At 37.5% G+C, this 57671-nt stretch carries 50 protein-coding genes and 4 riboswitches (1 of these 54 running past the window's edge); of the genes, 45 read left to right on the top strand and 5 right to left on the bottom strand.

Annotation, left to right across the window (positions count from 1 at the left end):
• Both AC4D4A_RS16185 and pth2 read left to right on the top strand, forming a co-directional pair.
• On the top strand, positions 1-598 hold the end of the coding sequence (locus AC4D4A_RS16185) for a PIN-like domain-containing protein (protein ID WP_490996833.1). 902 nt of this gene lie to the left of the window's left edge; the window shows 598 of its 1500 coding nt (coding positions 903-1500); its start codon lies beyond the left edge, outside the window; its stop codon occupies positions 596-598.
• A 589-nt stretch (positions 599-1187) separates the two neighbouring features.
• A complete protein-coding gene (pth2, locus tag AC4D4A_RS16180; RefSeq protein WP_490996832.1) occupies positions 1188-1568 on the top strand; it encodes an aminoacyl-tRNA hydrolase in 381 nt (126 codons plus the stop codon).
• 287 nt (positions 1569-1855) lie between these two features.
• Here the strand turns inward: pth2 and AC4D4A_RS16175 are convergent, their stop codons facing one another.
• Positions 1856-2041, bottom strand: coding sequence for a hypothetical protein (locus tag AC4D4A_RS16175; protein ID WP_490553661.1), 186 nt, complete (start codon positions 2039-2041; stop codon positions 1856-1858).
• A 440-nt stretch (positions 2042-2481) separates the two neighbouring features.
• Here AC4D4A_RS16175 and AC4D4A_RS16170 point away from each other — a divergent pair, with 440 nt between their 5' ends.
• The 10 genes from AC4D4A_RS16170 (at position 2482) to AC4D4A_RS16125 (ending at position 16079) form a co-directional block, all read left to right on the top strand.
• Positions 2482-3666, top strand: coding sequence for a Bcr/CflA family efflux MFS transporter (locus tag AC4D4A_RS16170; RefSeq protein WP_490996831.1), 1185 nt, complete (start codon positions 2482-2484; stop codon positions 3664-3666).
• A 230-nt stretch (positions 3667-3896) separates the two neighbouring features.
• Positions 3897-4664: an aspartate/glutamate racemase family protein gene (locus AC4D4A_RS16165; protein ID WP_490996830.1), complete on the top strand. Its 768-nt coding sequence runs from the start codon at positions 3897-3899 to the stop codon at positions 4662-4664.
• A gap of 256 nt (positions 4665-4920) precedes the next feature.
• Positions 4921-5871, top strand: coding sequence for an AraC family transcriptional regulator (locus AC4D4A_RS16160; protein ID WP_490996829.1), 951 nt, complete (start codon positions 4921-4923; stop codon positions 5869-5871).
• 187 nt (positions 5872-6058) lie between these two features.
• A complete protein-coding gene (locus AC4D4A_RS16155) occupies positions 6059-7468 on the top strand; it encodes an MFS transporter (RefSeq protein ID WP_490996828.1) in 1410 nt (469 codons plus the stop codon).
• Between the two features lie 84 nt (positions 7469-7552).
• Complete coding sequence (locus AC4D4A_RS16150; protein WP_490996827.1) at positions 7553-9349, top strand: glycoside hydrolase family 3 protein; 1797 nt, start codon at positions 7553-7555, stop codon at positions 9347-9349.
• 159 nt (positions 9350-9508) lie between these two features.
• The gene (locus AC4D4A_RS16145) at positions 9509-10192 is read left to right on the top strand and encodes a GntR family transcriptional regulator (protein WP_490996826.1); all 684 of its coding nucleotides are present in this window, start codon (positions 9509-9511) and stop codon (positions 10190-10192) included.
• A 451-nt stretch (positions 10193-10643) separates the two neighbouring features.
• Complete coding sequence (locus AC4D4A_RS16140; protein WP_066109945.1) at positions 10644-11567, top strand: AraC family transcriptional regulator; 924 nt, start codon at positions 10644-10646, stop codon at positions 11565-11567.
• A 327-nt stretch (positions 11568-11894) separates the two neighbouring features.
• Positions 11895-13304 (top strand): MFS transporter, encoded by a 1410-nt coding sequence (locus AC4D4A_RS16135; protein ID WP_066109943.1) that lies wholly within the window; start codon positions 11895-11897, stop codon positions 13302-13304.
• A gap of 93 nt (positions 13305-13397) precedes the next feature.
• Complete coding sequence (locus tag AC4D4A_RS16130; RefSeq protein WP_490996825.1) at positions 13398-15194, top strand: glycoside hydrolase family 3 protein; 1797 nt, start codon at positions 13398-13400, stop codon at positions 15192-15194.
• A gap of 168 nt (positions 15195-15362) precedes the next feature.
• The gene (locus tag AC4D4A_RS16125; protein ID WP_066109938.1) at positions 15363-16079 is read left to right on the top strand and encodes a GntR family transcriptional regulator; all 717 of its coding nucleotides are present in this window, start codon (positions 15363-15365) and stop codon (positions 16077-16079) included.
• A 150-nt stretch (positions 16080-16229) separates the two neighbouring features.
• Here the strand turns inward: AC4D4A_RS16125 and AC4D4A_RS16120 are convergent, their stop codons facing one another.
• Positions 16230-17246 carry a zinc-dependent alcohol dehydrogenase gene (locus tag AC4D4A_RS16120; protein WP_066109935.1) on the bottom strand — a complete coding sequence of 339 codons (1017 nt, stop codon included), beginning with the start codon at positions 17244-17246 and terminating at the stop codon, positions 16230-16232.
• 351 nt (positions 17247-17597) lie between these two features.
• Here AC4D4A_RS16120 and AC4D4A_RS16115 point away from each other — a divergent pair, with 351 nt between their 5' ends.
• The 4 genes from AC4D4A_RS16115 to AC4D4A_RS16100 all read left to right on the top strand — a co-directional run bounded on the left by AC4D4A_RS16115 (position 17598) and on the right by AC4D4A_RS16100 (position 20492).
• The gene (locus tag AC4D4A_RS16115) at positions 17598-18152 is read left to right on the top strand and encodes a sigma-70 family RNA polymerase sigma factor (RefSeq protein ID WP_148631264.1); all 555 of its coding nucleotides are present in this window, start codon (positions 17598-17600) and stop codon (positions 18150-18152) included.
• On the top strand, positions 18137-18544 hold the full coding sequence (locus tag AC4D4A_RS16110; RefSeq protein ID WP_490996824.1) for a PadR family transcriptional regulator: 408 nt from the start codon (positions 18137-18139) through the stop codon (positions 18542-18544). Before AC4D4A_RS16115 ends, AC4D4A_RS16110 begins: the two co-directional genes overlap by 16 nt.
• A gap of 5 nt (positions 18545-18549) precedes the next feature.
• Positions 18550-19851, top strand: a complete 1302-nt coding sequence (locus AC4D4A_RS16105) for an FtsW/RodA/SpoVE family cell cycle protein (RefSeq protein ID WP_490996823.1) — start codon at positions 18550-18552, stop codon at positions 19849-19851.
• Positions 19852-20114: 263 nt separating this feature from the next.
• Entirely contained in the window at positions 20115-20492 is a 378-nt protein-coding gene (locus AC4D4A_RS16100) for an SLAP domain-containing protein (protein ID WP_490996822.1), read from the top strand.
• Between the two features lie 156 nt (positions 20493-20648).
• Here AC4D4A_RS16100 and AC4D4A_RS16095 read toward each other — a convergent pair whose 3' ends face one another.
• Complete coding sequence (locus AC4D4A_RS16095; RefSeq protein ID WP_490996821.1) at positions 20649-21089, bottom strand: general stress protein; 441 nt, start codon at positions 21087-21089, stop codon at positions 20649-20651.
• Between the two features lie 368 nt (positions 21090-21457).
• Positions 21458-21599: riboswitch (cyclic di-AMP (ydaO/yuaA leader) on the top strand.
• Between the two features lie 84 nt (positions 21600-21683).
• A riboswitch (cyclic di-AMP (ydaO/yuaA leader) is annotated at positions 21684-21823 on the top strand.
• A gap of 96 nt (positions 21824-21919) precedes the next feature.
• Between AC4D4A_RS16095 and AC4D4A_RS16090 the strand changes: the two genes are divergently transcribed.
• From AC4D4A_RS16090 to AC4D4A_RS16035, 12 genes are all read left to right on the top strand, one after another.
• Positions 21920-22069 carry a hypothetical protein gene (locus tag AC4D4A_RS16090; RefSeq protein ID WP_490996820.1) on the top strand — a complete coding sequence of 50 codons (150 nt, stop codon included), beginning with the start codon at positions 21920-21922 and terminating at the stop codon, positions 22067-22069.
• Between the two features lie 98 nt (positions 22070-22167).
• The gene (locus AC4D4A_RS16085) at positions 22168-22314 is read left to right on the top strand and encodes a hypothetical protein (RefSeq protein WP_490996819.1); all 147 of its coding nucleotides are present in this window, start codon (positions 22168-22170) and stop codon (positions 22312-22314) included.
• 388 nt (positions 22315-22702) lie between these two features.
• Positions 22703-22780, top strand: a complete 78-nt coding sequence (locus tag AC4D4A_RS16080; protein WP_077248205.1) for a potassium-transporting ATPase subunit F — start codon at positions 22703-22705, stop codon at positions 22778-22780.
• A 29-nt stretch (positions 22781-22809) separates the two neighbouring features.
• Positions 22810-24483, top strand: a complete 1674-nt coding sequence (gene kdpA / locus AC4D4A_RS16075; protein ID WP_490996818.1) for a potassium-transporting ATPase subunit KdpA — start codon at positions 22810-22812, stop codon at positions 24481-24483.
• Between the two features lie 31 nt (positions 24484-24514).
• Positions 24515-26554, top strand: a complete 2040-nt coding sequence (kdpB, locus tag AC4D4A_RS16070) for a potassium-transporting ATPase subunit KdpB (RefSeq protein ID WP_490996817.1) — start codon at positions 24515-24517, stop codon at positions 26552-26554.
• A 31-nt stretch (positions 26555-26585) separates the two neighbouring features.
• Positions 26586-27143 carry a potassium-transporting ATPase subunit KdpC gene (gene kdpC / locus AC4D4A_RS16065; RefSeq protein WP_490996816.1) on the top strand — a complete coding sequence of 186 codons (558 nt, stop codon included), beginning with the start codon at positions 26586-26588 and terminating at the stop codon, positions 27141-27143.
• A gap of 74 nt (positions 27144-27217) precedes the next feature.
• Complete coding sequence (locus AC4D4A_RS16060) at positions 27218-29554, top strand: universal stress protein (RefSeq protein ID WP_490996815.1); 2337 nt, start codon at positions 27218-27220, stop codon at positions 29552-29554.
• Positions 29555-29647: 93 nt separating this feature from the next.
• Positions 29648-30061 (top strand): CBS domain-containing protein, encoded by a 414-nt coding sequence (locus AC4D4A_RS16055; protein ID WP_490996814.1) that lies wholly within the window; start codon positions 29648-29650, stop codon positions 30059-30061.
• A 435-nt stretch (positions 30062-30496) separates the two neighbouring features.
• Entirely contained in the window at positions 30497-31342 is an 846-nt protein-coding gene (locus AC4D4A_RS16050) for an ABC transporter ATP-binding protein (RefSeq protein ID WP_490996813.1), read from the top strand.
• The gene (locus AC4D4A_RS16045) at positions 31293-32216 is read left to right on the top strand and encodes an iron-hydroxamate ABC transporter substrate-binding protein (protein WP_490996812.1); all 924 of its coding nucleotides are present in this window, start codon (positions 31293-31295) and stop codon (positions 32214-32216) included. Before AC4D4A_RS16050 ends, AC4D4A_RS16045 begins: the two co-directional genes overlap by 50 nt.
• Before the next feature lie 68 nt (positions 32217-32284).
• Positions 32285-33295 carry a FecCD family ABC transporter permease gene (locus tag AC4D4A_RS16040; protein WP_490996811.1) on the top strand — a complete coding sequence of 337 codons (1011 nt, stop codon included), beginning with the start codon at positions 32285-32287 and terminating at the stop codon, positions 33293-33295.
• Positions 33292-34299, top strand: a complete 1008-nt coding sequence (locus tag AC4D4A_RS16035; RefSeq protein WP_490996810.1) for a FecCD family ABC transporter permease — start codon at positions 33292-33294, stop codon at positions 34297-34299. Before AC4D4A_RS16040 ends, AC4D4A_RS16035 begins: the two co-directional genes overlap by 4 nt.
• Positions 34300-34802: 503 nt before the next feature.
• On the opposite strand, the gene AC4D4A_RS16030 is transcribed toward AC4D4A_RS16035, so the two are convergent.
• Positions 34803-35840 carry an NAD(P)/FAD-dependent oxidoreductase gene (locus AC4D4A_RS16030; RefSeq protein ID WP_490996809.1) on the bottom strand — a complete coding sequence of 346 codons (1038 nt, stop codon included), beginning with the start codon at positions 35838-35840 and terminating at the stop codon, positions 34803-34805.
• Between the two features lie 399 nt (positions 35841-36239).
• Between AC4D4A_RS16030 and AC4D4A_RS16025 the strand changes: the two genes are divergently transcribed.
• The 15 genes from AC4D4A_RS16025 to AC4D4A_RS15955 all read left to right on the top strand — a co-directional run bounded on the left by AC4D4A_RS16025 (position 36240) and on the right by AC4D4A_RS15955 (position 51744).
• Positions 36240-37073 carry an MBL fold metallo-hydrolase gene (locus AC4D4A_RS16025; RefSeq protein ID WP_490996808.1) on the top strand — a complete coding sequence of 278 codons (834 nt, stop codon included), beginning with the start codon at positions 36240-36242 and terminating at the stop codon, positions 37071-37073.
• Between the two features lie 216 nt (positions 37074-37289).
• Positions 37290-37781, top strand: coding sequence for a pyridoxamine 5'-phosphate oxidase family protein (locus AC4D4A_RS16020; protein ID WP_140462274.1), 492 nt, complete (start codon positions 37290-37292; stop codon positions 37779-37781).
• 332 nt (positions 37782-38113) lie between these two features.
• Positions 38114-38425, top strand: a complete 312-nt coding sequence (locus tag AC4D4A_RS16015) for a PTS sugar transporter subunit IIB (protein ID WP_490996807.1) — start codon at positions 38114-38116, stop codon at positions 38423-38425.
• A complete protein-coding gene (locus tag AC4D4A_RS16010) occupies positions 38425-38754 on the top strand; it encodes a PTS sugar transporter subunit IIA (RefSeq protein WP_490996806.1) in 330 nt (109 codons plus the stop codon). Before AC4D4A_RS16015 ends, AC4D4A_RS16010 begins: the two co-directional genes overlap by 1 nt.
• Positions 38755-38801: 47 nt before the next feature.
• On the top strand, positions 38802-40112 hold the full coding sequence (gene celB, locus AC4D4A_RS16005) for a PTS cellobiose transporter subunit IIC (protein ID WP_490996805.1): 1311 nt from the start codon (positions 38802-38804) through the stop codon (positions 40110-40112).
• A 134-nt stretch (positions 40113-40246) separates the two neighbouring features.
• Entirely contained in the window at positions 40247-41632 is a 1386-nt protein-coding gene (locus tag AC4D4A_RS16000; RefSeq protein WP_490996858.1) for a glycoside hydrolase family 1 protein, read from the top strand.
• A gap of 100 nt (positions 41633-41732) precedes the next feature.
• Positions 41733-42443 (top strand): GntR family transcriptional regulator, encoded by a 711-nt coding sequence (locus tag AC4D4A_RS15995; protein WP_490996804.1) that lies wholly within the window; start codon positions 41733-41735, stop codon positions 42441-42443.
• A 17-nt stretch (positions 42444-42460) separates the two neighbouring features.
• Positions 42461-43339: an ROK family protein gene (locus AC4D4A_RS15990; RefSeq protein WP_490996803.1), complete on the top strand. Its 879-nt coding sequence runs from the start codon at positions 42461-42463 to the stop codon at positions 43337-43339.
• A 168-nt stretch (positions 43340-43507) separates the two neighbouring features.
• Entirely contained in the window at positions 43508-43663 is a 156-nt protein-coding gene (locus AC4D4A_RS15985; RefSeq protein ID WP_490996802.1) for a hypothetical protein, read from the top strand.
• A gap of 284 nt (positions 43664-43947) precedes the next feature.
• Positions 43948-44880: an AAA family ATPase gene (locus AC4D4A_RS15980; RefSeq protein ID WP_490996857.1), complete on the top strand. Its 933-nt coding sequence runs from the start codon at positions 43948-43950 to the stop codon at positions 44878-44880.
• 2 nt (positions 44881-44882) lie between these two features.
• Positions 44883-46121, top strand: coding sequence for a DUF58 domain-containing protein (locus tag AC4D4A_RS15975; RefSeq protein WP_490996801.1), 1239 nt, complete (start codon positions 44883-44885; stop codon positions 46119-46121).
• A gap of 2 nt (positions 46122-46123) precedes the next feature.
• Positions 46124-48349 (top strand): DUF4129 domain-containing transglutaminase family protein, encoded by a 2226-nt coding sequence (locus AC4D4A_RS15970; protein ID WP_490996800.1) that lies wholly within the window; start codon positions 46124-46126, stop codon positions 48347-48349.
• A 35-nt stretch (positions 48350-48384) separates the two neighbouring features.
• Positions 48385-48487: riboswitch (purine riboswitch) on the top strand.
• Between the two features lie 209 nt (positions 48488-48696).
• A complete protein-coding gene (gene guaA / locus AC4D4A_RS15965) occupies positions 48697-50250 on the top strand; it encodes a glutamine-hydrolyzing GMP synthase (RefSeq protein ID WP_148631306.1) in 1554 nt (517 codons plus the stop codon).
• Positions 50251-50828: 578 nt separating this feature from the next.
• Positions 50829-51500 (top strand): methyltransferase family protein, encoded by a 672-nt coding sequence (locus AC4D4A_RS15960; RefSeq protein ID WP_490996799.1) that lies wholly within the window; start codon positions 50829-50831, stop codon positions 51498-51500.
• 64 nt (positions 51501-51564) lie between these two features.
• Positions 51565-51744 (top strand): hypothetical protein, encoded by a 180-nt coding sequence (locus AC4D4A_RS15955; protein ID WP_490996798.1) that lies wholly within the window; start codon positions 51565-51567, stop codon positions 51742-51744.
• Between the two features lie 363 nt (positions 51745-52107).
• Here the strand turns inward: AC4D4A_RS15955 and AC4D4A_RS15950 are convergent, their stop codons facing one another.
• On the bottom strand, positions 52108-52398 hold the full coding sequence (locus AC4D4A_RS15950; protein WP_490996797.1) for a hypothetical protein: 291 nt from the start codon (positions 52396-52398) through the stop codon (positions 52108-52110).
• 480 nt (positions 52399-52878) lie between these two features.
• A riboswitch (purine riboswitch) is annotated at positions 52879-52980 on the top strand.
• A gap of 111 nt (positions 52981-53091) precedes the next feature.
• Here AC4D4A_RS15950 and AC4D4A_RS15945 point away from each other — a divergent pair.
• A complete protein-coding gene (locus AC4D4A_RS15945; RefSeq protein WP_490996796.1) occupies positions 53092-54429 on the top strand; it encodes an NCS2 family permease in 1338 nt (445 codons plus the stop codon).
• Between the two features lie 222 nt (positions 54430-54651).
• On the top strand, positions 54652-56718 hold the full coding sequence (gene ptsG / locus AC4D4A_RS15940; protein WP_490996795.1) for a glucose-specific PTS transporter subunit IIBC: 2067 nt from the start codon (positions 54652-54654) through the stop codon (positions 56716-56718).
• Positions 56719-57671: the final 953 nt, after the last annotated feature.

Below are 57671 nucleotides of genomic sequence, written 5' to 3'. Positions count from 1 at the left end.
TGAGGGATTGGTAGAGGATAAAGGTTGGGAAGAGATACTTGACTATAAAGGTGTTTTAACAAGATATCTAATACATGGAGATGATTTACAAGATTTTGTTCCACACACAATTGAAGATGTGGAAATAGAGGAATACCATTCACCTGAGATAGATATAGTATCGGTTGATATTAGTGAAGATCAAGTTATTATTGAAGGTACTTTTAATATAGGTGTTGAACTAACTATTAGAGAATCTTTCTCCAAGAACTATTCTAAGGATGTTAATGCAGACGCTCTTATTAGTGGCTATATAAATTTTGAATTTGGTGTGGATTTTAAGAAGGATGAAGATTTTATTATGACCGATACATTAGAAATTGTCGCTAGTGGTTTTGATGTATTAGAATGCGATCTCCCATATGAAGAATTTAATGAAGAGCTTGAAGGGAGTTGTATTCGTTGCGGGAATCCTGATGCCTATTATTTTACCAACAATGGTGATCATGTCTGCGAAAAATGCAGGATTCATTATGAGACTTGCCCAGAATGCGGTAATTTGTTTGAACAAGGAACCATGGGTGGAGACTTCTGCACACCTTGTGCATTAAAAAGATAATATATTCAATTTACCAATTTACATTGGTTAAAAATAGAGTAACAAAAACACATATGTTTTAATAAAAGAAATTTCTCTTTTTCATTTTAAGATTGTATCTAACAAAATGTTCACATTCTGTTCACGCAATCTAGTGAAAAATGAATATATAACATTATAGATATTGCAGATGGATTGTGGATAAACCTTGATATAACGCATTATCTGTAATTCAAGTGTAAGATGTTACAGCACCAAAAAAAATGGGCGGCATGATGTAATCTGCCTCCCCCATTAAAAGAAGTATCCTACAAGTTGAAAAAACTTGCGGGATGCTTTTTTTTTGTTTTTAATGGTGAAAAAAGGACGTACAGACACCATTTGAAAATACATAAGTTAAACTGCATTATAGCAAACAGCATTAGCGATAGCTTAGAAAACTAACAATGAATATTAGTTCCTTTTATAAAAGGGTGAATTGACCAAGACCTTACCACTAACTATTAATCATCGAATTTTCTTCCACTTAGGCACCAATAGGCATATGAAAAAATAAAATGGAGTTGGGTAAACAAATTCAACATATTCTTTGCGAAAAGGAGATAGCTGCGTGGAGAAGAAGTCAAGCACAACAAAGATGGTTATCGTAATGAGAAAAGATTTGCAAATGACAAAAGGGAAATATGTAGCCCAGGGAAGCCATGCTTCTTTAGGGGTTGTAAAGTGGATTGAATATAATGGAACTGATAGCCACAAAGAAATCCTAAACAAATGGTTTGATGAAACATTTGTAAAAGTGACTGTTTATGTAGAAAGTTTGGATGAATTATATACGATTTATCACCTTGCTAAAGAAAAAGAATTACCTGTACGGCTCATTACCGATAACGGATTGACCATGTTCAACGGTGTTAAAACGGATACATGTCTTGCTATTCTTGGCGAGAGAGAGAAAGTGGATGAAGTAACTGGTCATTTAAAATTATTATAAATCTTGTATTGATATAGTTTTTACTAACGCAACCCATTGTAAATCACAGTTAAAGTGTTGTACCTCAGATATGGCGAAACCTCGATAGGAAGGTACTTCGTTAAAGATTTACACACTTTCATCCTTAGGGTGGCATTAGTATGTTTAGAATTGGACGTTCGTTAAATAGCAGAATAGGATAATATAAAAAAGAAGCGTTCCTAGTGTAGCGATGCAGTCCTAACTTACGGATCCAATACACTAGGTACGCTTTTTTTTCTTTATATACATTACGTATATTAAAAATATTAAGAACATTGATGTTGATTTAAATGGCCTTCTAAGAGTTGTTTATAATGCTTTGCTTTCTTATATTGAGTAACTTTGTATAGATATTCAGCTGGATGTTTAGCACTGCTAACAGCGTAAACAGCGTTCATATATTCTATGTTAAGTTGGGATTTAGTTTTATTGTCAATTGTGATTGTATTCATGGTAACACCTCATAAATTATTGATTAACTATAACGGAGTATACACCAAATTTTTATTGATTTTTTATAACTAACAGCCTTGTTAGGATGCAAAAAGTCTTTGTTATTTTCCAGAGTAGTGGTTGTTTTGAGAATTTTTAAACACATAGGAAAGATGCAGTACAGACGCTTCTTAATAGTTTGGAGTCTTCTTTTATTTAGTGATAATCATTAATTTCAAGCTATATTACCTATTAAGTTGTAACAGCGTCCTGCATACCACGTACTATTTCTATATTTTACATTCGCTCAGTTTGGTATTTTCCTGTTAATCTAAGATAATGTGGATTATTTTTCGTCGACAAAGTAACGATAACGTTATGTAAGATTTAATGGATTATTTTTTTATTTAATCCTAATAATCCAAATACAAGTAATCATATGATAGATAGGAAGATATCAATGGAACAAAAATATTTAAAAAAAGGCGGGCTTATTGCTTTCATCGCACTATTATCGATGACGCCTCCTCTGGCAACAGACTTATATATGCCTTCGTTGCCTGAGATGACAAACTATTATCAAACAACCTCGTCAGTAACGAGCTATACAATGACGATATTCTTTATTTTTATGGCAATTGGTATCCTTATTCTTGGCCCGATGAGTGATAAGTACGGACGAAAGCCAGTCCTGTTGGGCAGTATCCTTGTGGCGCTAACCTTTAGTATCATCTGTGCAATTTCACCGTCGATTTGGATCTTGATTGCAGCCCGGGCGGTTCAGGCGTTTGGCGCAGGAGGAATGGTTGCCATCTCTACAGCTTTGATTAAAGACAGCTTTGAGGGAAAAGAGATGTCTAATGTATTGTCAATCACGCAGGCAATCGTTCTGCTTGCTCCAATGTTAGCACCTATTTTGGGCGCAGTTATTTTAGCCTTTTTCAGCTGGAAGATGACCTTTGTTGCTCTAGCAGCTCTATTCCTAGTATCACTTATAGGAGGATTACTTCTAGAAGAAACATTGCCGCAGGAAAAACGAGTAACTGGCAGTACATTTAAATCTATCTTAGGGCTTACAAGTATTGTGAAGGATAAGAAGTTTACCAGCCTATTGCTTGTTGTTGCTCTCTTAATGGCACCGTTTATGGCATATCTAACACTCGCTTCATACATTTATATAGATGGATTTGGCATCTCGGAATCTGCCTTCAGCCTTTACTTTGCCGGTGCAGCTTGTATAGGTTTGATTGGACCATTTCTTTATATGCGTGTTGGTGGCGGTTCGATAAAAAAATCGATCAATATCGCCTTTGTAATTGTCACAATATCTATCTGCCTGCTCTTCTTTGCAGGTTCCATCAGCCCGTTTGTATTTCTTGTATGCTATGTGCCCTTCACGGTTATCACGACATATCTCAGACCGATGGTGTCAAATACGCTATTATCTATGCAAAAGTCAAATGTCGGAGCAGCTTCAAGTCTAATGAACTTTGGCTTTACAGTGATCGGCAGTATAGGGATGATGGTTGGGTCACTCCAGTGGGGAGATTATATTAATGGCTTGAGCATGACAATGCTGATTTTCCTCGTTTTATCCTTGTTATTATGGATCTATTGTTCGCAAAAAAAAATCATTACGGATTAAAGGCTTGATTTTAATAAAAGAGTTGCCACAGGATGATGTCTTGTCGGCAACTTTTTTTTATTTGGATTATTGGCCATCTCAAAAACCTAATTTATTTTCCGCTGTTCTTAGTCTTTGGATAATTTAAATTGGGTCAAGGTGAAAATTCCCGGGCTTCTTCTGCTGTCTTTTTTGCATAAATCCATATTTCTGTAAAAGACTAATTCTGATAAGAAAGGGGAGAAGATTGAATGCATTATGGATATATTGGTCCTGGTACACACTCTGGCCAGCTCGTACAAAAAAAAGGACGCTATATAACAGGATTTTCTGTGGGGATTTTATACCTAGATGAAGATTCCTATCCGGTTATTCCCGGCAATGTCGCAAATTATTCAACCTACCCTTTTCCCGTTCATTATAAACTGGTTCCGGGCTGTACAGGTCAGCGTCTTTTAAATAATGATCGAACACTGGAAAAAGGGATTATTGATGCAGCTATGCAACTTCAAAGTGAAGGAGCAAAAGTTATTTCAAGTGCGTGTGGGTTCTTTGGAAACTTTCATAAGCAAATAGCATATGCATTAGAAATTCCTGTCTATCTGTCTAGCCTCGTTCAACTGTCTATGATTCAGGTTGGATTAAAGCCAGGACAAAAAATTGGTATATTAACAGCCTATGAAAAAGGATTGACGGATTCCCTTTTGATAACGTGCGGAGTTACAAACAGATCTAATTTGATCATTGGTGATTTGAGCCAGGGAGAAGAGTTTTCATCCATTTCGAATGGAGCAGGTACGTTTAATAATGAAAAGCTGAGGGATGAGGTTGTTAAAAAAGCAATTGAGATAAAGGAAAAGCATCCTGAAGTCGGAGCCATCTTATTAGAATGCAGTGACCTGCCTCCCTATGCATTTGATATCCAGCAAGCAGTGCAGCTGCCTGTGTATGATTTTATTACACTCATTAACTGGGCACATTATGCAAATAGCCAAAGCCCATATTATGGATTTATTTAATAAAGTGAAAGAGTGAAGAAAAACACAAGTCCAAAGAGCTTGTGTTTTTTACTTTTTTAATATTTATCTTTGCTGGCCTTATAAAATTATTATTTTTCTGTATCTTATGGCAAACAAGAGAGAGCAATATGAGTCAAAAAAATGGAAGTAGAAAGCACTTTCATGAAATGATTTTTTCTTGTTAGTATACTAGTATAATAAAAGGTGTTCCAAAAAGATTCCTCTAGAACACTGACTTCCGGGAGTGTGAACAGTAGTGAAAAATAGGGCGAGGGATTTTTATCAACCTAAAGTGTTGAATGAATCCATCTTGGCTTTTTATCGTCTTCAAGGATTGAATAAACATATGACTGGGTTTCATCAATTCGAATCACACAGTACATATGAGATTTATGTACTTGAAGAAGGGCAATGCAATTATTTTATTCATAATAAAATATATGATCTGCAGCCAGGAGATATCATTCTTTTGGATGGATTAACTTTGCATAAGGCAAATACCACATCTCCTGATACCTATGTACGGAGTATGGTTCATTTTTCTCCAGTGTGGTTGGAGAGTATGTTGTCTGTAATAGGAATGCCAAATCTTTTAGATCCTTTTCAAAAGCTGAATAACTGTATACTGCGGACAGGATTTGATTCCTCAGGTCAGTATGTGGCTGAGAAAATTAAGTGGCTTGAAAAGCAGTTGGAAGCTATAGACGAGGAATATAAATGTACAGGTAAAATCAATGTCCTATTGGAAACTGAACTGAAGGTTGAATTTCTTCAACTGTTGATAAAAATTTATAAAATGAGCGAATGTCAACAACTCCGAGTCGTACAGAAGAAAACGGAAAAAAAGCGACATGCTGAAAACATTGCCTCGTGGATTAATCAACACTACTGTGAAAAAGTCAGCTTGGAACGTATTGCTAAAGAGTTAAATTTAAATAAGTACTACGTTTCTCATGTTTTTAAAGAGGTTACCGGATATACAGTCATGCAATATGTAATGGAATGCAGGCTAATTCAGGTAAAGTATTTATTGGAAATGAAACCTGATCAATCAATGGAAGACATTTTTCTATCAACTGGGTTTGAAAGTGCTGCCCATTTCAGCCGCTTTTTTAAAGAAAGAATCGGGATGACACCTACCAGTTATCGAAAGATGAAAAGAAGCCAAACGTTTGATCCATCTTGCTCTTCTGTGAGCAAAGTTTAATTGTTAGATTAGAAGCAAAATGTAATTTAGTATGCTCACAATTGAGCAATATCTGTTAGATTTTAGAAGATTATAATAAGGATGGGAACATAGCATTCTTATAAGAGAAATAATGTGTAAATAAGGAATTTTTTCACTAAATATGCTCAAAGATGAGCAAACTTTAATGGATTAAGGAGGAAAACAAATGAGTATGAGAGAACCAGCACTCCAACAGGAGGAACAAGTTGAATCTAATTCAGTAAGACCATTCGGATTACGAGATAAAGTCGGTTATTTGCTAGGTGATTTTGGAAACGACTTCTTTTTCTTGCTTGCCAGCACATTCTTAATGGTATTTTATACAGATATTTTCCATATTAATGCTGCAACAGTCGGGGTATTATTTATGGTTGCCCGACTTTGGGATGCATTTGCTGATGTGGCTTGGGGCCGATTTATTGATACAAGACCAGCGACGAAACATGGAAAGTATAAACCATGGGTTCTGCGCATGTCTTTCCCACTAGTATTCACAGGTGTTTTAATGTTCACGACAATACCTGGTATGTCTGATGGTTTCTACCTGGCATGGGCATTTGTGACTTACATTGTATGGGGTACATTGTATGCGACTGTTAGTATTCCATATGGATCAATGGCATCCGTTATGACAGCTGATTCTGTAGAACGTACTTCATTATCAACATGGCGTACAGTAGGTGCCAGCTTAGCTGGTTTAATTATCAATGTTTTGGGACCAGTGATTGTGTTTGTAGACAATAAAATTGATGCAAACCGTATGTTCATGGCTGCGGCTGTGTTTGGCGTTTTGGCAATTGCATGTTATTTCGGTTGTTATAAACTATCTACAGAACGTATCGTGGCACCGACAAAAGAAGTGGAAAAAGGTGCTTTCCTTCGCTCAATGAAAAGCTTAATGACTAATAAACCATTTGTTTGGGTCTTGTCAGCTTCGCTTATAGCTATGTTAGTACAATACCTACTAACTACTGTTAATATTTATTTGTTTAAAGATTATTTCGGAGATGCATCTGCTTTAAGTTTGATTGGGGCAATACAAATGGCAGCTATGTTTTTATGTCTTCCATTAGTAAAGCCGTTAGTTGCTAAATTTGGTAAAAAAGAAACAGCTTTAATCGGTATGTCAATTACGACTATTGTTTATACACTATTATTTTTCTTGAAAGGTCTGTCAGCAATGCAATTTGTGGCCTTTGTGGCAGTGGGTACATTTAGTATGTATCTCTATAACTTTGTGACTTGGGCCTTCATTACTGACGTTACGGATTACCATGAATATAAAACTTCAATGAGAGAAGATGCGACCGTTTACTCTGTTATTGCAATGGCAAGAAAAGTAGGTCTTGCTTTAGCTGGCGGTATCGGCGGTGCTGCAATTGCTGCTGTTGGTTATGATGCAACACGTGCAACACAAGCACCTGAAGTACTAGATGGCATCTATACTTTAGGTACATTAGTACCAGCTATTCTTTATGGCCTGGTTGTTCTAGTCTTGTTTATGTATCCATTAAACAAGAAGAAAACAGCTCAACTTGCTGAAGATTTAGCAGCAAAAAGAAGTGCAAACAATTAATCAGTTGAATCATCTAGGATAAAAGATTGGACCGAATATTTTTATTCGGTTCAATCTTAAATATTTTTTACGGAGGATCCAATCATGATAGGTTTAAAGGAAAGAACAACAACGGTAGATTTAAAAGCAAAACCGTTTAATTTATCAGATGAAGCTATTAAATGGGTTGAAGAAACCATTTCCAATATGACAATTGAGGAAAAAATCGGTCAGTTATTCGTCAACATGGGAGCCAGCCGTGATGAAGAGTACTTAAAAGGAGTACTAGATAGCTACCATATCGGTGCGGTTCGTTACAACCCAGCTACAGCTGAGCAAGTATACGATCAAAATAAAATCTTACAAGAAAATAGTAAAATACCTCTATTAATCGCTGCGAATACTGAAAATGGTGGAAATGGTGCTTGTATAGATGGTACATATGTAGCAAATCAAGTGAAAATTGGTGCTACAAATGACCCTAAGTATGCTTATGAATTGGGTAGAGTATCTGGAGAAGAAGCAGCTGCAATCGGATGTAACTGGAGTTTTGCACCAGTTGTTGATATCGATATGAACTGGAGAAACCCGGTAATCTCTACTCGTTGCTATTCAAATAAAGCAGAGCAAGTTTTAGAATACTCTTTAGAATACATGAGAGGAATAATGGAAAGTGGTGTAGCTCCAGCTGCTAAGCACTTCCCAGGAGACGGCGTGGATGAAAGGGACCATCACTTATCTTTTGCCCCAAATACATTAACAGTAGAAGAGTGGGATAACACATTTGGAAAAGTGTATGGAGGATTAATAGAAGCTGGATTACCTTCTATCATGACAGGACATATGGCTTTACCGGAATACGTACGTCACTTTAAACCAGAAGCGACGATTGAAGAATTAGCAACACCGGCAAGTTTAAGTAATATCGTCTTACAAAACCTATTAAGAGATAAATTAAATTTCAATGGTGTAATCGTCTCTGATGCTTCTCATATGGTAGCTATGACATCTGCTATGAAGCGTAAAGACATGTTACCTACAGCTATCGCTGCCGGTTGTGACTTATTCTTGTTCTTCAATGATCCGGAAGAAGACTTCAAGTGGATGATGGATGGATATAAAAAGGGAATCATCACGGAACAAAGACTTGAAGAGGCATTAACTCGTATTTTAGGATTGAAAGCTTCTTTAGGATTGCATGCAATAGCTAAGACTGAAATTTTACAACCAAAAGAAGTAGCAATGGCTAAAATGAGAACAGAAAAAAATATGGCTATTGCAGCGGAAATTTCAGATAAAGCGATCACGTTGGTGAAGAATAAACAGGAATTATTACCAATAAGCCCAGAAAAACATAAGAAAGTTCTACTTGTTGAAGTAAAAGGACCGGAATCTGCTTATGGTAAGTTGATGGCTGCTATGACTGCTGGTAAGAAAAAGCCAATTGAATTAATGAAAGAATTGCTTGAGAAAGCAGGATTCGAGGTTGAAATCTACGAATCACCAATCGATAAGTTGATGAAACTTCCTCCACAAGAAATGATGGGTGCAATCATGAACGTATACGCTCAAAAACGCCCAATTGCTGAACTGACAAATAATTATGACTTAATCATCAACATAGCAGATGTAGCACCGACTACAGACCAACGTATACAATGGGCTCCTTTGAAAGGAACTCCAGATATACCGTTCTATGTAAATGAAGTACCGACTATCTTTATTTCTTTACAATGTCCGTTCCACTTAGCGGATGTACCGCAAGTTAAGACATACATCAATGCATATGATAGTCATGATCATACGGTGACTGCGATCGTTGATAAATTATTGGGACGTTCAGAATTCAAAGGTGTAAGCCCTGTTGATGCATTCTGTGGATTTATCGATGCACAACTTTAATTAGAATTTTTTATAAAAATTCGTTGATTGTGCGATTTAAATCATAATCTTTAAATAAGAAGGTAGTTAGAGCGAGGTTAACTTAACTGAACTTAACTATCTTCTTTACTTTTTATAAAGAGTGAATAGTGTACTAGTAGAGAGGAGTGATAATGAAATATGGTAAAAATGGTATCCAGATTATCTGGTGAGAACAATAATAGCTATGCATACAGAGCCATAAAAGAAGGAATCGTATCATTGAATTTACTGCCTGGACAATTATTGAGTTTGGGAGAACTAACAGAGGCTCTTAACGTCTCAAGTACACCTATTAAAATTGCTATATGGAAGCTTCAGCAGGAACACCTCGTAGATGTAATCCCCCAAGTAGGATCCTATGTTTCAAGAATCAATTTGGAATTAGTTGAGGAAGCAGCATATATGTGGTTCGACTTAGAAAAAGAATACTTGAAATCAGCTTGTCATTCTTTTTCTAAAGAACATATGAATCAGTTGAAGATGAATCTTATTCTTCAAGAGACGCTGTTGGGTCAAAAGGACATAATGAATCAAAAAGAGCTGGCCAGGAAATTTAATGAGTTGGATGATCAGTTTCATTCGATTATCTTTCATGCACATCATAGAACTAATACATGGAAAGCAATTTCTCATATGACGCTGGATTATCACCGAATGATTAGCTTTAGCCAACATCCTTTTGAACAAATGATTGCCGAACACAAAGAAATTATTTCCATAATCGAAAATAAAGAGATAGAAAGAGTAGAAAGAGCTCTTGAAAAACATATATTTAAACCAGTAGATGATTGGAGAAATTTATATAAAGAGGAAGTCTGTTAGAAAAGTGTTAGTGAAATAAGAAAGAAAGCATTACACAACTGAAAAAGCCTCAAAACAAAGGTATCCAAATATAGAAAGATGAATATATCGATTTAATTATGTTGAAGCTACCCAAAAGTTTCGAAAGGTTAATCTAACCAATAAAAAGAGTTGCCAGAAGAATATTTCCTGACGGTAACTCTTTTTATATTTGATGAGTTTTCCAACATGCTTAGATTATACAAACAAATCTATGTTTCAATGTCTAACCTCTAACGGGATTGTGAAAAACAAACGTTTACTATATCCATATAATTTTAGATTTCAATACGTATTAGCAAAATAAATCAAAAAACTTAAAAAAGTAAGCACTTTCATGTAATGAATTTTATTTATTGATATACTAGTATAATAAGTAGGTGTTCTAAAGAATGCCCTTTAAGAACGCTGACTTCCGGGAGTGTGAAAAGTAGTGAATAAATGGGCAAAGGATATTTATCAACCTAAAGTTTTAGATGGATCTATTTTGGCTTCTTATCGTCTTCAAGGATTAAATACAGATGTGACTGGATTTAATCAATTTGAAACACACGGTACATATGAGATTTATGTCTTTGAAGAGGGGCAGTGTAATTATTTTATTCATAATAAAATGTATGACTTACAACCAGGAGATATCATTCTTTTGGACAGATTTACTTTACATAAGACAAATACTGTTTCTCCTGATACCTATGTAAGGAGTACCATTCATTTTTCACCAGCTTGGTTAGGGAGGTTATTTCCTGTTTTGGGCATGCCAAATCTTTTGGACCCTTTTCAAAAGCTGAATAACTGTATTTTGCGAACTGGATTTGATGCTTCGGGTAAATATGTTGCAGAGAAAATTAAATGGTTCGCAAAGCAACTGGAGATAATCGATCAGGAGTTTCAATCTACAGGTAAAATAAATTCGATATTAGAAACAGAACTGAAAATAGAATTTCTCCAACTATTGATGAAGATTTATAAAATGAGCCAATGTTCACAGCTGCACGTCGAACAAAAGAAGACAGAAAAGAAACAGCATGCTGAGAATATTCTCTCATGGATTAATCAGCACTATTGCGAAAAAATCAGCTTAGAACGTATTGCAAAAGAGTTTAATCTAAATAAATACTATGTATCCCATGTCTTTAAAGAGGTTACTGGCTATACGGTCATGGAATATGTAATGGAATGCAGACTGATTCAGGTGAAGTATTTATTGGAAATGAAGCTTGATCAATCACTGGAAGACATATTCCGCTCGACGGGTTTTGGAAGTGCCGCCCACTTCAGTCGCTTTTTTAAAGAGAGAATTGGGATGACACCAACTAGTTATCGGAAAATGAAAGGAAGACAAACTTTTGGTTAATTATGCTCAGTACTGAGCAATCTAAATTTTCTATATCAAAAAAGTTAGAAAACAACACTCATACCAATTTATAAGTAACTTTGATTGAATATGCTCAATATTGAACAATATCTCGATTTATGTAACAAAGAAAGAAGAACACAATATACATACCAAATTATAAATAAAACTTTAATAAATTATGCTCAATATTGAGCAAATGTAAGGCTGTTCCGTTCATAAGAGTAAACACCCTTCTATCTTAAGAAAAAGAAGGTATATGTTTAGTTAATTATGCTCAATACTGAGCAAATTGTATTTGTTGGATAGATTAAGGAGGATAACTAAATGAGCATGAGAGAACCAGTACTCCAGCAGGAGGAACAACTTAACTCTAGTACGGTAAGACCATTCGGCTTACGAGATAAAGTAGGCTATTTACTAGGTGACTTTGGAAACGATTTCTTTTTCTTATTAACTAGTACATTTTTAATGGTATTTTATACAGATATTTTCCATATTAGTGCTGCAACAGTAGGGGTATTATTTATGGTCGCTCGACTATGGGACGCATTTGCTGATGTAGCTTGGGGACGTTTTATTGATACACGACCAACAACAAAAAATGGAAAGTTTAAGCCTTGGATATTGCGTATGTCATTCCCATTAGTATTTACAGGTGTTTTAATGTTCACAACCATTCCTGGAATGTCAGATGGATTCTATCTAGCATGGGCATTTGTGACATATATTGTTTGGGGTACATTATACAGTACAGTTAATATTCCTTATGGATCAATGGCTTCTGTTATTACAGCTGATCCAGTTGAAAGAACAACATTGTCTACATGGCGTACAGTAGGTGCTAGCTTAGCAGGTCTTATTATTAATGTTCTTGGACCAATGATTGTATTTATTGATAACAAAATTAGTGCAGATCGCATGTTCATGACAGCTTGTATCTTCGGTGTGTTAGCAATTGCTTGTTATATTGGTTGCTACAAACTTTCAACAGAACGTATTGAGGCACCAGCAAAAGAAGTGAAGAAGGGTGATTTCCTGCGTTCTTTGAAAAGCTTAGTGAAAAATAAACCATTCCTATGGGTACTAACAGCATCACTCATGACTATGTTAACATCTTTTATTGTTATGGCAGTTAATACGTACTTGTTCAAAGATTATTTCGGTAATGCAGCAGCGCTAAGTATAATTGGACTTGTTCAAATGGCGTCAATGTTCATTACAGTTCCATTAGTTAAGCCACTAGTTGCAAAGTTTGGTAAAAAGGAAATCTCAATTGTCGGAATGGCATTTGCAAGTGTTATATACATTGCGCTATTCTTCTTAAAAGGTATTGAAACAATGCCGTTTATCGCTATTGTAGCACTAGCTATGATGGGCATGAGTTTCTATAGTTTTATTACTTATGCATTCATTTCAGATGTTATTGACTATCATGAATACCTAACATCATTACGAGAAGATGCAACGGTTTATTCTATTGTTTCTATGTCTAGAAAAATAGGACAAGCAGTAGCTGGTGGTATCGGTGGGGTGGCAATCGCCGCTGTTGGTTATAATGCTACATTAGGTACGCAACCACAAGAAGTATTAGATGGTATTTACATGCTAGGTACATTAGTGCCAGGTGTATTATACGGAATAATTGCAGTTGTTTTATTCATGTATCCTTTAAACAAGCAAAAAACAATTGAATTAAGTAAAGAATTAGAAGCAAAACGTAATGCAAATAGTTAATGAATTGAAGATTAAGGATGAATTATTGGCTCTAATTGGTATGAATAATCATTAGAGCCAATTCTAGATATTTTACGGTGGAGGATTTAGTTAATGATCGACTTAAAGGAAAAAACAATGATGGTAGATTTAAAAGCAAAACCGTTTAATTTAACAGATAAAGATATTAAATGGGTAGAAGATACAATTGCAGAGATGACAATCGAGGAAAAAATCGGTCAGTTATTCGTAAACATGGGAGCCAGCCGCGATGAAGAGTACTTAAAAGGAATGTTAGATACTTATCATATCGGTGCCGTTCGTTACAATCCAGCTACAGCTGAACAAGTATATGACCAAAATAAAATCTTACAAGAAAATAGTAAGGTTCCTCTATTAATAGCTGCAAATACAGAGTGCGGTGGAAATGGTGCTTGTATAGATGGTACATATGTAGGTCATCAAGTAAAAATAGGTGCTACAAATGATCCTAAGTATGCTTATGAAATGGGGAGAGTATCCGGAGAGGAAGCTGCTGCTATCGGGTGTAACTGGAGCTTTGCACCAGTTGTTGATATCGATATGAACTGGAGAAACCCAGTAATATCTACTCGTTGCTACTCAAATAAAGCAGAGCAAGTTTTAGAATACTCTTTAGAATATATGAGAGGAATAATGGAAAGTGGTATAGCTCCAGCTGCTAAGCACTTCCCTGGAGATGGAGTAGATGAAAGGGATCATCATTTATCATTCGCGCCCAATACATTAACAGTAGAAGAGTGGGATAATACATTCGGAAAAGTATATGGAGGATTAATAGAAGCGGGATTACCTTCTATCATGTCAGGGCACATCGCTTTACCGGAATATGTACGTCACTTTAAACCAGATGCAACGATTGAAGAGTTAGCAACGCCATCAAGTTTAAGTAATATCGTCTTACAAAATCTATTAAGAGATAAATTGAACTTTAATGGTGTAATCGTAACGGATGCTTCTCACATGGTAGCGATGACATCTGCTATGAAGCGCAGTGAGATGTTACCTACAGCTATAGCTGCTGGCTGTGACTTATTCTTATTCTTCAATGACCCGGAGGAAGACTTCAACTGGATGATGGAAGGCTATAAAAAAGGAATCATCACTGAAGAAAGACTTGAAGAGGCATTAACTCGTATATTAGGATTGAAAGCATCTTTAGGATTACACACAAAAGCTAAAACTGAAATTTTACAGCCAAAAGAAGAAGCCATGGCTAAAATCGGAACAGAAGCAAATAAGGCTGTTGCACCAGAAATATCAGATAAAGCGATCACATTAGTGAAAAATAAGCAGGAATTATTACCAATCAATCCAGAAAAGAATAAGAGGGTTTTACTTGTTGATGTAAAAGGACCAGAATCTGCTTATGGTAAAATCATGGCTGCTATGTCGGGTGGTAAGAAAAAGCCAATCGAATTAATGAAGGAATTACTTGAAAAAGCAGGTTTTGAAGTTGAAATATATGAATCTGCAATAGATAAGATATTAAAACTTCCACCACAAGAAATGTTAGGTGCAGTCATGAACGTATATGCTCAAAAACGTCCAATATCTGATTTAACAAGTAATTATGATTTAATCATAAACATAGCAGACGTACCACCAAGCACAGATCAGCGTATTCAATGGAATCCTTCAAAGGGAACTCCAGATATACCGTTCTATGTAAATGAAGTACCGACAATATTTATATCTTTACAATGTCCATTCCATTTAGCAGATGTGCCGCAAGTTAAGACATACATAAATGCCTATGATAGTCATGAACATACATTATCTGCAATAGTTGATAAATTGTTAGGACGTTCAGAATTTAAAGGTGTAAGCCCTGTCGATGCATTTTGTGGATTTATCGATACAAGAATTTAATGAAGTGTTTATATAAATAATAGGTTTTTAGATTATGTAATTTAAATCATCATTTCATTTCTACCCTAGGTAAGAAGATAGTTAGACGGAATTTAACTATCTTCTTTACTTATATAAAGCTTTGAACAGAGACTAGCAGTGTTTTCTCTAATAGGAGTGAGACTAAGTATGGTGAAAATGTTATCAAGGTTACCAGGTGAGAATAATAATAACTACTCGTATAGAGCAATTAAAGAAGGGATATTATCATTAGAATTACTGCCTGGACAGTTATTAAGTGTTGGAGAACTGACTGAGGCATTAAAAGTATCAAGTACGCCTATAAAAAGTGCGTTATGGAAACTACATCAAGAGCATCTTGTAGATGTTATTCCACAAGTTGGGTCATATGTTTCAAGAATAAATTTGGAATTGGTTGAAGAAGCGTCGTTTATGTGGTTTGACTTAGAAAAGAAATATTTAAAATCAGCATGTAATTATTTTTCTGAAGAGAATGTTGATCAGTTAAGGAGAAATCTTGATCTTCAAGAAATACTGTTGATTCAACAAAACACACTGAGTCCAAAAAAGATGACTAGACAATTTAATGAATTAGATGATGGCTTTCATTCGATTATCTTCCGAGGCCATCATAGGGATAATACTTGGAAAGCAATTTCACGTATGAATATGGATTATCACCGAATGATTAACTTTAGCCAACATCATTTTGAACAGATGATTGCTGAACATAGAAATATACTTTCTATAATTGAGAATAAAGAGATGGAACGAGTGGAAGATACTCTTAAAAAACATATATTCAAACCACTAGATTATTGGAGAAGGTATAAAGAAGAAATCTGCGAGAAGAATGAGCGCAAAATATTCATGGCTACAACATGATCTTACGTTAACGTAATAAAAATTACAAAGAAGCCTCTCAAAAGCTACGCACTTTTAAGGGACTTCTTTTTAAGTTATTAACATAAAAATGTCGATTGTAATTTTTATAATATTAAAGAGTCTTTAGTGTCTTTAATGCACGATGAATTATTAATCAGTAAGATCTACAACAACTTTAATCGTTTCATTGGCAGCGATAGCTGTGTCAAAAGCCTTTGAAAGGTCGTCTAATTTATAGACTTGCGTTACCATTGTTGCGATTGGTGTTTTTTTCTTCTCAATATGATCAACAACACGTACGATATCTTCATGTGTATATCCGCTTGCACCAATAATTTTTACTTCTTTACTCATAATATCCGAGAAACTTACTGGTACGTCTTGTTTGTACACGGCAACAATGGCAAAACGAGCATCAGGTTTTGCCATTTTGAATGCTTGTTCAAATAATGGAGGAGCACCGGCAGCATCAATAAAAGCATCCACATTTGGAAGTGGAAAACCATAGTATTCAGCTGTGCCGAAATATTCAACAAGTGTTGTGGCTAGATCCTGTTTAGTGGTATTGATTGTTTTCGCACCTAATTCTTGAGCTTTAGCTAAACGCCAATCATTGATATCTACTACAACCACATCTTTAATACCTTCTCCGATCAAGCCAGCGGCAGCTGATAATCCAATTGGACCAGCACCAAGTACTACGATATGTTCACCTGGTTTAGGGTTAGTTGAGAAAGCACCATGAAAACCAACGCTCATAGGCTCCATTAATGCCGCTTCTTCAGGTGTTACTTCATCTGAGAAAGTGTATAAGTTATGATTTAAGGCTGCATCTTCGATGACCACAAATTGAGAAAATCCGCCTGCTTCACAAGAAAGTGCCTTACCAACTCGTTTAGCGGTAATCGGATTCACCCCAACGCGCATTCCAACTTGAATGTCCTTTACCTCTGAACCAACCTCTGCGACTTCACCGAAAAATTCATGCCCAAATTCTTTTTCATAACGGATGCCCATATTTCCGGCACCAGCTTTTACAATATTTATATCTGTACCGCAAATACCACAACGCAATGTACGCAATAATACATCCTTCGGTCCGATTGTTGGCATTGGTAACTCTTCAACTCGTACATCATTTAAGCCATGATAAACTCCTGCTTTCATCTCATTCACCCCAATTTTTATAAGTATACTTAATTTTATGACAATTAATATACCAGAGCAATTTGGAACCATTTATATGAACAATAAAAATGTTACTAATCTCCCAAAGACATTTATTATAGATGGTAATATATGTATATAGTATTTGAAATCTATATATCTGTAATTTCTATTAATTATTGACAAGTAATCAGTATTGCTATTGGTATTGTTTGTAAACGGATTTATCTCAAAATTATTAATGAGACCGACAGACTCTCCGAAACCTGAGTAACTGAAAGAAACTTTATTTTAAAAAATTAAAACCGGAAACGGAATAGCCTCGTCAATATTTAGGAAGGGGGAGAAATAGTGGATGAAATAACAATGGAACGCCTCGTTATTGAGGAAAAGGAGATCATCATCGACGAACTGATGGACCAATATGGGCAAGAAATTTTACAACTCTCCTATTCTTATGTGAAGAATCGTGAACTTGCTGAGGACCTTACCCAAGATATCTTTGTAAAATGCTATCAATCCCTTCATACATATAAGGGGAAATCAAAAATTAGGACATGGTTGTGGAGAATAGCTATTAATCATTGCAAGGATTATTTGAAAAGCTGGTACAAAAACCATGTCTTCCTCTCAAGTGATGAATACATTTATTCTGGTGAAAGTGGGCATAGCACTGAACAAGCGGTTATTCGGCAAGATGAAGAAGAACGTCTGGTGCATTCTGTTATGCATCTGCCGATTAAATATCGGGAAGTCATCTATCTTCATTATTTTGAGGAGATGCCCATTCGTGAAATGGCGCAGGTACTATATATTAATAACAATACAGTGAAAACGAGACTCCGCAGGGCGAAGACACTTTTAAAGGATAGTTGGGAGGGATATAGCGAATGGAAGAACGGTTGAAGGGTCTTAAAAAGGCTATGAAGGAAACTTGCATGCGGGAGCTAGATTTCTCAGAAATTATGAAAAAGCGCATTCATAAGTCCATCGCAAAAGAATCATTCAGCGAGCAGGATATGTTCATTAACCTCCTCCAGCTTCTTTTAAAGGAAAGGACAGGCTTTGAATTAACAAGGCTTCTTGCAGTAAGAGGCATAAGAAAGTATGAGGACCAGGAAGGTTCTATATATGCGTTTTTGCATGAACAGGAGCTAGCGGGAATCATTACGGCTTCATGGGGATCATCAGGAGAAAAAAAGTATCAGCTGACCGACAAGGGGAGACGTGCGCTTGAAAAGTCTGATGAACGAGTATGGCTAGCTAGTCTTACCTTGAGAGGACAGGCGGAGAGGTGATCAGAATGGTCAATGATAGAGAACGCTTTTTGGGAGAAGTTATCGGGCAAATTCGCTCAAAGGAAGCGAAGGTAAGTGTTGAAAAAGAATTGAATTATCATCTTAAGGAAGCAAAGGAATATTGGCTGGGGAAAGGGCTGTCGGCTACGGAGGCACAGGAGAAGGCGATTAAGCAAATGGGAGATCCGTATAAGCTTGGTGAGAAGATGAACAAGCTATACCGACCGAAAGTGGATTGGCTGCTTCTTTCCCTGTTAGCAGCAGTGATGATGCTTGGATTTCTCCCGATTTTATCAATGGATTCGTCACAAGTGGAAATACAGGATTCATTTATGCGGAATAGAGTGATTTTTGGTCTGCTAGGCATAGCGCTGGCAATTGGGATTATGTACTTTGACTATCGGAAGCTGCAAAGATGGGGTTGGGCCTTTTATCTGGTTGGTGTAGCTATACTCTATGGGTTACGGCTAATTCCGTCTTATACAATCAATGGGGAATCTTATTTTGGTATACCAATGCTTGGTTCATTCAATTGTTGGATTGCATTGCCGTTCTTTTTCCTGGCTTGGGCTCAATTTTTTCAGAATAAGAAATTGAAAGTTTGGCAGCTTTTTCTTTTGTTTATCTACTCCTTTTATCTTTTCTTAATGGTTCCAGATCTAGCAATCTCATTTATCTATGGAATGACAGTTTTGATTATGTTATGGTGGAGCCATTTAAGTAAGAAAACTGCATTATTTATAACCGCAAGTACGATTACAGCATTCATAATTGGGTTGGTAGCCGTTTTGCCTTCTTTAAAAGGTTATCAGAATGAGCGGATAGCAGCCTATATAAATCCCGAGAAGTATGCAGATGGTTCAGGGTATATGTATGTGCAACTAAGGGAGCTGATGACCGAAGCAAAATGGTATGGAAGCTCTGCTGGCCAGGGTAATGTTCTTCCAGGAACATATTCCGATTATGCATTGGCGGGTCTGACCTCTCATTTCGGGTATGTTGTCACCGTGGCAGTTCTGATTATTCTCCTATTATTTGTGATTCGAATGGGGTATATTGCGATAGGAGCACGCAATAGATATGGAAAGTTACTTGTTATCGGAGCTCTGGCCCTGTTTTCTTTACAATTTTTCTATAATATTGCGATGATATTCGGGTTTGTCCCGATTATGACAATCTACTTACCGTTTATCAGCTATGGCTGGATGTCGACGATTTTGAATGCGTTTTTAATAGGAATTGTACTTAGTGTTTACAGGCGTAAGCATTATGGTGTAATGACAGAAAGAGAGTGCGAGGTCAATTAGGCCTAGCATCCTTTTTAAGCGAGGTTCGGACCAAACCAATTAACATCATCTTCCATAGGCAGAAAATAAGAGTGGGAAATCACGAAAAGGATTTCAGGCTATATTAACGGACAAATCATCGCGGTTAATGGCGGACGTAATATGCTTAGAGGATAATGATATAATCCCATCTGTTAAACACAGGTGGGATTTTTATGTTAAGGTTAACTTATCCCTCGTTATAGTGGGATTTTGGAGCAATGAGCTAATAGGAGTGTTTAATCATGCAACATTTGCAGTTCGAAAAATCGTGGGATAAAGCGTTATCTGCCCAGGACCGAAGCTATATAGAAAAAGTATTTTTAGAGACAAAGCATCTAAACGGCACAGGTGTAATTTTCTCTCCTATCCGGGAAGCCATCAACCACAAAGAGGCATTGCTTGTGACCGTATTAGTCCATAATTTCACGGATCAGCCGCTTACATTTAATAACACAAGATTACGATACAAAATTCAGGGAGAGGTTATTGCGGAAAATGAATTTACCTTACCTAAGCTTGTGATTCCAAATGAAGTGAGTATGCCATGGACATTTATATTTCCAAAAGAAAGCTACAAAACACAGCTATCTATTAAGAATGGACGATTAGAGGCAGTTTGATTTTCAACAGGCAAAAAGACCAAAATCAGTTGAATAAAATTATATCGAAAATAGTAAAAAGTTTTTAATATAAATAAAGTTTCTGAGAGATCTAAACTTCCTAAGGTAATATAAAACGGCTTGATTCAAGTAGGAATCATCAAGCCGTTTTTATTATCAGGAAGATTTAGCATGAAGTATGACGAGGAATTTTCCATCCTGGACTTCATTAGAGTAACGTTGAGCGTCCTCTTCAGATAGTCCGATATTCATAAGAGAGTTTAATAATCCTCCTTCACTGGATCGGGCTCCAACTAGTGCACCGCCGAGCATAGTTAAAACAGGACCTGCAGCCAAAATTGCTCCCAAACCTGGGACCAATACAGCCGGTAATCCTGCTAGTGCGCCGGCAATGCCGAGTGCCCCTCCGGTAGCAGCTCCCGCAATAGCTCCATCCATAGTAGACGTTTTTACTTCCTGCGACATCTTCGATAAATCATTTGCTTGGTTAGCAATCACAGATATTTCATCAGTAGTATAGCCTTCCTTTTTAAACTCCTCAATAGCATCTGCCGCTTGTTGTTCGTTTTCATATTCGTTAATCACATAATCTCCCATTCTATACCTCCCAATTTTCTTTAATATGGCTTATTTACCCGTTTTAATATCTTTAGACACTTTTTCCTAGGTTTACTGGATAGATTGTCATTTTTTGTTAAATTAGAATATTTGATTTGATACAGAAAACGGGTTCGGACTAGACAATGAGTCATAAGGAAACACCTTTTTATCTCGTTAAAATCATAAAAAATAAAATTTAATTCTCAATAAAACAGTGAATAAGTGAGTAATTTAAAGATTTCGTATCATTTGTCTATCGAAATGGTTATTTTTAACTATTTTTTTTACGTTTTCAGAAGAATTTGAGGTTTCAACACTCTTTACAACTGGAAAATACCGGAGTAGTATTACTCTCATAATTAAATCATTCTTAATCGCTGAATCTTTAAAGAGCGGGGGAACCACTTTTGTGACTCTTGTCACTTGGGGTGAATCCTTAACAAGGTAGGGCTACTCTTTTGGCCCGAATCCGACAGCTAACCTCGTAAGCGTTAAGGGAGAGGATGGTGTAACTGGGGAGTCGAAGAAGTTATTCGACCACAGGGTAGACCTCTGTGGTCTTTTTTGAATTTTAACAATTTAATACGTTAATATCTTAAATCGCTGAGTCTTTTTAAAGAGCGGGGGAACCACTTTTGTGACAATGTCACTTGGGGTGAATCCTTAACAGGTAGGGCTACTCTTTTGGCCCGAATCCGACAGCTAACCTCGTAAGCGTTAAGAGAGAAGGTATTACCTTTGGTTTAAAGCCCACTGTGTAATACAGAGGGCTTTTTTGTGCTTTTTTAATGGTAAAATTTAACAAAAAACAAGGAGGAACCAACCAAATGTTACGTATGAGTTATCTGGATATTAAGCTGCTCGAAGAAAAAGCAAAAATAGAGGATGAGAATGCAAGAAGAGCTAGTTCAATCGTTTACCAGAATAACCAGATGAATAGTTCATTTTATCCGAATGGTTTCTCTAAAGTTAGATAAAAGGGCAATAAGGGGTGTCCTTTCTATCATTCGATCAACATATATGAGATATAGAAAGGACAGCTTATCCTTCGATGAGATCCAAGGGGGATTTAAAAGTGGGAAACGTGCTAATTATCGGCAAAGGCAATCTTTATACATCAGTGATTTCTAGTAATAGCTTCAGAACAAGGGCATTTGATGTATTGCTTATAAGCAATATTTTAAATCTCTTTACAACACGGAAAATGGAAACAGGAGAATAGATAACCAAATTGAAATGGAAAAGGAACTTTTGGTATATAACAAGGTTTATATTATTTCAGATTCCATCAATGAAGGTTTTGAATTGACTGCGTTCTTTTCTAAATTGGGTACGAGAAAAATCATTGTTGCGACACAAAGCAGCAGGGATTATCAGTTTTACAAGAAGCTCGGCGCCAAACTTGTTTATATAAGTAAACCTGGAAGCTGCTCATATAGTTGGTTAACCAATCACCTTTAACCTTTTAGCTGTGGATTAAAAAATCAATTTTATGAAAGGAAGGTTCATGTGGATCTTATTTCAATTGGATTAGCAGTAGGATCTTTTCTAATATTTTGGGGATTTATCAAATTTTGTGACAATGTGATTGAGGAACGAGGGTTAGAAAAATGATTTTTATAGGAATCGTTGTAGGTGGACTTGCGATTTACTTAGTTGATGCCTTAATTCATCCAGAGAGATATTAATTTATTAAAACACTATGGGGGAAAGAATAATGGATTTTATACAAATAGCATTGGTATTAGCGGTTCTTTTATTGCTTACTATACCTATGGGGCGCTATATAGCCCGTGCTTTCTCTTTGGAAGAGACAAAGCTTGACCGAGCATTTGGCGGAATAGAGAACTTAATTTATAAGCTGTCAGGAATTTCGCAAGGGAATATGAAATGGAAGCAATACGCAAAGGCTCTATTGGTTAGTAACATAGCAATGTTTGCTATTTGTTATATAATCGTGCGTCTACAAGGTGTTTTACCGGGAAATCCAAGTGGGATTGCATCAATGGATCCGTTCTTATCTTTTAATACAGTAGCGAGTTTTTTAACCAATACTAATTTACAACACTATAGCGGAGAATCAGGTTTATCTTATTTATCACAAATGATGGTTATTATCTTTCTAATGTTCACCACACCAGCGACAGGAATTGCTTTATGTATCGCTTTTATGAGAGGTCTGACAGGGCAAAAAAGCATTGGTAACTTTTATGTGGATTTAATTCGTGCCCATACACGTATTCTTATTCCGCTTTCCATCCTGGTTGGAATCGTGCTTGTAGGTCAGGGAGTTCCGCAAACATTAGAGCCGACGATCACAGCTACGACCCTGGAGGGTGCTGAACAGCAGATTGCGCGTGGTCCTGTTGCAGCTTTGGAGTCTATTAAGCATTTAGGGACTAATGGCGGGGGATTTTTCGGTGTGAACTCTGCACATCCATTTGAGAATCCGACACCACTTACAAACGTTATTGAAATCTTATCCATGTTTTTACTGCCAGCTTCACTGCCAATCGCTTTCGGACATATGGCTAGAAGCCGTAAGCAAGGTTGGATTTTATTCAGCGCGATGGGAATTATGTTTCTTGCGTTCTTATCATTAGCCTACTTTAGTGAAGCAAATGGAAATCCCGCGCTTCGAGAAATCGGCCTTTCCCAATCAGATGGAAGTATGGAAGGGAAGGAAGTGCGGTTTGGAATTGCCCAAAGTGCTCTATTTACAACAGTTACAACAGCTGCAACGACAGGCACAGTAAACAATATGCATGATACGTTAACTCCGCTTGGAGGGTTGGTTCCATTGGGAGAAATGATGTTGAATTGTGTATTTGGCGGGGACGGTGTTGGAACCGTAAATATTTTAATGTATGCCATTCTTGCTGTTTTTTTAGCAGGATTAATGGTTGGGCGAACACCGGAATTTTTAGGGCGTAAAATCGAAGCGAAAGAAATGAAATTAATAGCCATTACCATTTTAATACATCCATTAATCATTCTGGCTCCATCGGCCATTGCGCTGGCAACAGAAATGGGGTCATCAGCGATATCAAATTCAGGGTTCCATGGAATCACTCAAGTCGTCTATGAATTCACTTCATCTGCAGCGAACAATGGATCAGGATTTGAAGGCTTAGGAGATAATACACCATTTTGGAATATATCTACAGGGTTAGTGATGTTATTTGGCCGCTATTTCTCCATGATCGCCATGCTTGCAGTAGCTGGATCGTTATTAAATAAAAAGCCTGTTCCGGAGACGATTGGTACGTTTAAATCAGATAACACCACATTCATCGTTCTTCTGGTGACTACTGTTTTAATCGTGGGGGCATTAACATTCTTTCCAGTTATCGTACTCGGACCAATTGCGGAGTATTTATCGATACGCTAATAAAGAAAAAAGAAGGTAAAGGAGTATTCTAATGAACACAAAGCGTAAAGCGGCGATTAATAACGCTATAGTCAAGCGTGCTTTAATAGATGCTTTTAAAAAGCTGGACCCGCGTCTGATGGCTAAAAATCCAGTCATGTTTGTAGTAGAGGTTGGGTTTGTTATCACCCTAATCCTGACTATTTTCCCCACCCTGTTTGGAGGGGGAGCGAGTTCAATTTACAACGGGAGTGTAAGTGCAATCTTACTTCTAACCATCCTATTCGCTAACTTTGCGGAATCCTTAGCAGAGGGAAGAGGAAAGGCTCAAGCTGACAGTCTGAAAAAGACAAAACAAGATACAAGTGCCAGATTGCTTTTGAAAGATGGATCAACCAAAATGGTCCAATCAACAGAATTGAGAAAAGGGGATATAGTTGTTGTCAAAGCAACTGAATTGATTCCTGCCGATGGAGAAATTGTGGAAGGTGTAGCCTCTGTTGATGAGTCAGCAATAACGGGTGAATCTGCACCGGTTATAAAAGAATCTGGTGGAGATTTCAGCTCAGTCACCGGTGGTACACGAGTAATTAGTGACAGGCTAAAGATTCGAGTGACTACGGATCCGGGTGAATCCTTCCTAGATCGTATGATTCATCTGGTTGAAGGAGCGAAGCGTCAAAAAACACCGAATGAAATTGCATTAAATACATTGCTCGTCAGCTTAACGTTGATATTCTTAATTGTTTGTACCACGCTGGTTCCAATCGCCTCCTATGTTGGAGTGACTATACCAATCGCAACTTTGGTAGCCTTACTTGTTTGTTTGATTCCTACGACGATTGGGGGACTGCTTTCAGCGATCGGAGTCGCCGGGATGGATCGAGTTACTCAATTTAATGTAATTGCTATGTCAGGTAAAGCGGTGGAGGCAGCTGGGGATATTAATACGATCATTCTCGATAAAACAGGAACGATAACCCATGGAAACCGGATGGCTACAGCATTTGTATCCGTTGGAAAAGCAGATCAAATGAAACTGAATAAAGCCGCACTAGCTAGCTCTCTTCATGATGAGACTCCTGAGGGACGCTCGGTCATTGAGCTGGCAAAAAAATTAGGTGTTTTAGAAGCTGAGGGAGATGAAATTGATTCCGAAGGTGTTGAATTTAAAGCGGAAACACGAATGAGCGGAACGGACTTTGCAGATGGACGGAGAATTAGAAAAGGGGCCGTAGATGCTATTAAAGAGTATGTGACCGCCCAGGGAGGGACTGTGCCAAAGGATCTTGATAGTAAAACAAAAACAATCGCTATGGAAGGTGGCACACCGCTTGCTGTAGCAGAAGGTAATAAAATTCTTGGCTTAATATATCTAAAAGATACTGTCAAACCGGGAATGAAAGAACGATTTGACGAATTACGAAAAATGGGGATAAAAACGGTCATGTGCACAGGGGATAACCCACTGACCGCCGAAACGATCGCTCGTGAGGCGGGGGTGGATGATTTTATCTCTGAGGCAAAACCTGAAGATAAGATTTCCGTTATTAAAAAGGAACAAGCCGAAGGAAAGCTGGTGGCGATGACAGGAGACGGAACGAATGATGCACCGGCACTCGCGCAGGCTGATGTTGGCCTTGCGATGAATAGCGGAACGATTGCGGCAAAAGAGGCGGCGAACATGGTTGACTTAGATTCTGACCCAACGAAGATCATTGAAGTAGTAGCCATCGGTAAGCAACTGTTAATGACAAGAGGTGCTTTGACTACGTTCAGTATTGCTAATGATGTTGCGAAATACTTTGCGATTATCCCAGCTATGTTTATGGTGGCGATTCCGCAAATAGGGGCACTAAATATTATGAATCTGAATACACCGCAAAGCGCGATTCTATCCGCACTCATCTTTAACGCAATTATCATCCCATTGCTTATACCATTGGCAATGAAAGGTGTTAAATATGTGCCGATGAGTTCTACAAAACTATTAAATCGTAACCTCATGATTTTTGGGTTCGGGGGGATCATTGCTCCGTTTATCGGTATTAAGGTAATCGATACTTTGCTTGTGGTCATGAATCTTGTTTAAAAATAACTAATAAAGTAAAGGTGACGTATACATGTTGAAAAATTTGAGGGTAAGTCTGATACTTCTTCTTATATGCGGGATCATTTATCCTTTGGCTATGACAGGGATTTCACAGCTGATTTTCCCAGCTAAAGCCGATGGCAGTGTGATCGAAGCTAAAGACGGGGGTGTGGTAGGTTCTGACTTGATTGGGCAAAGTTTTAAAGATCCGAAATACTTCATGAGTCGCGTATCTTCTATTGAATATAATGCTTCTGGATCTGGATCGGGAAATTATGCACCTTCTAATGTGGAGATGATTGAGCGGACTAAAAACGATATAAAGGCATTTTTAGAAAATAACCCTGATGTGCAAAAAGATGATATTCCGGCAGATCTTTTAACAAATTCAGGTTCAGGTTTGGATCCGCATATTTCACCGATGGCAGCAAAGATTCAAGTACCGAGAATTGCTGATGTCAGGGACATAAGTGAAGAGCAATTAGAGTCCCTTATTATAAAAAATACGGAAGGAAGGCAATATGGGATTTTAGGAGAACCGCGGGTAAATGTATTACAGCTAAATATGGAGCTTGATAGATTGAAATAAGGAAGAAAGGAGAAAGGGAGAGTATCGTATACCAGCTCTCCTTTTCTTGTCTGTAGAAAGAGAGGGGTGAAAGCATGGTCGAATTTCGCAGAAAAACTCCCGAAGAATTTTTACAATCAATTTATGAAGTGAAACGAGGAAGGCTGAAAATTATTCTCGGGGCGGTTTCTGGATCGGGAAAGACCTATCATATGTTATTGGATGGGAATGTATTGAAGAAGAAATCGATTGATGTTGTGATTGGAATGATCAGTCCATCCAATCGTCCTAAAACAATTGAACAAATCGGGGATTTGGAGACGATTCGACCAATTGAATGGGTGGAGAACGGAAAAGTAAAACAGGATTTAGATATTGAAGCCATTAAAGAAAGAAATCCAGAAGTTGTTCTTGTTGATATCTTGTCACATCGCAATCGCTCAGATGCGCCGCATAAGACAAGACTTGAAGATGTAATAGAGCTAATGAACCACAATATTAGCGTAATTACAACGATGAATATTTACGAATTAAGTGGAGTTCGAGAGATTGTTGAAAAACTGTTAGGCATTAAAGTACAGGTGGATCATTGTGTGCCGGATGACACCCTTGCGATGGCAGATGAGGTTAAGCTTTTGGATGTAACGCCTGACCAAATTCTTCATCGTTTACAGGGTGGCAACATAGACCGGGTATTAGAAGAGAAATTATTTAAACGAGCAAATTTGGCAGTATTACGCGAGCTTGCCTTACGCCATTTAGCAGGTGAAGTAAATGACGAACTGGATGAATATCGAGAACAGCAAGGATTGATAGGGCCATCCGGAGCATCGGAGAGAATTCTTGTTACCGTTCAATATCACTGGAATGGCTCAATTTTAGTACGTAGAGGACAACAAGTTGCCAAACGTATGGGTGGTGAGCTATTAGTCGTATGTTTCCTTTCACCGGATAGAAAGCTTTCAAAGGAAGAGCAAACCTTTAGAAGATCTATTAAAAAGTTAGTTCATAAAGTCGGAGGTGAATTTGAGGAATTCTCAATTGCTCGAACGGATGCAGCCGAGGAAATCGTCACCTATGCAACTGACAAGAAAATCACCAAAATTGTAATAGGTCATTCTAAAAGAAGCCGTCTGGAAGAAATCATAAACGGCTCGGTCATTAATAAAATTCTGCGAAGTACGCAAAACATAGATATCTTGGTTGTAGCTGACCGAACAGATAAAAGCGGGAAAAGAGTAATACCTGCTAAATTGGGAGACGAAAATAAAATCAATCCATACCGTCGCTTATCAAATCGAGAAGTGGAAGAACGGATTGGTAAAATGAAGCGTGGACAATTAAAGGTTTATATTGGGGCAGCTCCAGGTGTCGGGAAGACGTATACGATGCTGCGTGAGGCTAATGAGTTGAAGAAAAACGGGATAGATGTCGTAATTGGTTTGCTTGAAACACATGGTAGGAAAGAAACACTTGATCAAGTCGGAAGCTTGGAAATGATGCCACGAATGAAAATTAACTATAAAAATGTTGTGATTGAAGAAATGGATGTAGATGCCATTATAAAGAGAAATCCCGAGGTGGTACTAGTTGATGAATTGGCTCATACCAATGTACCAGGCAGCAATTATAAAAAACGTTATGAAGATGTGGAAGAGATTATAAAATCAGGGATTTCGGTCATCTCAACCATGAACATTCAACATTTAGAAAGTTTAAATGACAGTATTGAACAAATTACAGGAGTGCGGGTACGGGAAACAGTACCGGATCAAGTTCTCCGAATGGCAGATGAGATTGAGCTTATTGATATTTCTCCAAAGGAGCTTCAGCAACGTATGCTGGAGGGGAATATATACGCAAAGGAAAAAGTTGAACAGGCACTGAATCATTTTTTTAAAACGTATAATTTAATCGCATTAAGAGAACTCGCACTTCGTGAAGTGGCTGATGATGTTGATGAGAGACTAGAATTATTAGAACGTAATCGTACTTTAAGAGGACCGTGGCGAAAACAAGAGGTCATCTTTGTTTGTGTAAATTTACGCGGGAACAGTGAGCGTTTAATCCGACGTGGTTTTCGGACTGCTTATCGGTTAAAGGCTAACTGGTATGTGGGATATGTAAAGGAGCATTCTGTTCTAACAGACGAAGAGCAGTCCAAAATAAAGAACTTGCAGTTTTTAACCGAAAGACTGGGTGGGATTTTTGAAATGTATGAAACATCCCATCGAAGGAAAGTTGTTGAACAATTGGTAGAACGCTTAAATGACAAAGAGGCCACTCAAGTGTTTATCGGACAATCGACACGGACACGAATGGAGGAAGCCGTAAGAGGTTCGGTTGTCCAAAAGCTATTGCGTTTAGTCCGTCATTTAGATGTATTAATTATTGCGGATCAAAAACCTGATAAAAAGAAGGGACTAAGTTAACCGTCACATTTAGAAAAGCATATAAACAAGTCGGTCGGGCATTCTAAAGTAGAGCAGGAAGTATATAATGAATCATTGATGAGGGGGTAAATGGTGAATATAGCCTTTTTTCTAATCCCGAAAAGAGAAGTAGCATTCGTTAAATATGAGTCCACGATGAGACAAGCGTTGGAAAAAATGGAGTTTCACAAATACTCTGCAGTCCCCATTATCGATAACCAAGGGAGATATGTTGGTACCTTAACAGAGGGGGACTTACTCTGGAAAATGAAAAACACCCCTGACTTATCATTTGAAAACACCCATAAAACGAAACTGAAGGACATAAGACCAAAGCGTTATAATGAACCGATTCATATTGATGCTAATATGGAAAGTATTCTTTTAAGGGTAATGGAGCAGAATTTTGTCCCTGTAATTGATGACGCAGGCATTTTTATTGGAATTATTAGAAGAAGAGAAATCATAGAATACTGTGCTAAGGGGATTTTTGAGAAAAAAACATAAAATTAATAGTAATAGCATACTGTTTAACTTTTATTACCTCTCGCAATGAATTATTTAGATTACCATACAATCAGAGAGTCCAAGATTAATGTTCAGTATAATCAGCAGTCACATAAGCTTTCTAACACGAATGCCTGGATTATAAGGTAATCTTTTAGAATTGACAGTTTAACAGCCCTATATACTATAAAAAGTTCATACATACATAAAAAGGTGAATTTTAAAGATTGTTTCCTATGGCTAAAAAAAGGGAGCAGTCTTTTTTTATCTATTTTTATCTATAAGATGAAGTCGGTGTTTCTTGAGGTAAATAATAATTCGGTAATTTCTGAAAAAATAGATTGACAAAAGTAGGAAAAGAAATTATATTTAACTACGAAATTGATAATCATTATCAATTAAATAGGACTATATATCCTTTTAAGGAGGTTTACTATGAATCGCCTCTATACAGATCGTTTGAACATTGGGTACGGGGAAGAATTAATTGTAAAGGATCTCAGTGTAGAAATACCTGATCGGAAAATAACGACAATCATTGGTTCTAATGGGTGTGGGAAATCAACTTTATTGAAAGCCATTACACGCATTATATCTCATCAATCAGGAGACGTCGTTTTGGATGGGAAAAGTATCTCAAGTAATAATACAAAGATTCTTGCACAAAAAATGGCCATCCTTCCTCAGTCACCAGAAAGTGCAAGCGGACTTACAGTCGGTGAACTTGTTTCCTATGGAAGATTTCCTTATCAAAAGGGATTTGGTCGTTTAACTAAAAAAGATTATGAGGTAATTGATTGGGCACTTGAGGTTACTGGAACGATAGATTACAAGTTTCGTCCGGTAGATGCCTTATCAGGCGGTCAGCGCCAACGTGTTTGGATTGCCATGGCACTAGCCCAGGAGACAGAAATTATCTTTCTCGACGAGCCAACCACCTACTTAGATATGGCTCATCAATTAGAGGTGTTAGAGCTTTTACAAAAACTGAATCAAGAACAAGACCGTACCATTGTGATGGTACTGCATGACTTAAACCAGGCAGCACGTTTTGCTGATTATATGATTGCCTTAAAAGATGGCCGAGTTGTAAAAGCAGGGTCCTGCGAGGAAGTGATTACTCCCGCAGTGCTCAGAAAAGTCTTCCATATAGATGCTCAAATTGGGAGAGATCCACGAACAAATAAACCAATGTGCCTTACTTATAACTTATTAAAAGGAGAACCTAAACATGAAAAAATGGATATTCCCGTTTATGCTGCTCTCAGTGTTAATTATTAGTGCATGTAGCAATAGTTCATCTACAGAGAAGGAAAATGATACAAAAAAAGAAGAAGCGCCAAAAACATTTACATATGAATCAGAAACAGGGCCAGTCGAAGTACCAACAGATCCGAAGCGTGTCGTCATGCTTTCAGGATTTACTGGGAACGTGATTGAACTGGATGTGAATTTAGTTGGTGTTGACGTTTGGTCTAAAACAAACCCTACCTTTGAAAAGGAATTAAAGGATGTTGCCGAAGTTTCAGAAGATAATCTAGAAAAAATCATTGAATTAAATCCTGATCTCATTATTGCGTTATCTACTGTTAAAAACGTTGATAAATTAAAGGAGATTGCTCCTACTGTAACCTATACTTGGGGCAAATTGGATTTCTTAGCTCAACATGTGGAAATCGGAAAACTATTAGGTAAAGAGAAAGAAGCAGAGGACTGGGTTGAAGACTTCCAAACACGTGCTACGGAAGCTGGAGAAGAGATTCGCGCCAAAATCGGTGAAGATGCAACAGTATCTGTAATAGAAGCTTTTGATAAAAATTTATATGTTTACGGTGATAATTGGGCACGCGGAACAGAAATCCTTTACCAAGCTATGAAATTGAAAATGCCTGATAAAGTAAAAGAGATGACATCTAAGGATGGATACTATACTCTTTCTACGGAAGTACTCTCTGAATACGCAGGAGATTATGTGATTTTAAGTAAATACGCAGCTGCTGATGTATCATTCCAGGAAACCGAAACCTATAAAAATATACCTGCCGTTAAAAATGGACAGGTATATGAAATGGAAGGAGACGGTGCTTCCTTTAGTGACCCAGTTACATTAGAGAAGCATTTGGCTTTTTTCAAGAAATCATTTCTAGGTGAATAATTTTGATGGAGGGATTCTAATTGGAATCCCTTTTCCCCTATTCTGACGAAAGAGAAGATGAGTGACTGATGACAAAAGAAATGAAACGTTCTGTCCCCTTTGTCTATAAAATGATTGCCGGTTTGCTTGTTCTTGCTGGGATGTTTGTGGCGGCCATGGTTTTTGGTGCTGCAGATACAACGGTCAAAGATGTATGGCTCGCTCTTACCTCTGATGTAAAAACGGATGCAACTCTGGTTCTGCGAGAGATTCGTTTTCCAAGAGAAGTGGCAGCCATATTTGTAGGAGCAGCATTAGCTGTTGCCGGTGCTATTATGCAAGGATTGACGAGAAATCCTCTTGCTGATCCAGGTTTGCTTGGATTGACGGCAGGTGCAAATGCAGCGCTGGCAATTACGTTGGTTGTATTCCCGTCTATTAATTATTTTGGGTTAATGATTGGCTGTTTTATTGGAGCAGCTGTTGGTACAATCATGGTATTTAGTATGGGGTTTATGAAAAAAGGAGGATTTTCTCCGCTTCGAATCGTATTAGCAGGTGCTGCTGTATCTGCTTTCCTTTATGCGGTTGCGGATGGGGTAAGTATTTACTTTAAGGTGTCTAAAAATGTTTCAGCATGGACTTCAGGAGGGTTAGTTGGAACGAGTTGGGACCAGCTTCAGATCATTGTTCCTTTTATTGTAGTTGGTATTCTAGTGGCGCTCATTTTAGCAAGACAGCTGACGATTCTTAGTTTAAATGAAGAAGTTGCTGTTGGCTTGGGGCAAAACACAGCGCAAGTAAAGTTCATCCTTTATATTGTCATTATCCTTCTGGCTGGTGCATCTGTTGCCCTTGTCGGGAATATGACCTTTATTGGCTTAATGATCCCGCATATTGTACGGGCTATCGTCGGAACGGATTACCGATTTATTATCCCAATGTCTGCCATTGCAGGAGCTGTTTTTATGCTTTTTGCGGATACGCTTGGACGCACCATAAATGCACCTTTTGAAACCCCGGTAGCAGCTATTGTGGCTACAATCGGGTTGCCATTTTTCTTGATGATTGTTCGTAAAGGAGGGAAAGCATTCTCATGATTCATCCTTCTTTATTAAAAAAACAACGATTATATCTTGCCGTTTTATTGACTCTCATTATTGTTACTGCGGTTGTCAGCATGGGGATAGGAGCGGCTGCTTTATCCTATGATCGGCTTATTCCAACACTACTTGGAGAGGGCTCGTTTAAAGAAGAGTTTGTTTTATTTTCGATTCGTTTACCAAGAATACTGATTACAGTGTTGGCTGGAATGGCGCTTGCGTTATCGGGTGCTATTTTACAAGGTATTACACGGAATGATTTAGCCGATCCTGGCATTATTGGAATTAATTCTGGAGCAGGCGTGGCTGTAGCTATCTTCTTTCTATTTTTCCCGATTGAACCAGGTTCATTTGTCTATATGCTGCCGTTGGTCGCATTTTTTGGCGCGATCCTCACCGTTTGTTTAATCTATTTATTTTCGTATACGAAAAGCTCAGGGCTGGAGCCGGTAAGGCTCGTGTTAGTAGGTATTGGTTTCTCGATGGCCCTCTCCGGTGTCATGATTGTCCTTATTTCATCGGCAGAAAGAGAAAAAGTAGATTTTATTGCTCAATGGTTAGCAGGGAATATATGGGGAACAGATTGGCCTTTTATTTGGGCGTTGCTCCCATGGTTAGTCATCCTAATTCCTTTTACTTTATTCAAAGCCAATCGTTTAAACCTTCTCGGGATTAGTGAATCTGCAGCCATTGGTGTAGGTGTGTCGATTGAGAAGGAAAGAATCATTTTACTGATTACGGCTGTTGCCCTGGCCGCTTCCGCTGTTTCCGTTACAGGAGGGATTTCCTTCATCGGTTTAATGGCACCGCATCTAGCCAAAACTCTAGTAGGACCACGAAACCAATTATTTATTCCGCTTGCCATTTTAATTGGCGGATGGTTGTTATTATTCGCTGATACAATAGGCCGAAATCTAATTGAGCCCAACGGACTCCCAGCTGGTATTATGGTTGCCCTTATTGGTGCCCCTTATTTTATGTATTTATTATTGAAAAAGTAAGCGAAAATCTGTTGGAAATCTGCTTATTATCAAGGGATTCTACTGTTTTGTTATCGGGGTGGAAATGATAGCTTTCATTAATTGTGTGTAAATATTACTTCAGAAAATAAAGCTACTGTTCCCTGCAGCAAAAAAGAATCAAGAACGCTAATTAACAGCATTCTTGATTCTTTTTATTTGGTTATTCGAAATGTCATTTTCCTCTCTAACTGGATGTTCAGAAGAACTGGTAGGGTGTATAACTTTTCCTCTCATCACTTGTTTTGATAACGGAAGTTGATTCAGAAACGATCAGTATGATGTCTAAAAATAGATGTATTGTTGTGCCTTTAGTGAAGATATGTAAAATTGATACAATGAGATAGTTTCAAAAGGGGTGGCTATTGTCATCCTAATTTTTACATAGTGGGGATATTGAAAAAAAATCTAAATAAAGCCGATAAAAGTACGTATTTACCAGCTTTATGTATAGTTAGATGTTAAATTTCAGCAAAGATTCTGTATTAAATTCCAAGCTCTTCTTTTAATAATAATTCGTTCCGTTCTTTGAATACTTCATTATGCGATGAGACCATTGCAGTATCGTATGCTGAAGGTTCAATAAAAACTTTGGCGCTGTTGACGGCATTGAGAGCATCCTGGAAGGCACCGACCAATAAGTTTACTTTTCCTTGGTAAGATATAATATCCCCGGCTGCAAAGATTCCTTCTGTGGAAAGAACTCCTTTGGGTGTACCGATATAATAGTAATCATCCTTCATCTCCGGCTGTAAGCCTTCTTCAAATTCTAGAGAAGCTTCGCGATTATAGCCATGATTAATTAAAACTTCATCAACAGCAATCACTCTATTATCACCATTAATCTTTACTACCACTTGATCAATCATATGGTTTTCCTTATTTGCAACTAAAGAAGTAATGGTAGCATTGAGGATAATTTCTACATGGTTCTTCTGCAAATTTTTGATTTGTGCCTCGTGTGCAGTCAGTTCATCTTTACGGTAAATAACCGTGACACTCTTTGCGACATGCAGTAATTCTGCAGCCCAATCAATAGCAGCATTTCCTCCACCGGAAATTAAGACATGCTTATCCTTAAAACGTTCTATTCGCTGAACGGTGTAGTGTAAATTAGTAAGCTCGTATTTTGTTGCACCTTCTATATCCAGCTTTTGGGGAGAGATAATTCCACCGCCATTGGCCATAATAACGCTTTTTGATATATGCTTCTCACCATTATCTGTTATAAGAGTAAATAATCCATTTTCTTTAGTAATATACTCAACTTTAGTATTCAAACATACGGTAGGTTCAAAGGTTAATCCTTGCGAAATCAAGTCCTTAACGAACTCCTCCCCGCGCATTGGACGCAAGCCCCCGACATCCCAAATCATCTTTTCAGGATAGATATTCACTTTTCCTCCCAGCATTGTCTGAGATTCAATAATTTTTGTTTTCATGGTTCGTAAACCGCTGTAAAACGCACTGTACAACCCCGCTGGTCCTCCGCCAACAACCGTTACATCATAAATTTCCGACATGTTTAAACCTCCTTTATTACAAAAGTTGGAACTAGTAGTTAAGTACATTATATTGATAATAATTCTCATTATCAATGAGAATTTATAAATTAATCAAGCTATAGATGTGTGAAAGGGGAATTAGAGGAGTAGGAAAACAGCTATCCTCCCGCGCTATTGAATGTCTATCTTGCACCTATACCCGGTCAAAGGTGTAGTGGAGGTGTAGTAAAGGTGTTGAAAAGCTGATGGGGTGCAGCTATCCATTGGCTATCCTGCACCTATGCCAGAAGACGGAGCAAAAAGCATATGTTGAGCTAATAAAATTAATAAACATTTTCCTCACATGTAATCCACATTATGAATAATGATTCATAATGTGGTAATATTTAACAAACAATCACTGTAAGGAGGAGTGGGATGATAGCTAAAAAGAGCTTTACAACAGATATGGTAAATGGAGTGCAGACGGGGAATGGAACCATTTCTTTACTTAATGTACATATGAATGTGTATGTTTTTTGTGTGGATGGAGTATTAATTGATACGGGTGCTCAATCAATTGAAAAGAAATTTTTGCCATTTTTTAATGGTTTAGAGATAGATCAGGTTGTTGTAACACATTATCATGAAGACCATACAGGTTGTGCAGCCTTTTTACAGCAGAAGTATAAAGTACCCATTCTTATGAATAAGATGATGATTGATTATTGCCGTAAAAAAGCAGATTATCCATTGTATCGTAAACTTTTTTGGGGTAAACGAAAACCTTTTGAGGGTTCGGAAATCGGTAAAACATTTAACTCTCGTCATGCTATATGGGATGTGATTGAAACTCCAGGCCATTCAAAGGATCACCTTTCTTTTTTAAATCGGCAGACCGGACAGTTGTTTACAGGGGATTTATATTGTCAGCCTCGGACAAAGGTTGTGTTACGGGAGGAAAGTGTACCGGCTATCATTCGTTCATTAAAGCAGGTCTTAACCTATGATTTTGAAGAGGTATATTGCTGTCACGCAGGTTTTTTAAAGAGAGGACGTATCGCATTACAAAGAAAATTGGATTATTTGCTGGAGATTCAGGAAAAAGTGATTACACAGTATAAAGAGGGAAAAACACCTTACCAAATTAAAGAAATTATGTTCCCAAGAAACTATCCCATTACAAAATTTTCACAAGGAGAATGGGATTCCATTCATATTATAAATTCGGTTCTTTTAGAGTATGATGAAGAAACTATCGCTTTAAAATAATTAATTTAACATAGATAAACTCGGATCTGATGAGCATAGCTTCACAGATTCATATTTTTAATTCACATCCTCTATAGGATAAGATGTATTGCCCTGTATCATCTATTTGAAAACCAAGGTCATGAATAAGTGGTAAATTAAAGGTTAAATACCAGTATCACGATTAAAAGGTTAGTGGAGGGGTAAAATACCTATAAAATCCAAAGAGGTGATTTCATGTCAAACGTTCAAAACGAGAACAAGCAAGAGTTGGAGAAATTAAGAGAGTTAATTAAAGATGTGGATACTGCAATGCTTACCACACAGACTAGTGAAGGATTGATTTCTCGTCCAATGAAAACTCAGGAAGTCGAATTTGACGGAGATCTATGGTTTTTCACAAAGAAAGAAACAGATAAATATAAAGAGGTGCTGGAACGTCCGGAAGTCAATGTAGCATATGCCGGTAGATCCTATGTTTCTATTCGAGGTAAAGCTGAAATTGTAAATGACATTAACAAGAAAAAAGAACTCTGGAATGCTGCCTATGAAAAGCTATTGGAAACAAGTGTGGATGACCCAAATATTATTTTAATCAAGGTAGAAGCAGAAGCAGCTGAATATTGGGAAACCGGAAATCTCACTAAAAACATTGTTAATTTATATAAGAAACTAACAAAAAATGAATCAGATACCGAGAATATAAATGAAACAATTGAATTGAAATAGAAAAATAATGAACAGTGTATAAGATGAGGGCATGCCTAAATTAGGTATGCCCTTTTTCTATTCTTTTTTCATGGATGATTGTAAAGGAATCTTCAAGGTGATGTTCATTATTTTATTAGAATGTGTTCAACAATATGTACTAAAATTCAGGAACTCTTACCCATTAAGGGCTCATCTTATACCATTTAGAATGAACATTCTGTGAATTTTGTAGTATTGAAATTTCATAAAATTTATGCATTTTTTATCAAATGACTAGACATTTGAATCTAACTGTCTATAATAGTAAATGTAAGCGGTTTTACCATATTACTATAAAGGGAGTTTTAAATATGAGAAAAATACTATTAGCTTGCAGTTCAGGTATGTCAACTAGTTTACTGGTTACTAAAATGGAGCAGCATGCCAAATCAATTGGTGAGAATGCAAAAATTTGGGCAGTAGGACAGGATAAGGCAAAAGCTGAAATGGCAGATGCAGATGTCGTATTAATTGGCCCTCAAATGAGTTTCCTTAAAGGTGACCTGCAAAAAGAAGCAGACAAACATGGCATTAGAGTGGATGTAATCGATATGATGGCTTATGGAATGGCAGATGGTAAAAAAGCATATGAACAAGCACTTTCCTTGATAGGTGATAAATAATGGAAAAACTGCAAATTGAACAACTCACAGAAGAACAGATCAGCTTCCAGCTTATCCTACACAGCGGTAATGCAAGAAGTAAGATTATTCAGTCGTTAAAGGTGTACCGGGAAGGTAATGTTGAAGAAGCGGATGACTTATTAAAGCAGGCTGAAGCGGATCTTAGTATCTCCCATGATATTCATTTCCAAATGGTCCAAAAGGAAGCATCTGGAGAAAAAACAAATTTCTCTATGCTCTTAATGCATGCGGAAGATCATTTGATGTCTACTTTAACAATGAAAGAGTTAGTAAAAGAAATACTGGAAATTTTTAAGGCAAAAGGCTAAATAGTTTTAGGTTATAACTACTATTCCTAAATTGAGGGGGAAGACCCGTGTTTGATAAAATTAGTCAATTTCTTATGCCAATCGCAGGTAAACTGAATAACAACCGCTACTTAGGTGTCCTACGTGACGCTTTTATGTTAGCGTTTCCACTGACTGTGTTCGGTTCCATCGTTGTCGTTCTATTAAACTTACCATTCTTGGATTCATTTTTAAGTGACGGCACGATTACAACACTTCGCGATACCTTTGGTGTGGCAAGCAGTGCAACCATGAATATTATGTCTGTGTTTGTTGTATTCGGTATCGGATATTATCTATCAAAAAGCTATGATGTTGAGGCTGTATTTGGAGGAGTAGTCGCTCTTGCATCCTTCTTATTCCTGACTCCGTTTGTGGTTGAAACACAAGGGGGAGAAACGATTACAGGCGTTCTCTCACTAGATCGTCTTGGAGCAAAAGGAATGTTCCTTGGTATGATTTCTGCCTTTGTAGCAGGTGAAATTTACCGAAAAGCTGTTCAAAAAGATATTACGATTAAAATGCCAGCAGGTGTACCACCGGCAGTAGCCAAATCTTTTGCGGCATTGATTCCAGCACTTATTACATTAACTTTCTTCCTAGCGATACAAGGAATCGTAACTTTAGCATTTAATACAAATCTTCATGATGTTATTTATAAGATTATTCAAGAACCACTTACTGGTTTAGGCAGTGGCATTATTCCAACCCTGATTGTTGTATTCTTTATTCAAATTCTTTGGTTCTTTGGGCTCCACGGTCAAATTATCATGAACTCCGTCATGGATCCTATCTGGAATACATTAGCTTTAGAGAATGTAGCTGCATTTAATGCGGGTAAAGAATTACCACATATTATTTCGAAGCCATTTATGGATACGTTTACAGTAGGGATGGGCGGAACAGGTATGACCTTGGCAGTAGTGCTGGCCATTCTCGTCTTTGTTAAATCCAAACAAATGAAACAGGTAGCTAAATTAGGTGGTTTACCTGGTATATTCAATGTCAATGAACCAATTATCTTCGGTCTTCCGATTGTTATGAATCCATTGATTTTAGTGCCGTGGGTTGTTGCGCCAATGATAGTTACTGCTGTTACTTATTTTGCAATGAGTACTGGTCTTGTGCCACCGCCAACTGGTGTGACGGTACCATGGACTGTACCAATTGGATTCAGCGGATATTTAGCAACTAACTCGATTGCGGGTTCTATTTTACAGCTAGTAAACTTCGCTATTGTATTTGCGATATGGCTTCCATTCCTGAAAGTCATTGACCGCGTTAACGTGAAAAAAGAACAAGAGGCAGAAGCTGAAGCGGCAGCATCTGCACAAAAATAAAAAATATCATTGAATAGAAGACTAGTAGTAAAGGGAAATATCTTTTACTGCTAGTCTCCTTACTCATTAGGCTACACAGACGAATCAACTTTGAGACGAGAGGATGGATTTTTTTGAAAACTACTAACGATAAAATAGACTATCAATTCCCTGAAGGATTCTGGTGGGGGTCAGCTGCTTCTGCTACTCAAACTGAAGGTGCGGCTGATGTAGATGGAAAAGGAAAAAATATTTGGGATCATTGGTATGAGGTTGAGCCAAATCGCTTCTTTAATGGAGTTGGACCTGAAAAGACATCCCAATTTTATTATAAATATAAAGAAGATATCGCATTAATGAAAGAAATTGGGCACAACTCCTTCCGGATGTCTATTTCCTGGTCACGAATGTTTCCGAATGGGACAGGCCAAGTAAATGAAAAAGCAGTAGAATTTTATAACAATGTTATTAATGAACTGATTTCAAATGATATTGAGCCGTTTGTCGGGCTATTCCATTTTGATATGCCAATGGCTATGCAGGAAATTGGCGGATGGACAAATCGGAAAGTAGTTGATGCTTATGAACAATATGCAATTACTTGTTTCAAAACATTTGGTGATCGCGTTAAGAAATGGTTTACGCATAACGAGCCCATCGTACCTGTAGAAGGTGGATACCTGTATGATTTCCACTATCCTAATGAAGTGAATTTCCGAAATGCTGTACAGGTCGCATATCATACCATTCTTTCAAATGCCAAAGCGATTGCAGCTTATAAGGAGCTTGGTCTGGATGGAAAAGTTGGGATCGTTTTAAATCTGACGCCATCCTATCCGAGAAGTCAGCATCCTGCAGATGTAAAAGCTTCTGTTATTTGTGACGCATTCTTTAACCGGTCATTCCTTGATCCAACAGTTAAAGGTGAATTCCCTGCAGAGTTGGTTGAAATTCTGAAGGAAAAAGATTTCATGCCAGTCATTGAAGAAGGGGATTTGGAGTTAATTAAGAATAATACAGTATCCTTGCTTGGAGTCAATTACTATCAGCCGCGCCGTGTGAAGGCAAAAGAACATATGCCGAATCCCGATGGTCCATTTATGCCGGATCATTATTTTGATAACTATGTTATGCCCGGACGTAAAATGAACCCTCACCGTGGGTGGGAAATCTATGAAAAAGGAATATATGATATTTTAATTAATTTGAAAGATAACTACGGTAATATCGAATGCTTCATTTCTGAAAATGGAATGGGTGTAGAGGGAGAAGAAAAATTCCGTAATGCTGACGGAATGATTGAGGATGATTACCGAATTGATTTTATCAAGGGCCATCTTCAATGGGTTCATGCTGCAATCCAGGAAGGTTCCAATGTAAAAGGATATCATTTATGGACGTTCATGGATAACTGGTCCTGGTCAAATGCCTATAAAAATCGTTATGGTTTTGTTTCCGTAAACTTGGATAAAGATGGTGAAAGAACTATTAAGAAAAGTGGCTATTGGTATAAAGAGGTAGCTAAAAATAATGGTTTTTAAGTAAGATAGTTGAAGATAGTCTTGTTTGGCTATCTTCTTCTTTTTATAATGAAAGAGGGAATGTTATAAAAAGACAAGTTTAGAAAAAGAAGGGTGTAGCATGTCCAAGTATATTACTATATCAGATGAAATTAGAGAGCGAATTAAAAGTGGATATTATCCGGTAGATAAAATGATGCCGGATGAGCATAGTTTATGCCGTGAATTTAATTGCAGCAGAATGACAATGAAAAGAGCATTAGATATCCTGGCACAGGGAGGGATGATTTATCGGAAACGCGGCCACGGTACATTTATCATCCAATCTTCTATGCAGAATCACAATGTAAATGTCCTCAGCGATGAGACTGTTGGGTTATCCAATTTAATGAAGGATCGAAAAATAGTCAGCAAAGTAATTGAGTTTAATATCCAATTCCCCTCTGAAGAAATCGCCAAAAACCTTTCAGTCAGCATGAATACACCTGTTTATCATATTATCCGTTTACGAATAGTGGAGGACGAGCCGTATGTGCTCGAAGAAACGTATATGCCCTCCAACTTGATTCCTGATATCAATGAAGAAGTATTAAATAATTCTATTTATCATCACATTGAAAATAAGTTGAATTTAAAGATCGGTGGAGCTCACAGGAAGATCAGAGCCTCTAAATCTAATGAGTTGGATCAAAAATATCTCCATTGTGGTGAACATGATCCAATCCTTGAAGTAGAACAAATTGGTCATCTAGATATTGGAATTCCATTCGAGTATTCGTTTTCCAGGCATCGCTATGACCGTTTTACATTCATATCAGTAGCAGTAAGATAATTATGGGAGGTGCTCACATGTTATTAGGTGGGATAGAAGCGGGTGGAACCAAATTTGTTTGTGCTGTAGGAGACTCGGCAGGAACTATTCTGGAACGTATAACGATTCCTACCACAACACCTGAGGAAACAATGCCTCAGGTATTCGCATTTTTTGAAAAGTATGAGCTAAATGCGATTGGTGTAGGTTCTTTTGGTCCAATTGATGTAAATATTGATAGTCCTACATATGGCTCCATTACCGCAACACCGAAACTTGCCTGGAGAGATTACCCGATTGTTGATAAATTAAAGCAGCGGTTATCTATTCCGATCGGGTTTAATACGGATGTAAACGCTGCTGCACTGGCGGAGGCCACTTTAGGTGCTGCCAAAGGACTGGACAGCTGCTTGTATATTACGGTTGGTACTGGAATTGGTGCAGGTGCTGTTGTGCACGGCAAGCTACTACAGGGATTATCACATCCGGAAATGGGACATATTCTTGTGCGCCGTCATGAAAAGGACACCTACGAAGGGAAATGCCCATACCACCAAGACTGCCTTGAAGGATTGGCTGCTGGACCTGCGATTGAAGCGCGCTGGGGTCAAAAAGCAGTTAACCTGGAAGGTCGGGAAGATGTTTGGGAGATGGAAGGCTTTTATATCGCTCAAGCCCTTATGCAATATATTTTAATCCTTTCTCCAAAGAAGATTATTTTAGGCGGCGGGGTTATGAAGCAAAAGCATGTATTCCCGATTATCTATGACCATTTAAAAAAATTACTTAATCAATATGTTGTATTACCTGAACTGGATGCATCCATCGATTCTTATATCGTTTCTCCAGGATTGGGTGACAATGCGGGCGTAATTGGCTCGCTCCTTCTTGCTGATCAAGCTATACAAGGTAAATAAAGAGTGACGTGTCCAAGCTGGACACGTCTTTTTTGATTCTTCTATAGTCCTGGCTGAAAATAGTCGGTTTAAGAAGAAGTTCCCTTTTGGGTTTGGTTCCTAAGTTGCTGGCATGAAGTAATATATGTAAACAAATAGAATGGTTATAGTGAAAAAATAAGGATTCATATGATAGGAAAATCAACATTCGGAAACTGTTGGGATTCAATTAAAGCTGATTTGAGTGACAACCATAACAAGGAACTCTATCAAGGGCTATTAAACGATTATTATGAACGTGATCGTGAGTTAGTTGTACAAGCTAAATCGATGTTACGGAATTAATTTTCTAGTACAAGCAGATACAATAAGATTTTTTTAGCTGATCTCTTTAAAGGGTTCAAGAATTGGACTTAAAGGAAATGAATGAATTGAATATCAAGCGATTAAGGGCGGATTGGATAGAGTTCGCTCTTTTATTATAGTAGTCCCTCATTTTAGCTCCTATAGATTTAAAATCTATTTACGTAAAATATTTACAATAAAGTTATTGACTGTTAATACAGAGTATTATAACAATAGGGTTATAAGTAGAGGGGGAATATGGTGTGAATGAAAAACTAAATCCTATGATAGATAAGATTATCCAAAATATAGAGAAAGTGATTATCGGTAAAAGAGAGGTAGCTAAGTTAAGCATTACAGCCCTTTTGGCAAAAGGACATGTATTGCTTGAGGATGTACCGGGTGTGGGGAAGACGATGTTAGTTAAGTCTATTGCCCAATCGATTCAGGCTGATTATAAGCGTATTCAGTTTACACCGGATTTATTGCCATCCGATGTAACTGGTATTTCTATCTATAATCCGAAAGAGCATGAGTTTATTTTTCGTCCCGGACCTATTATGGGGAATATCATATTGGCTGATGAAATCAATCGAACTTCTCCCAAAACACAGTCTTCCTTGCTGGAAGCAATGGAGGAACATAGAGTAACCGTTGATGGTGTGACGCACAAATTGGCCAATCCATTCTTTGTTATGGCTACCCAAAACCCAATTGAATATGAAGGCACCTATTCTTTACCAGAAGCGCAATTGGACCGATTTTTACTTAAAATGAAAATGGGTTATCCGGAGATGGCTGATGAATTGGCGATTTTGACAAATGCAAAAATGCTTGCTTCTGTTGAAGATTTAAATCCTGTGATTACGGTTGATGAAATGGTGAAGCTGCAGGAAGAAATCCAATCAGTATATGTGGATGATATGATTGCGCGGTATATTGTAGAACTGGCTGTAAAAACGAGGAACGATAATCGAGTTTACTTAGGCGTAAGCCCACGTGGAACGGTTGCTCTTATGAAGGCTTCGCAGGCCTGGGCTTTTATGCATAATCGCAACTACTGTATACCAGATGATGTGCAATTTTTACTTCCGTATGTATTTAACCACCGTATGATCGTGAAGGCTGAATCGGTTTATGATGGATTCAATGCTCAAGTTATTCTTGATGAAATTTTAGCAAGGACGCCTGTACCGGTACAAAGGCAAGTGAATTAAATATGAAATTTATAAGAATGACGTTAAAGAAATGGGAAAAGTGGTGGAAATTTATCATTCTCCTGCTTTTACTCATTATGACGTTCACATATGCCATGTTCCAGGGAGGGTTTGTCAGCTGGTTCCTTTTTTATAGTTTTCTTCCATTCGCCTTGTATGCCTTAATGATTTTTGTCTATCCATTAAGTGATTTTAAAGTAGAGCGGGTCTTAGGTGATCAGGAATTGACCGCCGGTGACCCAGTAGTTATGAAAATTATTATTAAAAGGAATAGGCCTGTTCCGATTGCTTACCTGCTCATTCATGAATTATTGCCGGAAAGGCTGGAAATCCTACTCGGAAGGGAAAAAATCAGTTCAATCGTTTTTCCGGGATTCAAAAAAAGAATAGAATTGTCCTATAACATTAAGAGTATGCCAAGAGGAGAGCATACCTTTAACAAGCTTGAAATAAGAACAGGAGATATACTCGGGTTAATTGATAAGAGTAGAATGATAGATTCCGATAAAAAAATCCTTGTACTTCCTGCGACGGTTCCTTTGCCATTAAGACAGGTTCTTGGTGATTATGAACAAGGCAAGCGTACAAATTCCTATAAAATCAGAAATGAAACAGCGATGGTTTCTGGTATTCGAGATTATGCTCCGGGTGATCGTATGACCGTCATTGACTGGAAATCAAGTGCAAGGGGCGTCGGGCTCAAAACTAAAAACTTTGAAGAAAAACACAGCAGTGACTTCTTCCTTTTAATAAATTGTGAGAGTGATCACTCTATTTTTGAAGAAATGGTGACCTTTAGTGCATCAATCGCTGAAATTGGTTTGACTAAGGGAATGAAATTGGGTCTCTGGGCTGGTGGAGGTGGACTGGATAACCTGTTAGAAGTAAAGGAAGGTAAAGGATATGTTCATAAAGCCTTGAATTTTATGGCTAAAATAAAAGCTACTCCAGAAATGGATGTAAGTTCCCCAAGATTTTATACACCTCAGACAAGATTTATACCGCCTAATGCATCTCTTATTGTTGTTACTTCTGTTTTACATTTACCATTCGTAAAAGCCTATACCACCCTTGCTGGAGGAATCCATTCCTTGTATATTCTATTTTTCTGTGAATCTTCCCATGAACTTAATAAAGCTGAACAAGAGGCCTATACCTTTGGAATAAATCATGGGGCGAAAATGTCTATTATTCGAAATCGAGAGGATTGGGGAGTTTTTGAAGAAAGGGGTGGCAGATGAAAATGAAAACGAATAACCTGCATCCCGGTATACGCCTTCTGTTATTCCTGTTTGCTTTTATCATGCTCATAGAGTGGATGAGACCAGTTGGAGAAGTGACAAACACAAGCCAAATTAAGTATTTTATTATTTTTGCAGCCGTTTCATTAGTGATGTATGCATTTAAAGTGTCCTGGAAAATCATGACTCCTGTTTTATCCATTTATATAGCTATGAGTCTTTATCTGATTTTTTATCGTCCTGAATTCTATTTGTCCGAAAATAGTTGGATACACGCTTTCTTTATCGATATAAAAGAGGGGATATTATCTGTATTTTCAACGGATTGGCAAGGGTTAAGTCCTGAATTTAGAACGTTGCTTTTCTTCATTTTAATATGGATGTTCACCTATTTAATTCATTATTGGGTTCAAGTGAAACAGCGATTGTTCCTGTTTTTGTTTATGACATTTATCTATGTAACAGTTCTAGATACCTTTACAACCTATGATAGTAATCAAGCGATTGTACGAGTAGTCGTTATTGGATTTGCTATCCTTGGCATGCTCGCATTAGTACGTTTGCTAATCGGGGAGAACATCCACTATACGAATCGAACTGCTATCCGTTGGATTATTCCTTTATCTAGCATGATTGCATTTGCGGTTGTCATTGGTTTTTTTGCTCCAAAGCCACAGGCGATATGGCCTGATCCTGTTTCCTTCATTAAATCAACCTCAGAAAAATTTGGATCTACTCAAAAAAGGATAGGATATGACAAGGATGACAGCAAATTAGGCGGCGATTTTGTTGGCGATGATGGGGTAGTGTTTCGGGCTTCCTCATCTGTCCGTACCTATTGGAAAATTGAAAATAAAAATGTTTATACGGGCAAAGGATGGGAAACTGGTGCAGATTATGGCATGGGTCAAACGATATTAGAATCAGAACCAGCTATGCTATACGATTACAGGGGTGAAAATACGAATACAGTGTCAACGGCAGAACTGGAATTTGAGATAGACCATGGTCATATTCCTTATCCAAGCCCCATGGCTATTGAGCAAATTTATAATCTGAATCCTGAGGATGAATCGGTTTTTTCTAGTTTATTGTATTCAGGTGATTCCTCTGAGATTACCCCGATATATGAGGAGGATACAAATAAAAACGAATTAAAAAAGGTGGGCATGCAATTTAGAAGCCCTACCTATTATCTGGATATACTCCAACAGGATGAAATAAATGATTTGTATGAAACGGAAATGGATTTACTAATAAGCCAATCGCTAGGTATACCTGATTATGTTCCGGAGCGTGTCTCAAGCTTAGCAATAGAGCTTGCAGACAAGACGGGATCCAACAGTATGTACGACCAAGTCAAAGCGATTGAGGATTATTTGAAAGGTGAACAATTTACTTATAGTAAAGAAGATGTACCATACCCTGAGGAAAGCCAGGATTATGTAGACCAGTTTTTATTTGAAACACAAATAGGCTATTGTGATAACTTTTCAAGTGCCATGGTTGTAATGGTTCGCTCACTTGGAATCCCGGCGCGTTGGGTAAAGGGATATACAGCAGGTGATTTAGTGTATGACCAGGAGCTGGGTGAGTCTCGGTACGTGATTACGAATAATAATGCGCACTCATGGCCGGAAGTTTATTTTCCCAGTGTAGGATGGGTTCCTTTTGAACCAACGAAGGGCTTTAGCTCTGAAGTACGGTTTACAGCTTCTCATGAGGTCAGCAATGATCAGGAGGAAACGCAGGTTACCCCAGAAACGAATCAACCAGAATACAAGGAACCAGAAAAGCCGGTCGAAACAAAGGATACAGCTTCCCAGTTTACGTTTGGAACAATCAAAGATAAAGTAGCGGAACATTGGAAGAATGCTCTAGTGGTGATTTTGGTATTAGGTGGAGCTGCTGTTTTCTTATATAGAATCAGAGGAAAATGGATGCCGTACATTTGGGTGTATTATTATAAGAGGCTTATGAAAAAGCCGAATTATTCAAATGCCTATATGCAATTGCTTCGTGAATTAAATCGGTATGGTATAAAAAGAAAGCCTGGGCAGACCCTGAGGGAGTATGCGATTTACGTGGATCGTTTCTTTGGATCATCAGATATGAATAGGCTGACGCATGCTTATGAAAAACATATTTATTCTGGAGCAAAAAACGAAATAGATTGGAGAGGTTTTCAAGAACAATGGGAGAAAATGATTTTAAGAACTATTGCTTGACCACTCTTTTCTCTCAAGTTACAATTATGGCGGTTAATAAAAAGCAATCTACCCTTCATATAATTTCGAAAATAAGGTTCGAAAGTTCCTACCAAATCACCGGAAAATGATTTGACTATGGAGGAATTATATAAATGTTAACTAGAACTCTGAATTGTAATAGGGATTCTAGTTTTTCTTTATTCGAATGAATAATCCTAAATTGTGGAATAGCTAGTACATAAAGGATAAGGATTCTAATAGGTTGATACCTGGTATTTCTTTATAAGCATATGGGGAAGAGAGATATAATATCTCTTTGGATGAAGTTGCTCAATTAACCGAAAATATCAGACGAGGTGAAAGTGATGATAGAAACAACTGATCTCCCGATTCAAGAAATGATTGTCGTTCTTGATTTTGGAAGTCAATATAATCAATTGATCACAAGGAGAATTCGTGAATTTGGAGTTTATAGTGAACTTCATCCCCATACAATTACGGTGGAAGAAATTCAGAAGCTGAATCCAAAGGGAATTATTTTCTCCGGCGGACCAAACAGCGTGTATGATGCTACAGCTTTTACATGTGATGAGCGTATTTTTGATATGGGCATTCCAGTTATGGGAATTTGCTATGGTATGCAGCTAATGACTCAGCATTTTGGCGGAAAAGTGGAACGTGCAAGCAAACGCGAATATGGAAAAGCCGAAATTAAGCTGAACCATGAAAGCTTATTATTTAATGGGCTTCCTACTGAACAAACAGTATGGATGAGTCATGGTGATCATGTTGTGACGGCTCCTGAGGGCTTCCAAGTTGATGCGACGAATCCATCATGCCCAATCGCAGCAATGAGCGATCATAGCCGACAATTATATGCTGTTCAATTCCATCCAGAAGTTCGACATTCAGTATATGGAAACGACCTATTGAAAAACTTCGTATTTGGAGCATGTAAGTGTAAAGGCGATTGGTCCATGGCTAATTTCATTGAAATGGAAATGGATAAAATCCGCAAAACCGTTGGAGACAAACAAGTACTATGTGCATTGAGCGGCGGAGTAGACTCCTCTGTTGTAGCGGTATTGATTCATAAAGCAATTGGTGATCAATTGACATGTATCTTCGTGGATCATGGTTTACTTAGAAAAGGTGAAGCGGAAGGTGTCATGAAAACATTCAGTGAAGGCTTCAATATGAATGTAATTAAAGTTGATGCCAAAGAGCGATTCATGAAGAAATTAGCTGGAGTAAGCGACCCAGAGCAAAAACGTAAAATCATTGGAAATGAATTTATTTACGTATTTGATGATGAAGCGACCAAGCTTGAAGGAATTGACTATCTCGCTCAAGGTACGCTTTATACTGATATCATTGAAAGTGGAACGGCTACTGCGCAAACCATTAAATCTCACCATAATGTAGGTGGATTACCGGAAGATATGCAATTCCAACTTATCGAGCCTTTAAATACACTCTTCAAGGATGAAGTGCGTGCACTTGGTTCAGAGCTGGGTATTCCGGATGAGATCGTTTGGAGACAGCCTTTCCCAGGACCGGGCTTGGGAATCCGTGTACTGGGAGAAATAACGGAAGACAAACTAGAAATCGTAAGAGAATCAGATGCGATTCTTCGTGAAGAAATTAAAAATGCCGGTTTAGATCGTGATATTTGGCAATACTTCACCGTCCTTCCTGATATCCGCAGTGTAGGTGTGATGGGAGATGCCCGCACATATGATTACACAATTGGAATCCGTGCGGTAACATCTATTGATGGTATGACATCTGACTGGGCAAGAATCCCGTGGGATGTACTTGAAAAAATATCTGTGCGAATTGTCAACGAAGTGAATCATATCAACCGAGTTGTCTATGACATCACGTCCAAGCCACCTGCTACGATTGAGTGGGAATAAAATCGGAAATCGGTAGAACCTTTGAAAACACTGAGTTTTTGAAGAAATTGATAGCAGATATATAAATGAGACGAAAAGGTCTATCTGAATGAATCATTTCAGGTAGACCTTTTTTTCGTGTTTTTTAAAAAAATATTCAAAAACAATGAAAATAGGTTGCTCGAAAGAAGCAGATTCGTACTATCCAGTATAAATCAAATCAAACAAGGCATTTTTGCCTGGAAAAAAGAAAGGGGCCGTTTATTATATCAAACAGAATTTTTATGACAGTAGAAGAAATAGCTGAGGAATTTGGAGTATCTGTATCTTACGCATATGGCAGAGAATGAACAGAGAGTTGAAGGCACGGATATCACACAATTCAGCATGTGAAGAGGGGATGTCAGGATGCTAGCGTTTAAGAATGCAAGCAACGGAACCTGGTATGTGCAGTTGCTATGAGCGAGTTTGAGAGGAGGCAGGAAAGCGATAAGAGTTGGTAGATTGTGGTGATTATATTAAAATAACTTTGAGAAGTTGTTACAATGTATGTAATAATTTCCGCCGAAGAGGTAAATTAGAATTGTGGGAGAGTTATTATGACAACAAAATTATTCATTCAAGCACTAACTAAATTTTCGTTGGGGGTTGTTTTAGTTGGTTTATTGATATTCTTACCTGCGGGTACTTTATTATTTACAAATGGTTGGTTATTTATGGGGATTTTATTTGTGCCAATGTTCCTTGCAGGAATTGTGATGATGTTCAAAAACCCAGAACTGTTAAAAAAGCGACTCAATGCAAAAGAAAAGCAAGAAGAACAAAGTCTTGTGGTAAAACTTAGCGGCCTTATGTTTTTGACAGGTTTTATAGTTGCGGGATTAGGTTTCCGTTTTGATTGGTACACCTTACCAAAGAGTGTTGTAATTTGTGCTGCGGTGGTATTTCTTGTAGCATATATTCTTTATGCAGAGGTACTCAGGGAGAATACATACCTTAGTCGTACTATTGAGGTACAGGAAAATCAGAAAGTTATCGATACGGGGCTATACGGTATTGTCAGACATCCAATGTATAGTGTGACATTACTTTTGTTTTTGTCGATGCCGATTGTGTTAGGTTCAATATATTCGTTTTTTATTTTTCTTGTATATCCCTTTATAATTGCCAAAAGGATTAAAAATGAAGAAAAACTTCTTGAAAAAGAACTCGATGGTTATCGTGAGTATAAGCAAAAAGTCAAATATCGCTTGATACCGTTTATTTGGTAATAGTAAAGCAAATTCCAATTTGTGAAGGATCAATTACTGGATATATAACACTAGGAGGATATCTATGAAAATTACTGAAGGTTATATGCCTTATTTAGAATTTAAAACGTATTACCGCATCGTGGGAGAAAATACGGGAAACAAAAAACCGCTCATTTTACTTCATGGCGGACCAGGCTCGACTCACAACTATTTTGAAGTACTCGATCGATTTGCTGAGGAAGATGGACGCCAATTAATTTGATCAATCAAAACTGGAAATGCTAAAGCGGATTTTTATGAAAAAATTAGTACCTCTTCTGGCTGTTTTTCTGTTATTTGTTGTTTGTTCGGCGGTGAGTATTGCTTTAGGTGGGATTGACAGTTCATGGAATAGGGGATTAATTGTATTTTGGTCTATTTTGTTTTTCGTATATATACCAATCTTTGTATATTGCGGAAGTGGATTTTATAAACTGAGAAAGAATTACTCACATAGGGTAGAGTAGTCTTGTGTAAAGGTGGAAGACACTTTATCTTTCCTATTTTGTATAAGCCCTTGCTTTGATTGATGAACGTTTGGGTGAAAAATCCTAAATAAGAGGATAGCCGATTGGTTAGCCTCTTATTATTTGTACGGTTTGATATTTTGTTCTCTGAAATCTTCTATTTTTCTTGGTACATTTGTGACACCGCTGGAGTTTTTGTAAAAATCCTCCCAATCTTTACCCTCTAAACGATAATATCGTTCCATTGTATCTATATACAGAAATAAAGCTTGTTCAATGATAATATCAGGGATTTCATATTCTACAGGCAGTTTGGTATCTAATCTTTTACATAATAAATTCTGTAAATTCTTTGCGTACTCTAATTGTTCTTTATCTATTTTCACATGTATAAAATTTGGGGTATCCATACTTATTTCCTCAGTTCATCAAAAATCTTTGTTGAATATGTAAGTGTAATCAAATTGCGTCCGCTTCTTAATTCATATTAAGTAAAGTATAAAACGGGTATTTCTGCACAAACATCATAGAGTTGTTAGGCAATGGCTGGCGAACGAACTAATCTGAATTTTCAAATACTATTATGATTATACTTTAATATTTGCTGAATTCAATATCAGTAATTCGGATTCCTGGTTGTAATATATACCAACCGTGAAGCTATGAGTTCGTAATATCTATTTTTAACATAATTTATAAAAGGTGTTATTTGTATTTGACTGTGAATGGAAGTGAGTATAAATCCTCTAAGGTATCGGACTATTTTTGGGCCTCTCTATACAATCAAGCATCAGGAGTATATGCGAACAAATCCTTCTTAAACTCTAGATAATGTTCGCTTTTTTATTTGACCAAGTACCAATCTCTTGATAAAATACAAAAGACCTAATATTTTAATAAATATATAAATTCGTATAATCATGGGGATATGGCCCATAAGTTTCTACCGAGCTACCGTTAATAGCTTGACTACGGATATGAATGATACTGCCTATTTATAGGTTATTCTTTGTATTTGAGTCAGCCTCGAACGGATTTGTTCGAGGCTTTTTGGTTATCCGGAACTTATACGAAAGCGTATGAACAGAAGGAGAGGAAGTAGGTTGAAAAAGTATTTTCAGTTTGACGAACTTGGCACCAATTACAAACGAGAGATTATTGGTGGGATTACAACATTTCTGGCAATGGCGTATATTTTAGTCGTTAATCCATTGCAATTATCTTTGGCGGATGTACCAGATCTTCCGGAATCGCTGAGAATGGATCATGGTGCGGTATTCGTTGCTACGGCACTTGCTGCTGCAGTTGGTTCAATTTTCATGGGGCTAATTGCGAAGTATCCGATAGCGCTTGCTCCGGGTATGGGACTGAATGCTTTCTTCGCTTATACAGTTATTCTAACGTTTGGTATTCCTTGGCAAACGGCTTTAGCAGGCGTTTTAGCTTCCGGTTTTATTTTTGCTATATTAACGTTGACTGGATTAAGAGAGACCATTATTAATGCGATTCCTGCAGAATTAAAATATGCTGTTGGCGCAGGTATTGGGTTGTTTATTACCTTTGTTGGTATGAAAAATGCAGGAATTATCGTCAATAATGATGCAACTCTTATTGGAATTGGTGATTTCACGGATGGAAATACATTATTGGCAATCGTGGGCTTATTAATCACAGTTATCTTTTTAGTTAAAGGCGTTAAAGGCGGCATTTTCTATGGAATGATCATTACTGCTATCATTGGGATGTTAGCAAACCTTATTGAGATTCCTGACAGTATATTCGGTGCGATTCCAAGTGTGGCTCCTACTTTTGGTGTTGCGATTGAACCGTATTTCAATCCAATTCAATCAGATTTATTTACTATTCAATTTCTAGTTGTTGTACTGACATTCTTATTTATCGATTTTTTCGATACAGCCGGTACACTAATGGCGGTTGCCAACCAGGCAGGATTAACCAAAGATAATAAATTGCCAAGAGCAGGCAAGGCTTTATTTGCAGACTCCTTGGCAACGATGACAGGTGCATTGTTCGGAACATCTACAACGACATCATACATTGAATCAACAGCAGGTGTGGCAGCAGGGGCTAGAACTGGATTCGCAGCAGTTGTAACTGGACTGTTGTTCCTATTATCACTATTCTTATATCCGCTTTTATCTGTTATTACTTCACCGGTTACAGCACCGGCCTTGATTATTGTCGGGGTGTTAATGTGCTCCTCGCTCGGTGATATCAATTGGTCAAAATTAGAAATTGCAGTGCCTGCATTTCTTACAATCATCATGATGCCATTATCCGGCAGCATTGCGGCTGGTATTGCTTGTGGATTTATCTTCTATCCAATTACGATGATTGTGGCTGGACGTATTAAAGAGATCCACCCAATCATGTATGGAATGTTTGTTATATTTGTTTGTTACTTTATTTTCCTTTCATAAATATGTTCTCCAAAGGCTGCCGGCAAAGTTCGGCAGCTATTTTTTACGGATAGGAAACATGTTTGCAACCCCATATTTGGATAAGGCCTCCATAATATTCATGTTTTCTTGGTATTTGAGTACCTTTTGGGCATATTAACAAGTAATTATTCAGATTGGTTATGGATAGCAGAAAATAATCAGTCGCTTTTATTTTGTTAATAAGTCTAAGGAGGACGTACTATGTTTAAGAAAGTATTCGGTGTCCTGCAGAAGATCGGGAAAGCTCTAATGCTTCCCGTTGCTATATTACCTGCTGCTGGTATTCTTTTAGCTCTTGGAAATGCCATTCATAATCCGAATCTGTTGGACCTAATGCCATTTTTAGATGCTGAGTGGATTCAAAAGGTTGCAACTGTGATGGAGGATTCGGGGCAAATTGTCTTTAGCAATCTTTCATTATTATTTGCGGTAGGTGTGGCAGTCGGACTTGCTGGAGGGGAAGGGGTCGCCGGCCTGGCTGCTATCATTGGTTATCTAATTATGAATGTGACCATGGGGGTTGTTTTGAATGTGACGGCTGACATGGCTGCCAATGATCCATCCTATGCTAATGTTTTAGGCATTAACACTTTGCAAACCGGAGTATTTGGAGGGATTATTGTCGGACTGTTGGCCGCCTATATGTATAACCGATTCTTCCGGATTGAGTTACCCTCCTATTTAGGCTTTTTCGCGGGTAAGCGATTTGTTCCTATTATTACAGCTGCTTCCGCATTGATTCTAGGTTTATTAATGACACTGATATGGCCGCCGATTCAACACGGATTAAATACATTATCTCAAAATATGATAGATACAAACTTAACATTAGCGGCATTTATTTTTGGGGTGATTGAACGATCGCTTATTCCATTTGGTCTTCATCACATATTCTATTCACCATTTTGGTATGAATTTGGACAGTACACAAATAAAGCTGGAGAAATTGTTCGTGGTGATCAGGCAATCTTTTTTGCGCAGATTAAAGATGGAGTTAAATTGACAGCAGGTACTTTTATGACAGGGAAATATCCGTTTATGATGTTTGGATTACCTGCAGCTGCTTTGGCTATTTATCACGAAGCGAAGCCTGAGAAAAAAACATTGGTAGCCGGGATCATGGGATCAGCAGCCCTAACTTCCTTCTTAACAGGTATAACAGAACCAATGGAATTTTCGTTTTTGTTCGTTGCGCCTGTTCTTTTTGGAATCCATGCTATTTTTGCAGGTCTCTCCTTTATGACTATGCAACTGTTAAACGTCAAAATAGGGATGACCTTTTCCGGTGGAGTTATAGATTTTATATTATTTGGGATTGTACCAAATCGAACAGCCTGGTGGCTTGTTATTCCAGTCGGCTTGGTAATCGCAGTCATTTATTATTTCGGTTTCAGATTTGCAATCCGTACTTGGAATCTTCGAACGCCAGGAAGGGAAGATGAAGATGATGAAAGTGTTCAGGGTAAGGGTGGTTCAGTCGATGAGCTTCCGTATGATATTCTTGAGGCAATGGGGAAAAAAGAAAATATAGCACATTTAGATGCTTGTATTACTCGCTTGCGCGTTGAGGTTAACGATATTGCGAAAGTCGATAAAGATAAACTGAAAGCACTCGGAGCTGCTGGTGTGCTAGAGGTGGGAAACAATATTCAGGCAATCTTTGGACCGCGTTCCGAAACGATTAAATCTCAGATGAAGGATATAATGGCAGGGAATAAGCCGCGTCCTACCAAAGCAGCATCGGATAATGTTGAAGCTGAGATACAACAACAAATAGAAGAGGTAAATCCAGATGCGTTAAAGACTGATTTCTCAAAGGGAGAATTCGCTGCACCACTTGAGGGTCAGCTAGTTCCGATTTCGGAGGTTCCTGACCAAGTGTTCGCTGAGAAAATGATGGGTGATGGATTTGCTATTATCCCAAGCGAAGGGATCGTTGCTTCTCCGGTTGATGGAGAGATCATAAGTATTTTCCCGACAAAACATGCTCTCGCTATAAAATCTGACAGTGGTCATGAACTATTAATTCATGTAGGCATAGATACGGTAAAGTTGAATGGTAAAGGATTTGAAACAAAGGTTAAAGAAGGCGACAAGATTACGAAGGGCCAGATATTAATGGAATTTGATTTAAATTTCATTAAGTCAAATGCGACATCCATTATTACACCGATTGTTTTTACAAATCTGCAGGCAGGAGAGGAAATCAAGTTGGTTAAACGGGGCAAAGTAAAATTAGGGGAAGAACACATAGTTGATTTAATGTAAATATAAGCTCGCAACTCTATCTATATTGGAAAGGGTTGTGAGCTTTTTATTATTATATATGAAAGAAAAGAATGTTTAATATGAGATGATCTTTTGAGAACTCATTACATTATCTCGCGGTATCTTGGAGTTGGTAATGAAATTTAGCAAGCTCTAATGCACGTTAGGAGACCGTTCAGTTTCAAATGAATATATTGTGTTCGGTTATTGATGAAAAAATCAGCTGCAAATTGGAGAATTAGTTCATAGGAATAAAGAAATAGTATCACTAAACGACGATATGGGTGACTTGTTTCATTATTGCGTACCAGATCAAGCTTTCTCTGAGAAGAATAACGGGAGACTATTTTTGTAATAGCTTCTATAGAAGAAGTAATTACTTCGCTGTTGAATGGCAAATAATTAATGTATTCCCGATTGTAATCTGTTAGACATCTCACTTTACTGAGGGAAAAATTAGGTTGAAGCATAGCGGTCAAGGTTTAGAAGTTATTATATAGAAGGAAAAGCGTACATGAAGGAATCCTTTTTGAATATAATTGAGAACTGATGGTATTCGACAATAGTATTGATAATCGCTGAAAATGCATGACAAAAATCGTCTTGTTATTAATCCAGCACAATGAAATTGATTGTCTGAGTATTTTTATTTTAATTTAATGGTTGACGTATGCTTTAAAAGCGTGCTACTATAAGTAAGCACCAGACAGGAACGAAACAATATTAAAAAAATGTTGACTTTCGAAAATGTTGGTGTTATGATAAGAAAGTTGCTTTTGCAACACGAATTAAATGAAAGATTGTTAGTTAAATACATTAAAAGAAATGCTTGACAATAACAAGTTATCTCGATATAATGTAAGAGTCGCTAACACGACAGATTGTTCTTTGAAAACTAAACAAAACGAAACGCCAAGCAAGTCTAAAAAACAAGAGATTTTTAAAATCTCGTC

The sequence above is a fragment of the Pradoshia sp. Z5_111 genome (genome assembly GCF_058267535.1).
This window is presented reverse-complemented; position numbering and strand designations above follow the sequence as displayed.

What these genes read in the sequence shown, in the direction of transcription:
- AC4D4A_RS15950 (WP_490996797.1), bottom strand. Translation starts at nt 52,398, where the DNA reads ATGGATACCCCAAATTTTATACATGTGAAAATAGATAAAGAACAATTA.
- AC4D4A_RS16095 (WP_490996821.1), bottom strand. Translation starts at nt 21,089, where the DNA reads ATGGGAGATTATGTGATTAACGAATATGAAAACGAACAACAAGCGGCA.
- AC4D4A_RS16100 (WP_490996822.1), top strand. Translation starts at nt 20,115, where the DNA reads ATGCAACATTTGCAGTTCGAAAAATCGTGGGATAAAGCGTTATCTGCC.
- AC4D4A_RS16030 (WP_490996809.1), bottom strand. Translation starts at nt 35,840, where the DNA reads ATGTCGGAAATTTATGATGTAACGGTTGTTGGCGGAGGACCAGCGGGG.
- AC4D4A_RS16175 (WP_490553661.1), bottom strand. Translation starts at nt 2,041, where the DNA reads ATGAATACAATCACAATTGACAATAAAACTAAATCCCAACTTAACATA.
- AC4D4A_RS16020 (WP_140462274.1), top strand. Translation starts at nt 37,290, where the DNA reads ATGTCAAACGTTCAAAACGAGAACAAGCAAGAGTTGGAGAAATTAAGA.
- AC4D4A_RS15960 (WP_490996799.1), top strand. Translation starts at nt 50,829, where the DNA reads ATGACAACAAAATTATTCATTCAAGCACTAACTAAATTTTCGTTGGGG.
- AC4D4A_RS15980 (WP_490996857.1), top strand. Translation starts at nt 43,948, where the DNA reads ATGATAGATAAGATTATCCAAAATATAGAGAAAGTGATTATCGGTAAA.
- ptsG (WP_490996795.1), top strand. Translation starts at nt 54,652, where the DNA reads ATGTTTAAGAAAGTATTCGGTGTCCTGCAGAAGATCGGGAAAGCTCTA.
- kdpB (WP_490996817.1), top strand. Translation starts at nt 24,515, where the DNA reads ATGAACACAAAGCGTAAAGCGGCGATTAATAACGCTATAGTCAAGCGT.
- AC4D4A_RS16125 (WP_066109938.1), top strand. Translation starts at nt 15,363, where the DNA reads ATGGTGAAAATGTTATCAAGGTTACCAGGTGAGAATAATAATAACTAC.
- AC4D4A_RS16060 (WP_490996815.1), top strand. Translation starts at nt 27,218, where the DNA reads ATGGTCGAATTTCGCAGAAAAACTCCCGAAGAATTTTTACAATCAATT.
- AC4D4A_RS16035 (WP_490996810.1), top strand. Translation starts at nt 33,292, where the DNA reads ATGATTCATCCTTCTTTATTAAAAAAACAACGATTATATCTTGCCGTT.
- AC4D4A_RS15990 (WP_490996803.1), top strand. Translation starts at nt 42,461, where the DNA reads ATGTTATTAGGTGGGATAGAAGCGGGTGGAACCAAATTTGTTTGTGCT.
- AC4D4A_RS16130 (WP_490996825.1), top strand. Translation starts at nt 13,398, where the DNA reads ATGATCGACTTAAAGGAAAAAACAATGATGGTAGATTTAAAAGCAAAA.
- AC4D4A_RS16045 (WP_490996812.1), top strand. Translation starts at nt 31,293, where the DNA reads ATGAAAAAATGGATATTCCCGTTTATGCTGCTCTCAGTGTTAATTATT.
- AC4D4A_RS15955 (WP_490996798.1), top strand. Translation starts at nt 51,565, where the DNA reads ATGAAAATTACTGAAGGTTATATGCCTTATTTAGAATTTAAAACGTAT.
- AC4D4A_RS15985 (WP_490996802.1), top strand. Translation starts at nt 43,508, where the DNA reads ATGATAGGAAAATCAACATTCGGAAACTGTTGGGATTCAATTAAAGCT.
- AC4D4A_RS16110 (WP_490996824.1), top strand. Translation starts at nt 18,137, where the DNA reads ATGGAAGAACGGTTGAAGGGTCTTAAAAAGGCTATGAAGGAAACTTGC.
- guaA (WP_148631306.1), top strand. Translation starts at nt 48,697, where the DNA reads ATGATAGAAACAACTGATCTCCCGATTCAAGAAATGATTGTCGTTCTT.
- AC4D4A_RS16120 (WP_066109935.1), bottom strand. Translation starts at nt 17,246, where the DNA reads ATGAAAGCAGGAGTTTATCATGGCTTAAATGATGTACGAGTTGAAGAG.
- AC4D4A_RS16080 (WP_077248205.1), top strand. Translation starts at nt 22,703, where the DNA reads ATGATTTTTATAGGAATCGTTGTAGGTGGACTTGCGATTTACTTAGTT.
- kdpC (WP_490996816.1), top strand. Translation starts at nt 26,586, where the DNA reads ATGTTGAAAAATTTGAGGGTAAGTCTGATACTTCTTCTTATATGCGGG.
- AC4D4A_RS16010 (WP_490996806.1), top strand. Translation starts at nt 38,425, where the DNA reads ATGGAAAAACTGCAAATTGAACAACTCACAGAAGAACAGATCAGCTTC.
- AC4D4A_RS16015 (WP_490996807.1), top strand. Translation starts at nt 38,114, where the DNA reads ATGAGAAAAATACTATTAGCTTGCAGTTCAGGTATGTCAACTAGTTTA.
- AC4D4A_RS16170 (WP_490996831.1), top strand. Translation starts at nt 2,482, where the DNA reads ATGGAACAAAAATATTTAAAAAAAGGCGGGCTTATTGCTTTCATCGCA.
- AC4D4A_RS16155 (WP_490996828.1), top strand. Translation starts at nt 6,059, where the DNA reads ATGAGTATGAGAGAACCAGCACTCCAACAGGAGGAACAAGTTGAATCT.
- AC4D4A_RS15970 (WP_490996800.1), top strand. Translation starts at nt 46,124, where the DNA reads ATGAAAACGAATAACCTGCATCCCGGTATACGCCTTCTGTTATTCCTG.
- AC4D4A_RS16145 (WP_490996826.1), top strand. Translation starts at nt 9,509, where the DNA reads ATGGTAAAAATGGTATCCAGATTATCTGGTGAGAACAATAATAGCTAT.
- AC4D4A_RS16090 (WP_490996820.1), top strand. Translation starts at nt 21,920, where the DNA reads ATGTTACGTATGAGTTATCTGGATATTAAGCTGCTCGAAGAAAAAGCA.
- kdpA (WP_490996818.1), top strand. Translation starts at nt 22,810, where the DNA reads ATGGATTTTATACAAATAGCATTGGTATTAGCGGTTCTTTTATTGCTT.
- AC4D4A_RS16025 (WP_490996808.1), top strand. Translation starts at nt 36,240, where the DNA reads ATGATAGCTAAAAAGAGCTTTACAACAGATATGGTAAATGGAGTGCAG.
- AC4D4A_RS15995 (WP_490996804.1), top strand. Translation starts at nt 41,733, where the DNA reads ATGTCCAAGTATATTACTATATCAGATGAAATTAGAGAGCGAATTAAA.
- AC4D4A_RS16165 (WP_490996830.1), top strand. Translation starts at nt 3,897, where the DNA reads ATGCATTATGGATATATTGGTCCTGGTACACACTCTGGCCAGCTCGTA.
- AC4D4A_RS16040 (WP_490996811.1), top strand. Translation starts at nt 32,285, where the DNA reads ATGACAAAAGAAATGAAACGTTCTGTCCCCTTTGTCTATAAAATGATT.
- AC4D4A_RS15975 (WP_490996801.1), top strand. Translation starts at nt 44,883, where the DNA reads ATGAAATTTATAAGAATGACGTTAAAGAAATGGGAAAAGTGGTGGAAA.
- AC4D4A_RS16050 (WP_490996813.1), top strand. Translation starts at nt 30,497, where the DNA reads ATGAATCGCCTCTATACAGATCGTTTGAACATTGGGTACGGGGAAGAA.
- AC4D4A_RS16105 (WP_490996823.1), top strand. Translation starts at nt 18,550, where the DNA reads ATGGTCAATGATAGAGAACGCTTTTTGGGAGAAGTTATCGGGCAAATT.
- AC4D4A_RS16150 (WP_490996827.1), top strand. Translation starts at nt 7,553, where the DNA reads ATGATAGGTTTAAAGGAAAGAACAACAACGGTAGATTTAAAAGCAAAA.
- AC4D4A_RS16135 (WP_066109943.1), top strand. Translation starts at nt 11,895, where the DNA reads ATGAGCATGAGAGAACCAGTACTCCAGCAGGAGGAACAACTTAACTCT.